The 54,534-nt window shown below is 71.0% G+C and carries 61 protein-coding genes (1 of these 61 only partly in view); 3 read left to right on the forward strand and 58 right to left on the reverse strand.

Translation table 11 applies throughout. From position 1 onward, the window contains the following. Positions 1 to 535: 535 nt before the first annotated feature. The 36 genes from truA to rpsJ all read right to left on the reverse strand — a co-directional run bounded on the left by truA (position 536) and on the right by rpsJ (position 24,736). Positions 536 to 1,381, reverse strand: coding sequence for a tRNA pseudouridine(38-40) synthase TruA (gene truA / locus KMZ30_RS12065; protein WP_215514066.1), 846 nt, complete (start codon positions 1,379 to 1,381; stop codon positions 536 to 538). A 92-nt stretch (positions 1,382 to 1,473) separates the two neighbouring features. Further along, entirely contained in the window at positions 1,474 to 2,178 is a 705-nt protein-coding gene (gene rplQ / locus KMZ30_RS12070) for a 50S ribosomal protein L17, sunset domain variant (RefSeq protein WP_215514060.1), read from the reverse strand. 38 nt (positions 2,179 to 2,216) lie between these two features. Then, positions 2,217 to 3,251, reverse strand: coding sequence for a DNA-directed RNA polymerase subunit alpha (locus tag KMZ30_RS12075; RefSeq protein WP_030526859.1), 1,035 nt, complete (start codon positions 3,249 to 3,251; stop codon positions 2,217 to 2,219). A gap of 152 nt (positions 3,252 to 3,403) precedes the next feature. Next, entirely contained in the window at positions 3,404 to 4,012 is a 609-nt protein-coding gene (gene rpsD / locus KMZ30_RS12080) for a 30S ribosomal protein S4 (protein WP_030526858.1), read from the reverse strand. 35 nt (positions 4,013 to 4,047) lie between these two features. Then, entirely contained in the window at positions 4,048 to 4,452 is a 405-nt protein-coding gene (gene rpsK / locus KMZ30_RS12085) for a 30S ribosomal protein S11 (protein ID WP_030526857.1), read from the reverse strand. A gap of 58 nt (positions 4,453 to 4,510) precedes the next feature. Further along, on the reverse strand, positions 4,511 to 4,888 hold the full coding sequence (gene rpsM / locus KMZ30_RS12090; protein WP_030526856.1) for a 30S ribosomal protein S13: 378 nt from the start codon (positions 4,886 to 4,888) through the stop codon (positions 4,511 to 4,513). Between the two features lie 214 nt (positions 4,889 to 5,102). Then, complete coding sequence (gene rpmJ / locus KMZ30_RS12095) at positions 5,103 to 5,216, reverse strand: 50S ribosomal protein L36 (protein WP_006592630.1); 114 nt, start codon at positions 5,214 to 5,216, stop codon at positions 5,103 to 5,105. A 28-nt stretch (positions 5,217 to 5,244) separates the two neighbouring features. Next, the gene (infA, locus tag KMZ30_RS12100) at positions 5,245 to 5,466 is read right to left on the reverse strand and encodes a translation initiation factor IF-1 (RefSeq protein WP_006946284.1); all 222 of its coding nucleotides are present in this window, start codon (positions 5,464 to 5,466) and stop codon (positions 5,245 to 5,247) included. A 403-nt stretch (positions 5,467 to 5,869) separates the two neighbouring features. Beyond that, on the reverse strand, positions 5,870 to 6,895 hold the full coding sequence (gene meaB / locus KMZ30_RS12105) for a methylmalonyl Co-A mutase-associated GTPase MeaB (protein WP_215514061.1): 1,026 nt from the start codon (positions 6,893 to 6,895) through the stop codon (positions 5,870 to 5,872). Further along, on the reverse strand, positions 6,892 to 9,060 hold the full coding sequence (gene scpA, locus KMZ30_RS12110; protein WP_215514062.1) for a methylmalonyl-CoA mutase: 2,169 nt from the start codon (positions 9,058 to 9,060) through the stop codon (positions 6,892 to 6,894). The genes meaB and scpA overlap by 4 nt, the downstream gene beginning before the upstream one ends. Continuing rightward, a complete protein-coding gene (locus KMZ30_RS12115; protein ID WP_215520040.1) occupies positions 9,057 to 10,874 on the reverse strand; it encodes a methylmalonyl-CoA mutase subunit beta in 1,818 nt (605 codons plus the stop codon). Before KMZ30_RS12115 ends, scpA begins: the two co-directional genes overlap by 4 nt. Positions 10,875 to 10,976: 102 nt before the next feature. Further along, complete coding sequence (gene map / locus KMZ30_RS12120) at positions 10,977 to 11,831, reverse strand: type I methionyl aminopeptidase (RefSeq protein ID WP_215514064.1); 855 nt, start codon at positions 11,829 to 11,831, stop codon at positions 10,977 to 10,979. 55 nt (positions 11,832 to 11,886) lie between these two features. Next, positions 11,887 to 12,828: a DUF559 domain-containing protein gene (locus KMZ30_RS12125; protein WP_215514065.1), complete on the reverse strand. Its 942-nt coding sequence runs from the start codon at positions 12,826 to 12,828 to the stop codon at positions 11,887 to 11,889. A gap of 200 nt (positions 12,829 to 13,028) precedes the next feature. Further along, entirely contained in the window at positions 13,029 to 13,589 is a 561-nt protein-coding gene (locus tag KMZ30_RS12130) for an adenylate kinase (RefSeq protein ID WP_215514123.1), read from the reverse strand. Positions 13,590 to 13,653: 64 nt separating this feature from the next. Then, positions 13,654 to 14,967: a preprotein translocase subunit SecY gene (gene secY, locus KMZ30_RS12135; protein ID WP_215514067.1), complete on the reverse strand. Its 1,314-nt coding sequence runs from the start codon at positions 14,965 to 14,967 to the stop codon at positions 13,654 to 13,656. 175 nt (positions 14,968 to 15,142) lie between these two features. Continuing rightward, positions 15,143 to 15,634 carry a 50S ribosomal protein L15 gene (rplO, locus tag KMZ30_RS12140; RefSeq protein WP_051750200.1) on the reverse strand — a complete coding sequence of 164 codons (492 nt, stop codon included), beginning with the start codon at positions 15,632 to 15,634 and terminating at the stop codon, positions 15,143 to 15,145. A gap of 2 nt (positions 15,635 to 15,636) precedes the next feature. Next, the gene (gene rpmD, locus KMZ30_RS12145) at positions 15,637 to 15,819 is read right to left on the reverse strand and encodes a 50S ribosomal protein L30 (RefSeq protein WP_030526847.1); all 183 of its coding nucleotides are present in this window, start codon (positions 15,817 to 15,819) and stop codon (positions 15,637 to 15,639) included. Beyond that, on the reverse strand, positions 15,819 to 16,460 hold the full coding sequence (gene rpsE / locus KMZ30_RS12150; RefSeq protein ID WP_030526846.1) for a 30S ribosomal protein S5: 642 nt from the start codon (positions 16,458 to 16,460) through the stop codon (positions 15,819 to 15,821). Before rpsE ends, rpmD begins: the two co-directional genes overlap by 1 nt. 46 nt (positions 16,461 to 16,506) lie before the next feature. Then, the gene (rplR, locus tag KMZ30_RS12155; RefSeq protein ID WP_308279860.1) at positions 16,507 to 16,881 is read right to left on the reverse strand and encodes a 50S ribosomal protein L18; all 375 of its coding nucleotides are present in this window, start codon (positions 16,879 to 16,881) and stop codon (positions 16,507 to 16,509) included. A gap of 3 nt (positions 16,882 to 16,884) precedes the next feature. Further along, positions 16,885 to 17,421 carry a 50S ribosomal protein L6 gene (rplF, locus tag KMZ30_RS12160; protein ID WP_215514068.1) on the reverse strand — a complete coding sequence of 179 codons (537 nt, stop codon included), beginning with the start codon at positions 17,419 to 17,421 and terminating at the stop codon, positions 16,885 to 16,887. Positions 17,422 to 17,433: 12 nt separating this feature from the next. After that, on the reverse strand, positions 17,434 to 17,832 hold the full coding sequence (gene rpsH, locus KMZ30_RS12165; RefSeq protein WP_030526843.1) for a 30S ribosomal protein S8: 399 nt from the start codon (positions 17,830 to 17,832) through the stop codon (positions 17,434 to 17,436). 109 nt (positions 17,833 to 17,941) lie between these two features. Next, entirely contained in the window at positions 17,942 to 18,127 is a 186-nt protein-coding gene (locus tag KMZ30_RS12170; RefSeq protein ID WP_030526842.1) for a type Z 30S ribosomal protein S14, read from the reverse strand. 1 nt (position 18,128) lies between these two features. Beyond that, on the reverse strand, positions 18,129 to 18,689 hold the full coding sequence (rplE, locus tag KMZ30_RS12175; protein WP_030526841.1) for a 50S ribosomal protein L5: 561 nt from the start codon (positions 18,687 to 18,689) through the stop codon (positions 18,129 to 18,131). Between the two features lie 5 nt (positions 18,690 to 18,694). Further along, complete coding sequence (rplX, locus tag KMZ30_RS12180) at positions 18,695 to 19,039, reverse strand: 50S ribosomal protein L24 (RefSeq protein ID WP_030526840.1); 345 nt, start codon at positions 19,037 to 19,039, stop codon at positions 18,695 to 18,697. A 3-nt stretch (positions 19,040 to 19,042) separates the two neighbouring features. Further along, on the reverse strand, positions 19,043 to 19,411 hold the full coding sequence (rplN, locus tag KMZ30_RS12185; protein ID WP_030526839.1) for a 50S ribosomal protein L14: 369 nt from the start codon (positions 19,409 to 19,411) through the stop codon (positions 19,043 to 19,045). An 80-nt stretch (positions 19,412 to 19,491) separates the two neighbouring features. Then, positions 19,492 to 19,779 carry a 30S ribosomal protein S17 gene (gene rpsQ / locus KMZ30_RS12190; RefSeq protein ID WP_051750125.1) on the reverse strand — a complete coding sequence of 96 codons (288 nt, stop codon included), beginning with the start codon at positions 19,777 to 19,779 and terminating at the stop codon, positions 19,492 to 19,494. Then, positions 19,776 to 20,012 carry a 50S ribosomal protein L29 gene (gene rpmC, locus KMZ30_RS12195; protein WP_308279861.1) on the reverse strand — a complete coding sequence of 79 codons (237 nt, stop codon included), beginning with the start codon at positions 20,010 to 20,012 and terminating at the stop codon, positions 19,776 to 19,778. Before rpmC ends, rpsQ begins: the two co-directional genes overlap by 4 nt. After that, the gene (gene rplP / locus KMZ30_RS12200) at positions 20,012 to 20,431 is read right to left on the reverse strand and encodes a 50S ribosomal protein L16 (RefSeq protein WP_030526836.1); all 420 of its coding nucleotides are present in this window, start codon (positions 20,429 to 20,431) and stop codon (positions 20,012 to 20,014) included. The genes rpmC and rplP overlap by 1 nt, the downstream gene beginning before the upstream one ends. 3 nt (positions 20,432 to 20,434) lie before the next feature. Beyond that, the gene (rpsC, locus tag KMZ30_RS12205; protein ID WP_030526835.1) at positions 20,435 to 21,232 is read right to left on the reverse strand and encodes a 30S ribosomal protein S3; all 798 of its coding nucleotides are present in this window, start codon (positions 21,230 to 21,232) and stop codon (positions 20,435 to 20,437) included. Further along, the gene (gene rplV, locus KMZ30_RS12210; protein WP_030526834.1) at positions 21,232 to 21,630 is read right to left on the reverse strand and encodes a 50S ribosomal protein L22; all 399 of its coding nucleotides are present in this window, start codon (positions 21,628 to 21,630) and stop codon (positions 21,232 to 21,234) included. The genes rpsC and rplV overlap by 1 nt, the downstream gene beginning before the upstream one ends. Continuing rightward, positions 21,630 to 21,911: a 30S ribosomal protein S19 gene (rpsS, locus tag KMZ30_RS12215; RefSeq protein ID WP_030526833.1), complete on the reverse strand. Its 282-nt coding sequence runs from the start codon at positions 21,909 to 21,911 to the stop codon at positions 21,630 to 21,632. Before rpsS ends, rplV begins: the two co-directional genes overlap by 1 nt. A gap of 15 nt (positions 21,912 to 21,926) precedes the next feature. Beyond that, on the reverse strand, positions 21,927 to 22,763 hold the full coding sequence (gene rplB, locus KMZ30_RS12220) for a 50S ribosomal protein L2 (protein ID WP_215514069.1): 837 nt from the start codon (positions 22,761 to 22,763) through the stop codon (positions 21,927 to 21,929). A 20-nt stretch (positions 22,764 to 22,783) separates the two neighbouring features. Continuing rightward, on the reverse strand, positions 22,784 to 23,083 hold the full coding sequence (gene rplW / locus KMZ30_RS12225; RefSeq protein ID WP_030526831.1) for a 50S ribosomal protein L23: 300 nt from the start codon (positions 23,081 to 23,083) through the stop codon (positions 22,784 to 22,786). Further along, positions 23,080 to 23,763, reverse strand: a complete 684-nt coding sequence (rplD, locus tag KMZ30_RS12230) for a 50S ribosomal protein L4 (RefSeq protein WP_051750122.1) — start codon at positions 23,761 to 23,763, stop codon at positions 23,080 to 23,082. Before rplD ends, rplW begins: the two co-directional genes overlap by 4 nt. Before the next feature lie 2 nt (positions 23,764 to 23,765). Next, a complete protein-coding gene (gene rplC / locus KMZ30_RS12235; RefSeq protein WP_030526830.1) occupies positions 23,766 to 24,419 on the reverse strand; it encodes a 50S ribosomal protein L3 in 654 nt (217 codons plus the stop codon). 8 nt (positions 24,420 to 24,427) lie between these two features. Then, a complete protein-coding gene (rpsJ, locus tag KMZ30_RS12240) occupies positions 24,428 to 24,736 on the reverse strand; it encodes a 30S ribosomal protein S10 (RefSeq protein ID WP_012867945.1) in 309 nt (102 codons plus the stop codon). A 423-nt stretch (positions 24,737 to 25,159) separates the two neighbouring features. Between rpsJ and KMZ30_RS12245 the strand changes: the two genes are divergently transcribed. Further along, the gene (locus tag KMZ30_RS12245; RefSeq protein ID WP_215514070.1) at positions 25,160 to 25,684 is read left to right on the forward strand and encodes an ArsR/SmtB family transcription factor; all 525 of its coding nucleotides are present in this window, start codon (positions 25,160 to 25,162) and stop codon (positions 25,682 to 25,684) included. Next, on the forward strand, positions 25,681 to 26,946 hold the full coding sequence (locus KMZ30_RS12250; RefSeq protein ID WP_215514071.1) for an MFS transporter: 1,266 nt from the start codon (positions 25,681 to 25,683) through the stop codon (positions 26,944 to 26,946). Before KMZ30_RS12245 ends, KMZ30_RS12250 begins: the two co-directional genes overlap by 4 nt. Here KMZ30_RS12250 and KMZ30_RS12255 read toward each other — a convergent pair. Continuing rightward, on the reverse strand, positions 26,846 to 27,778 hold the full coding sequence (locus KMZ30_RS12255; RefSeq protein WP_215514072.1) for an EamA family transporter: 933 nt from the start codon (positions 27,776 to 27,778) through the stop codon (positions 26,846 to 26,848). The two genes, KMZ30_RS12250 and KMZ30_RS12255, sit on opposite strands and share 101 nt — an antisense overlap. Before the next feature lie 73 nt (positions 27,779 to 27,851). On the opposite strand from KMZ30_RS12255, the gene KMZ30_RS12260 reads away from it, so the two are divergent. Beyond that, positions 27,852 to 28,784: a LysR family transcriptional regulator gene (locus KMZ30_RS12260; protein ID WP_215514073.1), complete on the forward strand. Its 933-nt coding sequence runs from the start codon at positions 27,852 to 27,854 to the stop codon at positions 28,782 to 28,784. A gap of 89 nt (positions 28,785 to 28,873) precedes the next feature. Here the strand turns inward: KMZ30_RS12260 and tuf are convergent, their stop codons facing one another. The 21 genes from tuf to rplJ form a co-directional block, all read right to left on the reverse strand. Further along, on the reverse strand, positions 28,874 to 30,070 hold the full coding sequence (gene tuf, locus KMZ30_RS12265; protein ID WP_215514074.1) for an elongation factor Tu: 1,197 nt from the start codon (positions 30,068 to 30,070) through the stop codon (positions 28,874 to 28,876). Positions 30,071 to 30,189: 119 nt separating this feature from the next. Continuing rightward, a complete protein-coding gene (fusA, locus tag KMZ30_RS12270; protein ID WP_215514075.1) occupies positions 30,190 to 32,304 on the reverse strand; it encodes an elongation factor G in 2,115 nt (704 codons plus the stop codon). A gap of 106 nt (positions 32,305 to 32,410) precedes the next feature. Then, positions 32,411 to 32,881 carry a 30S ribosomal protein S7 gene (rpsG, locus tag KMZ30_RS12275; RefSeq protein ID WP_030526822.1) on the reverse strand — a complete coding sequence of 157 codons (471 nt, stop codon included), beginning with the start codon at positions 32,879 to 32,881 and terminating at the stop codon, positions 32,411 to 32,413. Further along, the gene (gene rpsL, locus KMZ30_RS12280) at positions 32,881 to 33,255 is read right to left on the reverse strand and encodes a 30S ribosomal protein S12 (protein WP_030526821.1); all 375 of its coding nucleotides are present in this window, start codon (positions 33,253 to 33,255) and stop codon (positions 32,881 to 32,883) included. The genes rpsG and rpsL overlap by 1 nt, the downstream gene beginning before the upstream one ends. Positions 33,256 to 33,558: 303 nt before the next feature. Further along, positions 33,559 to 34,086 carry a GNAT family N-acetyltransferase gene (locus tag KMZ30_RS12285; protein ID WP_215514076.1) on the reverse strand — a complete coding sequence of 176 codons (528 nt, stop codon included), beginning with the start codon at positions 34,084 to 34,086 and terminating at the stop codon, positions 33,559 to 33,561. Positions 34,087 to 34,090: 4 nt separating this feature from the next. Then, positions 34,091 to 34,786: a spermidine synthase gene (locus KMZ30_RS12290; protein ID WP_215514077.1), complete on the reverse strand. Its 696-nt coding sequence runs from the start codon at positions 34,784 to 34,786 to the stop codon at positions 34,091 to 34,093. Between the two features lie 92 nt (positions 34,787 to 34,878). Continuing rightward, positions 34,879 to 38,766: a DNA-directed RNA polymerase subunit beta' gene (locus KMZ30_RS12295; protein WP_215514078.1), complete on the reverse strand. Its 3,888-nt coding sequence runs from the start codon at positions 38,764 to 38,766 to the stop codon at positions 34,879 to 34,881. A gap of 101 nt (positions 38,767 to 38,867) precedes the next feature. Continuing rightward, on the reverse strand, positions 38,868 to 42,353 hold the full coding sequence (gene rpoB, locus KMZ30_RS12300) for a DNA-directed RNA polymerase subunit beta (RefSeq protein ID WP_215514079.1): 3,486 nt from the start codon (positions 42,351 to 42,353) through the stop codon (positions 38,868 to 38,870). Positions 42,354 to 42,703: 350 nt separating this feature from the next. Then, complete coding sequence (locus tag KMZ30_RS12305) at positions 42,704 to 43,393, reverse strand: hypothetical protein (protein WP_215514080.1); 690 nt, start codon at positions 43,391 to 43,393, stop codon at positions 42,704 to 42,706. Beyond that, positions 43,377 to 43,862 (reverse strand): Rv1363c family protein, encoded by a 486-nt coding sequence (locus KMZ30_RS12310; RefSeq protein ID WP_215514081.1) that lies wholly within the window; start codon positions 43,860 to 43,862, stop codon positions 43,377 to 43,379. The genes KMZ30_RS12305 and KMZ30_RS12310 overlap by 17 nt, the downstream gene beginning before the upstream one ends. Further along, entirely contained in the window at positions 43,859 to 45,115 is a 1,257-nt protein-coding gene (locus KMZ30_RS12315; RefSeq protein ID WP_215514082.1) for an MCE family protein, read from the reverse strand. Before KMZ30_RS12315 ends, KMZ30_RS12310 begins: the two co-directional genes overlap by 4 nt. After that, on the reverse strand, positions 45,112 to 46,332 hold the full coding sequence (locus KMZ30_RS12320; RefSeq protein ID WP_215514083.1) for an MCE family protein: 1,221 nt from the start codon (positions 46,330 to 46,332) through the stop codon (positions 45,112 to 45,114). Before KMZ30_RS12320 ends, KMZ30_RS12315 begins: the two co-directional genes overlap by 4 nt. Beyond that, the gene (locus KMZ30_RS12325; RefSeq protein WP_215514084.1) at positions 46,329 to 47,516 is read right to left on the reverse strand and encodes an MCE family protein; all 1,188 of its coding nucleotides are present in this window, start codon (positions 47,514 to 47,516) and stop codon (positions 46,329 to 46,331) included. The genes KMZ30_RS12320 and KMZ30_RS12325 overlap by 4 nt, the downstream gene beginning before the upstream one ends. Then, the gene (locus tag KMZ30_RS12330; protein WP_308279862.1) at positions 47,513 to 48,538 is read right to left on the reverse strand and encodes an MCE family protein; all 1,026 of its coding nucleotides are present in this window, start codon (positions 48,536 to 48,538) and stop codon (positions 47,513 to 47,515) included. The genes KMZ30_RS12325 and KMZ30_RS12330 overlap by 4 nt, the downstream gene beginning before the upstream one ends. Then, on the reverse strand, positions 48,535 to 49,566 hold the full coding sequence (locus KMZ30_RS12335) for an MCE family protein (protein WP_215514085.1): 1,032 nt from the start codon (positions 49,564 to 49,566) through the stop codon (positions 48,535 to 48,537). Before KMZ30_RS12335 ends, KMZ30_RS12330 begins: the two co-directional genes overlap by 4 nt. Continuing rightward, complete coding sequence (locus KMZ30_RS12340; protein WP_215514086.1) at positions 49,563 to 50,861, reverse strand: MCE family protein; 1,299 nt, start codon at positions 50,859 to 50,861, stop codon at positions 49,563 to 49,565. Before KMZ30_RS12340 ends, KMZ30_RS12335 begins: the two co-directional genes overlap by 4 nt. Then, a complete protein-coding gene (locus KMZ30_RS12345; RefSeq protein WP_207025137.1) occupies positions 50,858 to 51,685 on the reverse strand; it encodes an MlaE family ABC transporter permease in 828 nt (275 codons plus the stop codon). Before KMZ30_RS12345 ends, KMZ30_RS12340 begins: the two co-directional genes overlap by 4 nt. Positions 51,686 to 51,690: 5 nt before the next feature. Beyond that, positions 51,691 to 52,458 carry an MlaE family ABC transporter permease gene (locus tag KMZ30_RS12350; RefSeq protein ID WP_215514087.1) on the reverse strand — a complete coding sequence of 256 codons (768 nt, stop codon included), beginning with the start codon at positions 52,456 to 52,458 and terminating at the stop codon, positions 51,691 to 51,693. Further along, a complete protein-coding gene (locus KMZ30_RS12355) occupies positions 52,455 to 53,426 on the reverse strand; it encodes an ABC transporter ATP-binding protein (protein WP_215514088.1) in 972 nt (323 codons plus the stop codon). Before KMZ30_RS12355 ends, KMZ30_RS12350 begins: the two co-directional genes overlap by 4 nt. A gap of 283 nt (positions 53,427 to 53,709) precedes the next feature. Then, the gene (rplL, locus tag KMZ30_RS12360) at positions 53,710 to 54,102 is read right to left on the reverse strand and encodes a 50S ribosomal protein L7/L12 (RefSeq protein ID WP_030526805.1); all 393 of its coding nucleotides are present in this window, start codon (positions 54,100 to 54,102) and stop codon (positions 53,710 to 53,712) included. Between the two features lie 67 nt (positions 54,103 to 54,169). Then, positions 54,170 to 54,534: the 3' portion of a 50S ribosomal protein L10 gene (rplJ, locus tag KMZ30_RS12365; RefSeq protein WP_215514089.1), read on the reverse strand. Its footprint extends 253 nt past the window's final position; 365 of the gene's 618 nt are visible here — the last part of the coding sequence; its start codon lies off the right edge, out of view — the gene reads right to left on this strand; the stop codon is at positions 54,170 to 54,172.

The following is a 54,534-nucleotide window of genomic DNA, read 5'->3' on the forward strand; positions in this document are numbered from 1 at the left end:
TGTTCGTCATCAACCAAAGGAAAAACTCGGCACCACCACACCCCTCACCCGAACGGGCAAAGAACGAAGCGATGCGACGAGGTAAAAATTGGCATCGATTCTTGACACGCTGTTGAGTTCTCAAGGTCCGGACGCGCACCCACGATCTGTTCTGCGAACATCTCGCCGGGGCTGTTCCGTGTTGTCCCAGTCGCGCTGGGCAACTGTTCAAACTTACTCGCGTCCATGCTTGGGCGTCAAATCCGTGACCCGCTCTTGGAGCGGCCGGCTGTGATCGCGCTTGGATCTCTGCGGTGTGTCCCACACTCTAGCACCCGTTCCGGGCCCTTCTCCACTCACCCCGGTCCGTGCGGACCGCGTGCGGGTGGAGCTGGTGGGAGCCAGCCCCGGGACCGGCCTCCGCGAGGTCTCCCTGCGGTGTCCGTTCCTCCCTCTCGGGCTGACGTCGAGAACAGTAGATGACTCCTCGCGCCGAACACAAATCCGCTCCCTCGAGGCCACCTGCCGAGTGCGCCGACGGGCACGTCCGTGCAGGTCAGCGGGCCTGCGGTGGCAGCACCCGCACCGCGCGGGCCTCCTCCGCCCGCGCCGCGAGGCCCTCGTCGCCGGGGTAGGTGACCTCCTCGAGCGAGAGGCCGTGCGCCGGCATGACCTTGACCCGCGGGTCCCGCACCCCGCCGAGCAGCACCTCACGCGGCCACTCCACCGGGTGCCGCCCTTCCCCCACGGGCACGACCGACCCCACGAGCGCGCGCACCATCGAGTGGCAGAACGCGTCCGCCACCACCGTGGCCTCCAGGACCCCGTCCTCGCCGCGCGTCCAGGCGTAACGCAGCAGCGTGCGCACGGTGCTGGCCCCCTCACGCCGCTTGCAGAACGCGGCGAAGTCGTGCAGCCCGACGAGCGAGCGGGCTGCGGCGTCCATCGCCGCCACGTCGAGCCGGTCCCGCACGAGCACGGTGTCGCGGCGCCGGAGCGGGTCCATCCCCCCGGCGTCGTCACAGACCCGGTAGCGGTAGCGCCGCTGCAGCGCGGAGAATCGGGCGTCGAACCCCTCGGGTGCGACCCCGACCTGCCGGACGACGACGTCCGCCGGCAGCACTCCCCCGAGCCGGGTCCGCGCCGCCTCCTCCGGCGAGCGGTCCGAGCGCCCGGGCAGCCGCTTGAACGCCTCGTCGTCGACGTCCGCGTGCACGACCTGCCCCCGCGCGTGCACCCCCGCGTCCGTCCGTCCGGCCACGGTGACCCGCACCGGCTCGTCGGCGCGCAGGACCGTGGTCAGCGCGGCCGACAGCTCCCCCTCGACCGTCCGCAGCCCCGGCTGCGCCGCCCACCCCGAGAAGTCGGTGCCGTCGTAGGCGAGGTCGATCCGCAGGCGCACCGTCACGCCGACCAGCGTACGGGCGCCCGGGACACGGCGAGGGCCGCCTCCCTCACGGGAGACGGCCCTCGTCGGTTAAGTCGTGGGGAGGCTCAGGCCTCGTCCTCGACCTGCTGCTTCGCGGCGCCACCGGCCGGCTCGAAGCCGGCGGCCTCGGCGGCCGCGGCGTCCTGGAACCAGAACTCGGCGACGGTCTGGTCGAACCACTGCGAGCCCTCGACGTGGTACTTGCCCGAGTCCGCGTTGCCCTTGACGGTGTAGCCCTCGGGGCCGGAGCCGTCCTCGTTGGCCGCGACGGCACCCTCGGGGAGCTCCACCGCGGTGGTCTCCTTCCCAGCAGAGCTGGGGGCCGGGACGGGAGCCTCCTCCGCCTTCGCCGCGTCCTTGGCCGCCCGCTTGGTCGCGGCCTCGGCCTCCTTGACGGTGGCCTTCTTGGCGACGGGCTCGCGGACGAGCTCGATGACCGCCATCGGGGCGTTGTCGCCCTTGCGCGGGCCGACCTTGGTGATGCGGGTGTAGCCGCCGTTGCGCTCCGCCATGTCGGGGGCGATCTCGACGAAGAGGCGGTGGACGACGCCCTTGTCGCGGACGACGGTGAGCACGCGACGGCGGGCCGAGAGGTCACCGCGCTTGGCGAAGGTGACGAGGCGCTCGGCGAGGGGGCGCAGGCGCTTGGCCTTGGCCTCCGTCGTGGTGATGCGGTCGTGCTCGAAGAGCGACGTCGCGAGGTTGGCGAGGATGAGCCGCTCGTGAGCGGGACCGCCTCCGAGACGGGGACCCTTGGTGGGGGTAGGCATTGCTGTTCTCCTTGAGTGACGTGCCGGGAGGCGTTAGGTCAGAGCTGCTCGTCCTCGGCGAACGCCGAGTCGTCCTCGCCCTCACCGAAGGTGAAGTCGTCGTAGCGGTCGGCGATCATGCTCGGGTCGAACCCGGGGGGGCTGTCCTTGAGCGCCAGGCTCATGCCGGCGAGCTTGGCCTTGACCTCGTCGATCGACTTCGCCCCGAAGTTGCGGATGTCGAGCAGGTCGGCCTCGCTGCGACCCACGAGCTCACCCACGGTGTGGATGCCCTCGCGCTTGAGGCAGTTGTAGGACCGGACCGTAAGGTCGAGGTCCTCGATCGGCAGCGCGAGGTCGGCGGCCAGGGCGGCGTCGGTCGGCGACGGGCCCATGTCGATGCCCTCGGCCTCGACGTTGAGCTCACGGGCCAGGCCGAACAGCTCGACGAGGGTCTTGCCCGCCGAGGCGAGCGCGTCCCGCGGCGCCATCGAGGACTTGGTCTCGACGTCGACGACGAGGCGGTCGAAGTCGGTGCGCTGCTCGACGCGGGTGGCCTCGACCTTGTAGGTCACGGTGAGGACCGGGCTGTAGATGGAGTCGACCGGGATGCGGCCGATCTCCTGGTCGCCGGCCTTGTTCTGGACGGCCGAGACGTAGCCGCGGCCGCGCTCGACCGTCAGCTCCATCTCGACGGTGCCCTTGTCGTTGAGCGTCGCGATGTGCAGGTCGGGGTTGTGCACCTCGACACCGGCCGGCGGCGCGATGTCCGCGGCGGTGACGGCGCCCGCACCCTGCTTGCGCAGGTACATGACGACCGGCTCGTCGTGCTCCGAGGAGACGACGAGGCTCTTGACGTTGAGGATGATCTCGGTGACGTCCTCCTTGACCCCGGGGATCGTGGAGAACTCGTGGAGCACGCCGTCGATGCGGATGCTCGTGACCGCGGCACCCGGGATGCTCGAGAGCAGGGTGCGACGGAGGCTGTTGCCGAGCGTGTAGCCGAAGCCGGGCTCGAGGGGCTCGATGCTGAAACGGCTCCGGTACTCGGAGACGACGTCCTCGGAGAGGACGGGACGCTGTGCGATGAGCACGGTGGTTCTTCCTTCCCACGGGCGACCGCCATATGACGCCGCGTGAACGCCGGGCACCATCCCGGCACCCGCCCCGGCTCGGTCCCCGGGACGGGCTTCGTCCGCGGTCGCCGGCCCCCCGCGAGGAGGGGCCGGCGGCCGCGGACGTCAGGTCAGTTCTTCGAGTAGAACTCGACGATGAGCTGCTCGGTGAGGACCGTGTCGATCTGCGCACGGGTCGGCAGCGAGTGGATGAGGATCTGCAGCGAGCCCGGGACGACCTGCATCCAGGCCGGGGTCGGACGCTCGCCGAAGGTCTCGCGGGCCAGCTGGATCGGGAACGACTCCACCGACTGCTTGCGCACGGTGATGATGTCGAACTGCTCGACCCGGTAGCTCGGGACGTCGACGCGCACGCCGTTGACCTCGAAGTGGCCGTGCGTCACGAGCTGGCGCGCCTGACGACGGGTGCGGGCGAGGCCGGCACGGTAGACGACGTTGTCGAGACGGGACTCGAGGATCGTCAGGATGTTCTCGCCGGTCTTACCGGGGCGGTTGGCCGCCTCCTTGTAGTACCGACGGAACTGCTTCTCCATGACCCCGTAGGTGAAGCGGGCCTTCTGCTTCTCCTGGAGCTGGGTCAGGTACTCCTTCTCCTGGATCCGGCGACGGCCGTGCTGGCCGGGCGGGAACGGGCGGAGGTCGAAGTTCTTGTCACCGCCGACGAGGTCGGTCTTCAGGCGACGCGACTTCTTGGTGATGGGACCGGTGTAACGGGCCATGTCTCTCTCTTACCTTTCGCGAAGTCTTGTGTCGCTCAGACGCGGCGGCGCTTGGGCGGACGGACGCCGTTGTGCGGCTGGGGGGTGACGTCCTGGATCGAGCCGACCTCGAGGCCGGCCGCGGTCAGGGAGCGGATGGCGGTCTCGCGACCGGACCCCGGGCCCTTGACGAAGACGTCCACCTTGCGCATCCCGTGCTCCATGGCACGGCGCGCAGCGGCCTCGGCGGCGGTCTGCGCGGCGAACGGCGTGGACTTGCGCGACCCCTTGAAGCCGACCTGGCCGGCGGAGGCCCAGGAGATGACGGCACCGGTGGGGTCGGTGATCGAGATGATCGTGTTGTTGAACGTGCTCTTGATGTGGGCCTGGCCCACGGCGACGTTCTTCTTCTCCTTGCGGCGCACCTTCTTGGCGCCGGTGTTGCGTCCCTTGGGAGGCATGTGTTTCTCCTACGAAGTCTTCGGAAGCGGTGGTGGCGTGACGCGCGTCAGGCGCAGGTCACTTACCGGCCTTCTTCTTGCCGGCCACGGTGCGCTTGGGACCCTTGCGGGTGCGCGCGTTGGTCTTGGTCCGCTGGCCCCGGACGGGGAGGCCCCGGCGGTGACGCAGGCCCTCGTAGGACCCGATCTCGACCTTGCGGCGGATGTCCGCGGCGACCTCGCGCCGCAGGTCACCCTCGACCTTGAGGTTCTCCTCGATCCAGTCGCGGAGCTTGACCAGGTCGTCGTCACCGAGGTCCTTGACCCGGGTGTCGGCGGAGACGCCGGTGGCCGCGAGGGCCTTCTGCGCGCTGGTCTTCCCGACTCCGAAGATGTAGGTCAGTGCGACCTCGGCGCGCTTGTCGCGCGGGAGGTCGACGCCCATCAGACGTGCCATGTGGGGATGTTCCTTCTCGTGGTGTCCGGAGGTCTGGAGCAGCACCGGTCCGGCCATCCTGGTCCGGTCCCCGGCCTCCGGGCCGGGGGTGACGTCCCGCGTCCACCTGCCATCCAGGTGACCCGTCGGGGGTCGGGTGCTGCGTGCTTCTCTTCTGCGTGCTCGGATCGTCGACCCGTGCGGCCCTCGCGGGCGGTGGTGCGTCTGACTCGCGTCAGCCCTGGCGCTGCTTGTGGCGCAGGTTCTCGCAGATCACCATGACCCGGCCGTTGCGGCGGATCACCTTGCACTTGTCACAGATCTTCTTGACGCTCGGCTGAACCTTCATGTCGCCTTTGCTGTCTCGTCGATGTGTCTCAGCGGTAGCGGAAGACGATGCGGCCGCGAGTCAGGTCGTACGGGCTCAGCTCCACCACCACACGGTCCTCGGGGAGGATCCGGATGTAGTGCTGCCGCATCTTGCCGGAGATGTGCGCGAGCACCTTGTGACCGTTCGTGAGCTCAACCCGGAACATCGCGTTCGGGAGTGCCTCGACGATCGTGCCCTCGATCTCGATGACGCCGTCCTTCTTGGCCATACCCTCTCAATCCGCCGTTGGGCAGCCCTTCGTCAGGTCGGACCGCCCATGGAAATCGGCCCCGTGCTGCTTCGCAGGACGCACCATGCAGAACGCACACGTGACCGACGTTCAATGCTACGCGAGGTGGGGGCACATCACGAAATCCGTGGGAAGCCCCGGGAACACGCCACCGGGCCGGCCGATGCAGGGGGGTGGCCGACCCGGTGGGTAGTTCGAGGGGGCGTCCGGTGCAGGGGGTGGACGCCCGTCCCCGCGCCCCGGTGGACAGGGGCCTGGACTCGAGGTCCGGCATCACCGGGGTGCGAGGACGACTCTTCCCCCTTTGTCAACGACCCACCAACCCCACGCGTCCCGCGTGCCTTTTCGGCCCCGCGGTCACGGACGACCGGCCGGGCCGGCATCAGCCGTTCGGACGAGCCGACGGGCGCTCCTCGGCGGCACGCAGCTGCGCGGCGTAGAGGGAGAGCACGCGGGCGGCGCCCTCGACCGCGCTCGTCGTACCCGCGCGGACGGCCTCCTCGATGGCCTCGCGCTCGGCCCGCACCCCCGGCGCCGAGCGCACGCCGTCGGCCAGCTCGGCGTCGACGAGCGCCCACATCCAGTCCTGCTGCTGCTGCGCGCGGCGCGCCTCGAGCGAGTGGCGCTCCTCGAGGTGGGCCCGGTGCTCCAGCACGGCCTGCCACACCTCGTCCAGACCCGCCCCGGTCAGGGCCGAGCAGGTGAGGACCGGCGGACGGCGCACGTCGCGGCCCGGCATCATCAGGCGCATCGCGCCCATCAGCTCGCGGGCCGCGGCCCGGGCCGGGAGCTCGCCGTCGCCGTCGGCCTTGTTGACCGCGATGACGTCGGCGAGCTCGAGGATGCCGCGCTTGATGCCCTGGAGCTGGTCCCCCGCGCGGGCGAGCGTGAGCAGGAGGAAGGTGTCGACCATCTCGGACACCGCGATCTCGTTCTGCCCCACCCCGACCGTCTCGACGACGACGACGTCGAAGCCCGCCGCCTCGAGGACGAGCATCGACTCGCGGGTGGCGCGGGCGACGCCGCCGAGATGGCGGCCCGAGGGGCTGGGGCGCACGAAGGCGTCGTCGGAGGCCGCCAGCCGCGCCATCCGCGTGCGGTCGCCGAGGATGGAGCCGCCGGTGCGCCGGGAGCTCGGGTCGACCGCGACGACCGCGACCCGGTGCCCCTGCTCGACCAGCCGGACGCCGAGGGCGTCGATGAACGTCGACTTGCCGGCACCGGGGACCCCGCTGATGCCGACCCGGACCGCTCCCCCGGTGCGGTCCGCGAGGGCGCCGAGCAGCGCCCGGGCGCTCTCGCGGTGGTCCGGGCGCCGCGACTCGAGCAGGGTGATCGCTCGCGCCACGTGCTGGCGCGAGCCCTCCCGCACGCCGGCGACGAGGTCGTCGACGTCGACGGGCTTCACCCGAGCCGCTCGCGCAGCTCGTGGACGAGGGCGACGGCCGCCTTGCTGATGACGGTGCCCGGGGGGTAGATCGCGTCGGCGCCGGCCGCGCGCAGGGCCTCGTGGTCCTGGTCGGGGATGACACCGCCGACGACGATCATCAGGTCGTCGCGCCCGAGGTCGTCCAGGGCCGCACGCAGGGCCGGGACGAGGGTCAGGTGGCCGGCCGCGAGCGAGCTGACACCGACGACGTGGACGTCGGCCTCGACGGCCTGCCGGGCGACCTCCTCCGGCGTCTGGAACAGCGGGCCCACGTCGACGTCGAACCCGAGGTCGGCGAACGCGGTGGCGATGACCTTCTGCCCGCGGTCGTGGCCGTCCTGGCCCATCTTCGCGACGAGGATGCGCGGGCGGCGGCCCTGCTCCTCCTCGAACTCCTCGACGGCGGCCTGGGCCTCGCGGACGGTCGCGTCCTCCCCCGCCTCGGCGCTGTACACGCCCCCGATCGTACGGATCTGGGCGGTGTAGCGGCCGAACGCCTCCTCCATCGCGAGCGACATCTCGCCGACCGTGGCCTTGGCGCGGGCCGCCTCGATGGCGAGCGCCAGGAGGTTGGTGGCCATCGTCCCGTCGGAGCCGGCCCGGGCGGCCTCGGTCATCCGCGCGAGGGCGGCGCGGCAGGCGTCCTCGTCGCGCTCGGCACGCAGCCGCTCGAGCTTCGCGACCTGGCTGGCGCGCACCGCCGCGTTGTCGACCTTGAGCACCTCGATCGGCTCGTCCTCGTCGACGGGGTAGGTGTTGACGCCGATGACCGGCTGGTGCCCGGAGTCGATGCGCGCCTGGGTGCGCGCGGCCGCCTCCTCGATGCGCATCTTCGGGATGCCCGCCTCGATGGCCCTGGCCATCCCGCCGGCCGCCTCGACCTCCTCGATGTGCTGCCACGCGCGCTCGGCGAGGTCGCGGGTCAGCCGCTCGACGTAGGCCGAGCCGCCCCACGGGTCGATCGTGCGGGTCGTCCCCGACTCCTGCTGGAGCACGAGCTGGGTGTTGCGGGCGATCCGCGCCGAGAAGTCCGTCGGCAGCGCGATCGCCTCGTCGAGGGCGTTGGTGTGGAGGGACTGCGTGTGGCCCTGCGTCGCGGCCATCGCCTCGACGCACGTGCGCACGACGTTGTTGAAGACGTCCTGCGCCGTGAGGCTCCAGCCGGAGGTCTGGCTGTGGGTGCGCAGGCTGAGCGACTTGGGGTTGGTCGCCCCCTGCTCGCGCACGAGCCGCGCCCAGAGCAGGCGCGCGGCCCGCATCTTCGCGACCTCCATGTAGAAGTTCATCCCGATCGCCCAGAAGAACGACAGCCGCGGCGCGAACCGGTCGACCTCGAGGCCGACCGCCTGTCCCGCGCGCAGGTACTCGACGCCGTCCGCGAGGGTGTACGCGAGCTCGAGGTCCTGCGTCGCCCCGGCCTCCTGCATGTGGTACCCGGAGATCGAGATCGAGTTGAAGCGCGGCATCTCCTGGCTCGTGAAGGCGAAGATGTCGCTGATGATCCGCATCGACGGCTCGGGCGGGTAGATGTAGGTGTTGCGGACCATGAACTCCTTGAGGATGTCGTTCTGGATGGTCCCGGTCAGCTGCTCCGCCGTCACCCCCTGCTCCTCGGCCGCGACGACGTAGAGCGCGAGCACCGGCACGACGGCGCCGTTCATCGTCATCGACACCGACATCCGGTCCAGCGGGATGCCGTCGAAGAGGGTGCGCATGTCGTAGATGGAGTCGATGGCGACGCCCGCCATGCCGACGTCGCCGGCGACGCGCGGGTGGTCGGAGTCGTAGCCGCGGTGGGTCGCGAGGTCGAACGCGACGCTCAGGCCCTTCTGGCCGGCGGCGAGGTTGCGCCGGTAGAACGCGTTGGACTCCTCGGCCGTGCTGAAGCCGGCGTACTGGCGGATGGTCCACGGCTGGGTCGTGTACATCGTCGGGTAGGGGCCGCGCAGGAACGGCGGGGCGCCGGGCACGGTGTCGAGGAAGTCGAGGCCCTCGAGGTCGTGCTCGGTGTAGAGCGGCGGGACCTCGATGCCCTCCGGGGTGGTCCAGGCGGGGACGTCGGCCGGGGTCGCCGTGGCGGTGGTGCCCTCCGGCGGGGTGGCGGGGCCGAGGTCGAGGTCGCTGAAGTCGGGGACGGTCGTCATCGGGTCTCTCCCTCGGTCGGGGCGCCGAGCCGGTCGAGCAGGTCGGTGAGCAGGGCGACGACGTCCATCCCGTCGTACACCTCGCCGTCGACGAGGCCGGCGTCGTCGCCGAGCTCGCGGGCGCGGCCGGCGAGCAGGACGCGCTCGGCGCCGGCGGCCCGCAGCTCCGCGACGGCCTCGGCGCCGTGCGCGACGTACTGCTCGCGGCTGCTCGCGAGGACGGCCACCGGGCCGACCTCGTCGGCGGCGGCGAGGCCGCCGGCCGCGAGGAGGTTGAGGACGAAGCCCTGCCGGGCGCCGAAGTCGCGCTGGGCGCCGAGCGTCCGGACGGTGACCTGCGGGGCGTCGAGCGTGCGGGCGCGGTCGCGCAGCGCCTCGAAGACGGCGGCGTCGCGGCGCGGGACGAACGCGCCGTCGGCCGTCGTGAGCGTGGCCCGGGGGCGGCGCTCGGGCGGGGTGTCGGCGAGGTTGGGGAACATCGAGACGCCGGTGATCGGACGGCGACGGGTCGCGAGGAGCGGGTCGCGCCCGGCCGTGGCGGCGTCGACCCACTCGCGCAGGAGCCCGTCGCGCAGGGCGGCGAGCACTCCCCCGGCGCGCTCGACCTCCTGGAAGCGGGCCCAGGCGCGCTCGGCCACCTCGTCGGTCAGCGACTCGAGGTACCACGAGCCGCCACCGGGGTCGGTGACGCGGCCGACGTTGGACTCGTCGGCGAGGAGGATCTGGGTGTTGCGGGCGAGCCTGCGCGAGAACCGTTCCGGCAGACCGGCCACCGTGTCGTGCGGGAGCACCGTGATCGCGTCCGCGCCGCCGATCGAGGCGCCGAAGGTCGCGAGCGTGTTGCGCAGGACGTTGACGAAGGGGTCCTCGCGGGTGGCCATCCGCAGGCTCGTCACCGCGTGGGTGCGGGCGCCGCGGTCGGCCTCGGGCGCACCGACGGCCTCGCCGATGCGCGCCCAGGTCCGGCGGAGCGCCCGCAGGACGGCGGCGGTGAGGAACTGGTCGGCGGTGGCGCTGACACGGAACTCGATGTGCCGGAACGCGACTGCTGGTTCGATGCCGGCCTGCTCGAGGTGGCGCAGGTACTCGACGCCGGTCGCGAGGGCCACCGCGAGGGCGTCGACCTCGCTGGCGCCGGCGTCGTGCAGCACGCGCGCGTCGACGGTGACGGCGCGCCAGCCGTCGCGGCCGTCGAGCGCGGCGACGAGGCCGGCCACCGGCTCGAGGTCGGGGGCGGTGCCGGTGCGCAGGGCCGCGCCGACCGGGTCGAGACCGAGGTTGCCGCCGACGGACCCACTGTCGCCGACGACGTCGAGCAGCGCCCGGGCGGCGCCGGGCTGGTCGGTGGCCGACGAGACGACGACCGGTGCGAGGTCGAGCCGGACGTCGGCGAGGACCTCGGCGAGGTCCTCGGGCGCGACGCCGTCGTCGCCGACGTGCACCCACACCGAGGTGACGCCGTGCTCGAGGTCGTCGAGGACGGCGGTGCGACCGCGGGCGGGGTCCGGGTCGTCGTGCAGCTGGCGGACGTCCCACGGCAGGGTGGCCTCGCGCAGGGCGCGGCCACGGGTGAAGGGCATCGCCCCGGGGACGCCGAGCGGGCGGTCCTCGCGGAGGTAGAGACCGGCCGTCGTGAGCCCGCCGTCGAGCGCCGTGACGAGCGCGGCCTCCGCGGCGTCCGGCTCGGTCCGCGCGTCGTCGGTCCGGCGCTTGTCCAGCACGTCCGCGACGAGCCGCTGCCAGTCCTCGCGCGTGCGGGGGTCGAACCCCTCGGCGAGCGGCAGGTGGCCCTGCGGAGGCGACGACGTCGTCATCGGGCACTCCTGGGGTCGGTGGTCTGCTCCACCTCCACCCTAGCCAGCGGCCGGGTCCGGCTCACCGAGACGTCGGTCACCCGGCGCCGGGCCGGAGCGACGTCAGGCGGGCGTGATGTCGGCGAAGGGGACGCCGAGCGCGGCGAGCCGCTCGCGGCCACCGTCGAGGGCCGTGAGGACGCAGGTACCGGCCGCCGTGACGGCGACGGAGTGCTCCCAGTGCGCGGCGCGCGAGCCGTCGCGGGTGACGACCGTCCACTCGTCCTCGAGCACCGTGTTGTCCTGGTCGCCGAGGGTCACCATCGGCTCGATGCAGATGGTCATCCCGTCGACGACGGACGGGCTGCGGCCGTCGACCCGGTAGTTCGGGACCTGCGGGTCCATGTGCATCGAGGTGCCGATGCCGTGGCCGACGTAGTCCTCGACGATGCCGTACTCACGGCCGCGGGCATCCCCGGAGGTGGTCAGCGAGTCCTCGACCGCGGCGCCGACGTCGTAGAGCGGGCGGCCGACGCGCAGCGCGGCGATGCCGGCCCAGAGCGAGGTCTCGGTGTCGTCGCTCAGCTCGAGGTCCTCGGGGCGCCCGGCCTCGCGGCCGCCGACGACGAGGGTGAGCGCGGCGTCGCCGTTCCAGCCGTCGACCTCGGCGCCGCAGTCGACGGAGAGCAGGTCGCCGGCCTCGAGCACGCGGCCGCGCGGGATGCCGTGGACGATCTCGTCGTTGACGCTCGTGCAGAGCGTGTGGCGGTAGCCGGGGACGAGCTGGAAGTTGGGGATGCCCCCGTGGTCGCGGATGTGGGCCTCGGCGAGGGCGTCGAGGTCGAGCGTCGTCATCCCGGGGCGCACCTGCGCGCTGACGAGCTCGAGGGTGCGGGCGACGAGCAGGCCGGCCGTCCGCATCTTCGCGAGCTGCTCCGGGGTCTTGCCCTCGACGCGGTCACGGCTGAACAAACCCATGGCGCGAACCCTACCCGCGCCCCGCCGCACCCCCGGAATCGCGCATCATCACCCGTCAGATGGCCAGACCGCGCGGGTCCAGCCCGAGAGCCCGGGCGAAGCGCAGGAGGCACGCCGTGCGTCGGCCGCCGACCTTGACGTCCTCCGCCCAGATCTCCAGCACCGACCAGCCCTCGTCCTCCAGGGCCGCTCGACGCGAGGCGTCCATGCTGCGGCGCCGTCTGCTCGCGTGGTCCGAGCCCTGGTACTCGCCGACGACCCGGGCCTCCCGCCACACGAGATCCCCCTCGGCCACCCACTCCCCGACCCGGTCGACGAGGTCCGCGTTGACCTCCGGCTCCGGGAAGCCGGCCCGCACGAACATCAGCCGGCTCCGGCTCTCCATCGGAGACCTGACGCCGGGCCGCACGTCCTCGAGAGCCGCCAGGAGCATCAGCTTGCCGCGTGGCCGCACCCGCTGCTCCAGTGGCTGCCGCAATGTCCACTGTGCGTCCCGGGTCCCGGTCGTCACCGACGCGACGACGGCGTCGCCCGCCACGACCAGGTCGTCCACGGCGAGGTGCCGCCGGCCCATCTCACCGAGGTCGCACCACGTCTCTTCCGGCGCCACCACCGTCACGCCGTGCACGACGGCGAGGCGTCTGGATTCCAGGCCACGGTGGCCGAGGCAGCCGCGACGTCGTGCCTGCCCGTCAGCAGTCGGAGCCATCACGTGCAGCGGTCCCTCGAGCGCGAGGGTTTCGAGGTGCGACGGCAGGGGGATGCCGAGAAGGGCCGCGGCGGTGACGTGGGAGTAGGCGCGATCGCTCGGGAGGCCGACGGCGAACGCGGCGGCCCGGTCCACGAGACCGACGGGCACCGACCGCGCGTGGACCCCGCGGGTCGGATGCACGAGGTCGCTCCGCCGCAGGCGCGCCGGCGTGACTCCGGCCTCACGCGCGGCGGCGGTGCTGAACGGGCCGCCCACGAGGGCGGCAGGCAAGGACGCGGGCTCCATGCCCGGAGGGTGTCGAAGTCCGGCCGGCCGACCGCGGACTTCTCCACAGCACCCCGTCGAGTGAACAGAACACGCCGTCTGCACATCGGCTCGGACGGCGTGTTCTGTTCACTCGACGGGTGGGAGGGTGCGGGGGAACGCCAGAGCTCCCGCGGCTCCGGAGTGGTTCCGGGTGCCGCGGGAGCTCCTGCGTGCGGGGGTCAGGCGAGGGCGGAGGTGATCCGCTCCGTCACCGCGTCGACCTCGCCGTCGCCGTCGACCTCGACGAGGAGGCCGCGCTCCCGGTAGGTGTCCGACAGCGGCTTGGTCTCGCGGTGGTAGATGGCCATCCGCTCGCGGATGACCTCCTCGGTGTCGTCGACGCGACCCTCGATCTCGGCGCGCTTGAGCAGCCGGCCCACGACGACGTCGTCGTCGACGGTCAGCTCGAGCACGCGGTCGAGGGAGCCGCCGGACGCGGCGAGCATCCCGTCGAGGGCTTCGACCTGGGCGAGGGTGCGCGGGTAGCCGTCGAGGAGGAACCCCCGTGCGCAGTCGTCCTGGCCGAGGCGGTCCTCGACGATGGCGTTGGTGATCTCGTCGGAGACGTAGCCGCCGGCGGCGAGGATCGCCTTGACCTGCTGCCCGAGCTCGGTCTCGTTCTTGATGTTGGCGCGGAAGATGTCGCCGGTGGAGATGGCGGGGATGCCGAAGTGCTCGGCGATGCGGGAGGCCTGCGTGCCCTTACCGGCACCGGGCGGACCCAGGATGATCAAGCGCATCATGACGGGGACCCCGCGAAGTATCGGGGGGAGCGAAGCGGAGGGAGAACTTCGTGGGGTGTCATCAACGGAGGAACCCTTCGTAGTGACGCTGCTGCAGCTGGGCCTCGATCTGCTTCACGGTCTCGAGTCCGACACCGACGATGATGAGGATCGACGTGCCACCGAACGGGAAGTTCTGGTTGGCGTTGACGAGGACCAGCGCGACGAGCGGGAGGAGCGAGATGAGCGCGAGGTAGATCGCGCCGGGCACGGTGATCCGGGTCAGGACGTAGTTGAGGTACTCGGCCGTGGGTCGCCCGGCGCGGATACCCGGGATGAAGCCGCCGTACTTCTTCATGTTGTCGGCGACCTCGGTGGGGTTGAACGTGATCGACACGTAGAAGAACGTGAAGAACAGGATGAGCGCGGTGTACAGCGCCATGTAGATGGGGTGGTCGCCGCGGGTCAGGTAGCTCTGGATCCAGTCGACCCAGCCCGGGTTGACACCGTTGGGTCCCTGGTTGAACTGCGCGACGAGCGTGGGCAGCGTCAGCAGCGAGCTCGCGAAGATGACCGGGATGACGCCGGCCATGTTGACCTTGAGCGGGATGTAGGTCGAGGTGCCGCCGTAGACGCGGCGCCCCACCATCCGCTTGGCGTACTGGACCGGGATGCGGCGCTGGCTCTGCTCGACGAAGACGACGAGGGCGATGACGACCAGGCCCAGGAGGATGACGAGGAGGAAGACGCCCCAGCCGCTGCGCTGCTGGATGTCCCAGAGCGAGGTCGGGAACTGCGCGGCGATCGAGGTGAAGATGAGGAGCGACATGCCGTTGCCGACGCCCTTGTCGGTGACGAGCTCGCCCATCCACATGATGACGCCGGTGCCGGCGGTCATCGTGAGGACCATGATGAGGATCGTCACGACCGAGCTGTCGGACAGGATGTTCGTGCAGGACGGGTTGTTGAACAGCGTCTGCGGGTTCTGCGCGAAGGTGATGAGCGTCGAGCTCTGGAGGACCGCGAGACCGATCGTCAGGTAGCGCGTGTACTGCGTCATCTTCGTCTGCCCGGCCTGGCCCTCCTTCTTGAGGGCCTCGAACCGCGGGATGACCACCGTCAGCAGCTGGATGATGATGCTCGCCGTGATGTACGGCATGATCCCCAGCGCGAAGATCGACAGCTGGAGGAGCGCTCCCCCGCTGAAGAGGTTGATCAGCCCGAGCAGCTGGTTGCTGTTGTCGGCGCCGGCGATGCAGCGCTGGACGAGCGGGTAGCTGACCCCGGGGGTCGGCACGTGCGAGCCGAGCCGGAAGAGCACGATGATGAACAGCGTGAACAGCAGCTTCCTGCGCAGGTCGGGCGTCTTGAACGCGCGGCCGAAGGCGGTGAGCACAGGGTCCTCCGTAGGTGGCGGCCGGTGGGTGGTGGCCGCGTCGGTCAGCGATCCGTCACAACATACCCGGTGACCCGGCGGGGGCCGGGATGCACGGGTGGGGTGAACGCGCGGCAGGGCCGGCTCCGGGGGATGTCCCGGAGCCGGCCCTGCGACACGCGGTCATGCGGGGGCGTCAGGCGGTCGTCGCCGAGCCGCCTGCCGCCTCGATCTTCTCCTTGGCGCTGCCGGAGAACGCGTGGGCCGTGACGTTGACGGCCGACGTGATCTCGCCGCTGCCGAGCACCTTCACGAGGTGCCCGTCGCGGACGGCGCCCTTGGCGACCAGGTCCTCGACCGTCACGTCGCCACCCTGCGGGTAGTGCGTGTTCAGCCAGTCGAGGTTGACGACCTGGTACTCGGTCTTGAACGGGTTCTTGAAGCCGCGGAGCTTCGGGAACCGCATGTGCAGCGGCGTGGTGCCGCCCTGGAAGCCGGCGGGCACCTGGTACCGGGCCTTGGTGCCCTTGGTACCGCGACCCGCGGTCTTCCCGCGCTTGCCACCCTCACCGCGACCGACGCGGATCTTGGCCTGCTTGGCGCCGGGCGCCGGACGCAGGTGGTGGACCTTGAGCGCCGAGGCGCCCTCGGACGCCGCGGCCTTGGCGGCCTTCGTGGTGTCGGCCATGATCACTCAACCTCCTCGACGGCGACGAGGTGCGTCACCGTCCGGACCATGCCACGGATCTCCGGGCGGTCCTCCTTGACGACGACGTCGCCGATGCGCTTCAGACCGAGGGTGCGCAGCGTCTCACGCTGGTTCTGCTTGCCCCCGATCCCGGAACGGGTCTGGGTCACCTTGAGCCGCCCCATCACGCACCGGCCTTCGCCTCGGCCAGGCCGGCGGCCTGGGCGCGGAGCATCGCGGCGGGCGCGACCTGGTCGACCGGGAGGCCACGGCGGGCCGCGACGGCCTCCGGGCGCTCCAGGCCGCGCAGGGCCTCGACGGCCGCGTGCACGATGTTGATCGCGTTGTCCGAGCCGAGGCTCTTGGACAGCACGTCGTGGATGCCGGCGCACTCGAGCACCGCACGGACCGGGCCACCGGCGATGACACCGGTACCGGGGCTGGCGGGGCGGAGCATGACGACACCGGCGGCGGCCTCACCCTGGACGGGGTGGGGGATGGTGCCCTGGATGCGCGGGACGCGGAAGAAGTTCTTCTTCGCCTCCTCGACACCCTTGGCGATCGCCGCGGGCACCTCCTTGGCCTTGCCGTAGCCGACGCCCACGGTGCCGTCGCCGTCGCCGACGACGACGAGCGCGGTGAAGCTGAAGCGGCGGCCACCCTTGACGACCTTGGCGACGCGGTTGATGGTCACGACGCGCTCGAGGTACTGGTTCTTCTCGGCCTCGCGGGAGTCACGGCCGCCGCGACGGTCGTCGCGGCCTCCACGACGGTCGCCGCGCTCGGCGCCGCCGGTCCCGGTGCCTCGACGCTGGGGTCCTGGCATCAGATGTTCCTCTTCTCGACGTTCGTGGTGGTACGGGCAGCGAAGGTCACAGGGCCAGCCCGCCTTCCCGAGCGCCGTCCGCGATGGCGGCGACGCGACCGTGGTACTTGTTGCCGCCACGGTCGAACACGACGGCCTCGACACCCGCGGCCTTGGCACGCGAGGCGACGAGCTCGCCGACCTTCTTGGCCTTCTCGCGCTTGTCGCCCTCGAGGGCGCGCACGTCGGCCTCCATGGTCGACGCCGAGGCGACGGTCTTGCCGACCGTGTCGTCGACGACCTGGACGAAGACGTGGCGCGAGGAGCGCGAGACGACGAGGCGGGGCCGGACGGCGGTACCGCTGACCAGCTTGCGGACTCGGGTGTGACGGCGCGTGCGCGCGGCCGACTTGCCCTTGGCGCGCTTGACGATCATGGCCATCGGTTACTTACCAGCCTTTCCGACCTTGCGGCGGATGTGCTCGCCCGCGTAGCGGACGCCCTTGCCCTTGTACGGGTCGGGCTTGCGGAGCTTGCGGATGTTCGCGGCGACCTCGCCGACGAGCTGCTTGTCGATGCCCTGGACCGAGAACCGGGTCTGGTTCTCCACCGCGAAGGTGATGCCGGCCGGCGGCTCGACGGTGATCGAGTGCGAGTACCCGAGGGCGAACTCGAGGTTCGAGCCCTTGGCCAGCACGCGGTAACCGGTGCCGTGGATCTCGAGCTTCTTCTCGTAGCCCTCGGTGACACCGAGGACCATGTTGTTGATGAGCGAGCGCGTCAGGCCGTGGAGCGAGCGCGAGGCGCGCTCGTCGTCGGGCCGCTTGACCTCGAGCACGCCATCGGCCTGCTCGACGGTGATCGGCTCGGCCACGGTGTGCGAGAGCTCGCCCTTCGGGCCCTTCACGGTGACGTGCTGACCGGAGACGGTCACGTCGACACCCGAGGGGACGGTGACGGGGAGACGTCCGATTCGAGACATGTCTGCTACCCCTTACCAGACGTAGGCGAGGACTTCCCCACCCACACCCTTGTTGGCGGCCTGACGGTCGGTCAGCAGGCCGGACGACGTCGAGATGATCGCGACACCGAGACCACCGAGCACCTTGGGAAGGTTGGTGGACTTGGCGTACACGCGCAGCCCGGGCTTGCTCACGCGGCGCAGGCCGGCGATGGAACGCTCACGGTTGGGGCCGTACTTGAGGTTCACCGTGAGGGTCTTGCCCACCTCGGCGTCCTCGACGGACCAGCCGGCGATGTAACCCTCGGCCTCGAGGATCTCGGCGACGTGGCTCTTGAGCTTCGAGAACGGCATGGAGACTGCGTCCTTGTGCGCCGAGTTGGCGTTCCGGACGCGGGTCAGCATGTCCGCGATCGGGTCGGTCATGGTCATTGGGCTTCTCCGCCCTCTCTCACCGTGGTTTCTGCCGGGGATCCCGGCGGACCTGCGATGTAGATGGTCTGTGGATGGGGTGCCGCCCGGGGGCGGCGGAGGTGAGGACTTACCAGCTGGACTTGGTCACACCGGGGAGCTCGCCCGCGTGGGCCATCTCCCGCAGGCAGATCCGGCACAGGCCGAACTTGCGGTAGACCGAGTGCGGACGCCCGCAGCGCTGGCACCGCGTGTAGCCGCGGACCGCGAACTTCGGCTTCTTGTTCGCCTTGTTGACCAGGGCGGTCTTGGCCATGTCAGTTCTCCTTGAACGGGAAGCCGAGCGCCTTGAGCAGCGCGCGTCCCTCGTCGTCGTTCGTCGCGGTGGTGACGACCGTGATGTCCATGCCGCGGACGCGGTCGATCTTGTCCTGGTCGATCTCGTGGAACATCGACTGCTCCGTGAGGCCGAAGGTGTAGTTGCCGCGGCCGTCGAACTGCTTCGGCGAGAGGCCGCGGAAGTCGCGGATGCGCGGCAGCGCGATGGTGACGAGCCGGTCGAGGAACTCCCACATCCGGTCGCCGCGCAGCGTGGTGTGCGTGCCGATCGGCATGCCCTCACGCAGCTTGAACTGGGCGATGGACTTGCGGGCCTTGGTCACGACCGGCTTCTGGCCGGTGATGGCGGTGAGGTCGCGGACGGCACCCTCGATGAGCTTGCTGTCCTTGGCGGCGTCGCCGACACCCATGTTGACGACGACCTTGACGACACCCGGGACCTGCATGACGTTGGCGTAGCCGAACTGGTCACGCAGGGCGCCCTTGATCTCGTCCTGGTAGCGCGCCTTGAGGCGGGGCTTGGTAGCGGTCTCGGCCATCTCTCTCACAGGTCCTTGCCCGAGCGCGCGCCGACGCGGACACGGCTCGTCTTCTGACGGCCGTCACGCTCGACGGTCTCGACGCGGGTCTTGATCCGGGTGGGCTTCTTGTCCGAGGGGTCGACGATGGCCACGTTGCTCACGTGGATCGGCGCCTCCTGGACGACGAGGCCACCGGTGCGGCTGCCCCGGGTCGACTCGCCGGCCTTGGTGTGCCGGGTCACCCGGTTGACACCCTCGACCGTGACGCGGCCGGTCTCGCGGTTGACCGCGATGACCTTGCCGGTCTGGCCCTTGTCCTTGCCGGCGAGCACCTGGACGGTGTCGCCCTTCTTGATCTTCGAGGCCATGGTTCAGAGCACCTCCGGGGCCAGGCTGATGATCTTCATGAACTTCTTCTCGCGCAGCTCGCGCCCGACCGGGCCGAAGATGCGCGTGCCACGGGGGTCACCGTCGTTGCGGAGGATGACCGCGGCGTTCTCGTCGAAGCGGATGTAGGAACCGTCGGGACGACGGCGCTCCTTGCGCGTCCGGACGATGACGGCCTTGACGACGTCGCCCTTCTTCACGTTGCCGCCCGGGATCGCGTCCTTGACGGTGGCGACGATGGTGTCGCCGATGCCGGCGTACCGGCGACCGGAACCACCGAGAACACGGATGCAGAGGATCTCCTTCGCACCGGTGTTGTCGGCGACACGCAGTCGCGACTCCTGCTGGATCACTGTCTAACTCCTACTCGTCGTGCTGGTTCTCGCCGGGGGCGAGCCTGGCCGAACTGACTGGATTGCCTTGCGGCAGAGGCTTACTTGGCCTTCTCGAGGATCTCGACGACGCGCCAGCGCTTCGTCGCGGACAGCGGCCGGGTCTCCATGATGAGGACGCGGTCGCCGATGCCGGCGGCGTTGGCCTCGTCGTGGGCCTTGACCTTGCTCGAGCGGCGCATGACCTTGCCGTAGAGCGCGTGCTTGACGCGGTCCTCGACCTCGACGACGACGGTCTTGTCCATCTTGTCGCTCACCACGTAGCCCTGGCGGGTCTTGCGGTCGTTGCGGCTGACGGTGGTCACGGTCTCGTCCTTCTTCTCGCTCACTTGGCCTCACCCTTCACGCCGATGCCGAGCTCGCGCTCACGCATCTCGGTGTAGATCCGGGCGATGTCCTTGCGGACGGCGCGGAGCCGGCCGTGGTTGTCCAGCTGCCCGGTGGCGGACTGGAAGCGGAGGTTGAACAGCTCCTCCTTGGCCTTGCGCAGCTCGTCGACGAGACGGTCGTCGTCGAAGCCCCGCATCTCCTTGGGGCTCAGGTCCTTGGAACCGACTGCCATCAGAAGTCACCACCCTCACGCCGGACGAAGCGGCACTTCATCGGCAGCTTGTGCATCGCGAGACGCAGGGCCTCGCGCGCGACGTCCTCCGGGACACCGGAGAGCTCGAACATGATCCGACCCGGCTTGACGTTGGCGATCCACCACTCGGGGGACCCCTTGCCGGAGCCCATGCGGGTCTCGGCCGGCTTCTTGGTCAGCGGGCGGTCCGGGTAGATGTTGATCCAGACCTTTCCGCCACGCTTGATGTACCGGGTCATCGCGATACGCGCGGACTCGATCTGACGGTTCGTGACGTAGGCGGGCTCGAGGGCCTGGATGCCGTAGTCACCGAACGCGATGGTCGTACCGCCCTTGGCCATACCCGAGCGACCCGGGTGGTGCTGCTTGCGGTGCTTGACTCGACGGGGAATCAACATGGGTCAGGACTCCTCGGTGCTCGGAGCGGCCGGGGCCTGCTCCTGCTGGGCCTGGGCGGCGGGGGCCTCGGTGCGACGGGCGCGGGCCGGGCGGTCGGCGCCGTCACGACGCGGGCCGCGACCCTGGCGCGGAGCCGTGGCCTGCTGGGCCGCGAGCTCGCGAGCCGTCATGTCGCCCTTGTAGATCCACACCTTGACGCCGATGCGCCCGAACGTGGTCTTGGCCTCGTACAGGCCGTAGTCGATCTGCGCGCGGAGGGTGTGCAGCGGCACGCGACCCTCGCGGTAGAACTCGGTGCGGCTCATCTCCGCGCCGCCGAGGCGACCGGAGACCTGCACGCGGATGCCCTTGGCGCCGGCGCGGGTGGCGGACTGCATGCCCTTGCGCATGGCGCGACGGAACGAGACACGGGCCGACAGCTGCTCGGCGATGCCCTGCGCGACGAGCTGGGCCTCCTGCTCGGGGTTCTTGACCTCGAGGATGTTCAGCTGCACCTGCTTGCCCGTGAGCTTCTCGAGCTCACCGCGGATGCGGTCGGCCTCGGCGCCGCGGCGGCCGATGACGATGCCCGGGCGGGCGGTGTGGATGTCGACGCGGACGCGGTCACGCGTGCGCTCGATGTCGACACGGGCGATACCGGCGCGGTCCATGCCCGTGGACATGAGCTTGCGGATCGCCACGTCCTCCTTGACGTAGTCGCGGTAACGCTGACCCTCCTTGGTGGAGTCGGCGAACCAACGGCTCTTGTGCTCCGTCGTGATCCCGAGACGGAAGCCGTGCGGGTTGACCTTCTGACCCATCAGCGGGTGCCTCCGTTCGTGGTCTTGGCGGGCTTGGGAGCGACGACCACCGTGATGTGGCTCGTGCGCTTGTTGATGCGGCCGGCGCGGCCCTGGGCGCGCGGACGGAACCGCTTCATGGTCGGGCCCTCGTCGACGAAGGCCGCGGAGACGACGAGCTCGCGCTCGTCGAACCGCTCGGCCGTCTTGTCGGCGCGGACGCGGGCGTTGGCGATCGCGGACTCGAGGACCTTGAGGACCTGCTCGCTCGCCGCCTGGGGCGCGAAGCGCAGGACCGACACGGCGTCGGGCGCAGCCTTGCCGCGGATGAGGTCGACGACGCGACGCGCCTTCATCGGCGTGATGCGGGTGTGGCGGGCGGTCGCCCGCGACTCCAGCGTGGTGTTGTCGGTGGCCATCAGCGACGACGCCCCTTCTTGTCGTCCTTCACGTGACCCTTGAAGGTGCGGGTCGGTGCGAACTCGCCGAGCTTGTGGCCGACCATCGCCTCGGTGACGAACACCGGGGCGTGCTTGCGGCCGTCGTGGACGGCGAAGGTGTGGCCGAGCATGTCCGGGCTGATGACCGAACGGCGCGACCAGGTCTTGATGACGTTCTTGGTGCCCGCTTCGTTCTGGACATCCACCTTCTTCTGAAGGTGGTCGTCGATGAAGGGGCCCTTCTTCAGGCTACGAGGCATTCCACAGGCTCCTTATCAGCGCTTCTTGCCAGTACGACGGCGACGCACGATGAGCTTGTCGCTGGGCTTGCCGGGGCGGCGGGTGCGGCCCTCGGGCTGGCCCCAGGGGCTCACCGGGTGGCGACCACCGGAGGTGCGGCCCTCGCCACCACCGTGCGGGTGGTCGACCGGGTTCATGACGACACCACGGACGGTCGGGCGCTTGCCCTTCCAGCGCATGCGGCCGGCCTTGCCCCAGTTGATGTTCGACTGCTCGGCGTTGCCGACCTCGCCGACGGTGGCGCGGCAGCGCACGTCGACGTTGCGGATCTCACCGGACGGCATGCGCAGCTGCGCGTAGGGGCCGTCCTTGGCGACGAGCTGCACGCGCACACCGGCGGAGCGGGCGATCTTCGCGCCGCCACCGGGCTTGAGCTCGACGGCGTGGATGACCGTACCGGTCGGGATGTTGCGCAGCGGGAGCGTGTTGCCCGGCTTGATGTCGGCCGAGGGGCCGTTCTCGATCGTCGCGCCCTGCTCGAGGCCGCGCGGCGCGAGGATGTAGCGCTTCTCGCCGTCGGCGTAGTGCAGGAGCGCGATGCGCGCCGTGCGGTTGGGGTCGTACTCGATGTGCGCGACCTTGGCCGGCACGCCGTCCTTGTCGTGGCGACGGAAGTCGATGACGCGGTAGGCGCGCTTGTGGCCACCACCGATGTGACGGGTGGTGATGCGGCCGTTGCTGTTGCGACCACCGCTCTTGGTCAGCGGACGGACGAGGGACTTCTCGGGGGTGGAGCGGGTGACCTCGACGAAGTCGGCCACGCTCGACCCGCGACGCCCCGGCGTCGTCGGCTTGTACTTGCGGATACCCATGGTGTAAGTCCTCAGCTTCCTCAGGCGCCGGCGCTGCCGAAGATGTCGATCGAGCCCTCGCGGAGGGTGACGATCGCGCGCTTGGTGTCCTTGCGCTTGCCGGTGCCGAACCGCGTGCGACGGGACTTGCCCTGGCGGTTCATCGTGTGCACGGAGTCGACCTTGACCTTGAAGATCTCCTCGACGGCGATCTTGATCTCGGTCTTGTTCGACCGCGGGTCGACGAGGAAGGTGTACTTGCCCTCGTCGAGGAGGCCGTACGACTTCTCGGACACGACCGGCGCGATCAGGATGTCGCGGGGGTTCTTGCCCTGGCTCACTTCTCGTCCTCCACATCGGCCTCGGCGGCCTTCTTGGCCGGAGCCTTCTTCGCCGCGGCCTTCTTGGCGGGCTTCGCAGCGGCGACGGTCTCACCGGTGAACGCCTCGTAGGCGGCCTGGGTGAAGACGACGTCGTCGGCGCAGAGCACGTCGTAGGTGTTGAGCTGGTCGACCGCGAGCACGTGGACCTCGGCGAGGTTGCGCACCGACTTCAGCGACACGATGTCGCTGCGGTCGAGGACGACGAGCAGGTTCGGGCGCTCGGTGAGGCCGGCGAACAGGGCCTTGGCGTCCTTGGTCGAGGGGGCCTCGCCGGTGGCGATGGACTCGACGACGTGGATGCGGCCGTGGCGCGCCCGGTCGGAGAGGGCACCGCGCAGGGCGGCGGCCTTCATCTTCTTGGGGGTGCGCTGGTTGTAGTCACGCGGCTGCGGGCCGTGCACGGTGCCACCGCCGGCGAACTGCGGCGCACGGGTCGAACCCTGGCGGGCGCGGCCGGTGCCCTTCTGGCGGTAGGGCTTCTTGCCACCGCCGCGGACGTCGCCGCGGGTCTTGGTGGCGTGCGTGCCCTGGCGGGCCGCCGCGAGCTGCGCGACGACGACCTGGTGGATCAGCGGGACGTTGGTCTGGACGTCGAAGATCTCCGAGGGGAGGGTGACGTCGAGCGTCGTGGTAGCCATGGTCAGGCCCCCTTCGCGGCCGAGCGGACGAGGACGACCGCACCGCGGGGACCGGGGACGGCGCCCTTGACGAGCAGCAGGCCCTTGTCGGCGTCCACGGCGTGGATCGTGAGGTTCTGCGTGGTGTGGCGCACGCCGCCCATGCGGCCGGCCATGCGCATGCCCTTGAACACGCGGCCCGGGGTGGCGCAGCCACCGATGGAGCCGGGCTTGCGGTGGTTCTTGTGCGCACCGTGCGAGGAGCTGACGCCGTGGAAGCCGTGACGCTTCATGACACCGGCGAAGCCCTTGCCCTTGGTGGTCGCGCTGATGTCGACCGAGGAGCCGGACTCGAAGGTGTCGGCGCCGAGCTCCTGGCCGAGCGAGTACTCGCCCGCGTCGGCGGTGCGGATCTCGATGAGGAAGCGGCGCGGGGTCACGCCGGCCTTCTCGAAGTGGCCGGCCAGCGGCTTGGTGACCTTGCGGGGGTCGATGGCGCCGTAGCCGAGCTGGACGGCCGCGTAGCCGTCGACGTCGGCCGCGCGGACCTGGGTCACGACGTTCGGACCGGCCTGGATCACGGTGACGGGCACGAGTCGGTTGTTCTCGTCCCACACCTGGGTCATGCCGAGCTTGGTGCCCAGCAGACCCTTCTGGGTCTTCGTGGCAGTAGTCATCGCGAGCCTCAGAGCTTGATCTCGATGTTGACGTCAGCCGGGAGGTCGAGACGCATCAGCGAGTCGACGGCCTTCGGCGTCGGGTCGATGATGTCGATGAGGCGCTTGTGCGTGCGCATCTCGAAGTGCTCGCGGCTGTCCTTGTACTTGTGCGGCGACCGGATGACGCAGAAGACGTTCTTCTCCGTCGGCAGCGGCACGGGGCCAACCACGGTCGCACCCGCGCGGGTCACGGTGTCGACGATCTTGCGCGCCGAGCTGTCGATGACCTCGTGGTCATACGACTTCAACCGGATGCGGATCTTCTGTCCCGCCATCTGTTGTTCCGTCTCTCTCTCGCCGTCCATCTGTCAAAGTGCCGGCCCGTGGACCTCCGGCCCCCGCGGTCGGGCGTGTCGCCCTTCTTCCGCAGCTCGGGCGTCAGCGATCTCTCGCGTTCGTCCGTGGGTCGGTTGTCCGGTGGAACCGGGCCTGGCTCTTCGCCGACGAGCCGCCCCGCCGTCCGGCGGTTCAGTACCTCGTCGCGGTGGGCTCCCGGTCCCGGTCTGGGACGCGGAAGCACGCCAAGCAACCCCGCTAGTCTGCCAGAGCCCTCGCGCCGGACCAAATCGGCCGCTACACCGCCGGGGCCCCCTCCCCCGGCACCCCCGTCACCGTGGCGCGTCGAGGACTCCCCAAGAACTCTTTGACACCCCGTGCGCCGCGGTGCCACACTCCCCAAGAACCCTTTGGAGGTAGTGATGACCGACCCCGGCCACCTGCGGGCCCTCGCCCACCCGACCCGGCTGCGCATCCTGTCCCTGCTGACCGGAAGCGCCCTCACCGCCGCGGACGTCGCACGGGAGCTGGGGTTGACGCACGCCAACGCCTCCTACCACCTGCGCCTCCTGCGCGACGCCGGCGAGCTCGTCGTCGCCGGCGAGGAGAGCATCCGCGGCGGTCGCGCGGTCCGCTACCGCCATCCCTGGCGCGAGGAGGACCGCCCGGGCGGCGCGTCGACCGGTGACGTGGACCCCGGCGCGGCCGAGCTCGTCGTGCGGGCCGCCGCCCAGGAGGTGCAGCGCCGCTACCGCGACCGACGCCGGGACCTGCCCGGCATCGTCACGGACGCCGAGCTGTGGGTCGAGGAGGAGACGTGGGTGCGAGCCCGCGAGCTGCTGCTCGAGGCCGCGGCGCTCGTGCACGACGGGGCCCGGGCGCCCCGCGCCGAGGGCACGACGCTGGTCAACCTCTCGCTCTTCGCCTTCGCGCTGGACCCACGGTGAGTGGCGTCGGCGCCGCCCTCGCGCCGCTGCACGTGCGCGGGTTCTCCTGGTACCTCGCCTCGCGGACGGCCAACCTCGTCGGCACCTCGGCCGCGACCGTCGCCCTCGCCTTCGCGGTCCTCGACCTCGGCGGCTCGGCCACCGCCCTGGGCCAGGTCCTCGCGGCACGGGTGGTGCCGATGACCGCGCTCCTGCTCTTCGGGGGCGTGCTGGCCGACCGGCTCCCCCGCTCGCTCGTCCTCCAGGGCTCGAACCTAGCGAGCGCGCTGCTGCAGGGGCTCACGGCGGCGCTGCTCCTCGCCGGGGTGCGCGAGCTCTGGCCCGTCGTCGTCCTCCAGGCGCTCCAGGGCGCGGCCTCCGGGCTGGGCTTCCCGGCGATGGCCGGCATGGTGCCGACGCTCGTCCCCGCCGAGCATCTCCAGCGCGCCAACGCCCTCGTGAGCATGACCCGCGGGCTCGCGACCGTCGTGGGCCCCGGGTTCGGGACCCTCCTCGTCGTGACGGTCGGCTCCGGCTGGGCCGTGCTCACCGACGCGGCCCTGTGGGCCCTCGCCGCGCTCCTCCTGCTCCCGGTCCGCAGGGCCGTCGCCCGGCCGGCCCCGCCGCCCTCGCGCCCCTCGGTCGTCCGCGACCTGCGCGAGGGGTGGCAGACCTTCCGGGGCACCCCGTGGCTGTGGGTGGTCGTCACCGCCTTCGCGCTGCTCAACGCCGTCTGGGGCGGTGCCTGGCTGACGCTCGGTCCGGCGTTGGCCGAGGACACGATCGGTCGACCCGCCTGGGGCTGGGTGCTGTCGGCCGAGGCGGCCGGCGCGCTCCTCGCGACCGCCGTCCTGCTCCGCGTCCCGCTCGGCCGGCCGCTGCGGTTCGGCATGCCGGCCGTCGCCCTGCTCGGGCTCCCGCTCGTCCTGCTCGGCGGCGGGTCCCCGGCGTGGTCGCTCGTCCTCGCCGCGGTCGTGGCCGGCGTCGGGCTCGAGGTGTTCGGCATGGGCTGGAACCTCGCCGTGCAGGAGCACGTCGAGCCGGCCCAGCTCTCCCGGGCCTACTCGTACGACGCGCTGGGCTCGATGGCGCTCGTGCCCGTCGGGCAGCTCGTCGCAGGGCCGGTCGCCGAGCGGTTCGGCCTCGCCCCGGTGGTCCTCACGGGCGGGCTCGCCGTCGCCGTCATCGCGCTGGCGACGCTGGCGTCACCGGACGTGCGCCGGCTGCCCCGCGCGCCGTCACCCCACTCCGCGGCCGACCCCGCCACCGTGGCCCCAGGGTGACCAGCGCGACGCCGAGCACGAGCAGGACGCCCCCGGCGACGGCCAGCGGGGTCGGCACCTCGCCGTCGGCGACCCACGCGGTCGCGATGCCGATCGGCGGCACGAGCAGCGTGAACGGCGCGACGTCCGAGGCCGGGTGCCGCTCGAGGAGCCGGTTCCAGATGCCGTAGCCGACGAGGCTCGCGAGCAGCGCGGTGTAGGCGGTGCTCAGCCAGTTGACGCGCGAGAGGTGCGCGAGCGCGTCCCCGACCGCGGCCGGCCCGTCGACGAGCAGGCTGAGGCCGAGCGCCGGGACGGGCACGACGAGCGCCGACCAGACCGTGAGGCCCAGGCCCCCCGGCACCCCGAGCCGACGCACGAGCACGTTGCCGGTCGCCCACGACAGGGCTGCGAGGACGCAGACGACGAGCGCGACGGCGGGCACGCTGCCCCCGCGACCCAGCGCGACCACGCCGAGGCCGACGGCGCCGAGCGCCACGCCGGCCAGCTGCACGCGCAGGGGTCGCTCGCCGAGGACGAGGGCGGCGAGCCCGACGGTGAGCACCGCCTGCGCCTGGAGGACGAGCGACGCGAGCCCCGGCGGCATGCCGAGCGCCAGCGCGGAGTAGAGCAGCCCGAACTGGCCCAGGCTCATGCACAGGCCGATCGCGAGGACGCGCCGCAGCGGGGCCGCCGGCCGGGCGACGAAGGGCAGGGCGAGGAGGACGACGGCGAAGCGCAGCGCGACGAACAGCAGGGGCGGGACCCCGTCGAGCCCTCGGTCGATGACGACGAAGTTCATCCCCCAGACCAGCATGACGAGGAGGGCGGAGAGGGCGTCGCGCACCGGCATACGCCCATCCTCGTCCTCGCGCTCGGTTCAGCACCAGCGCACGATCGGTGCGTCATCCGTGTAGCGTCGCTACATGATCGAGCCGGAGCACCTCGCCACCCTCGCCGCGGTCCGCCGCACCGGCTCCGTCGGCGGCGCCGCGGCGGAGCTGGGGTACACGCCGTCGGCCGTCTCGCAGCAGGTCAAGCGGCTCGAGCGACGGGTCGGCGGGGCGGTCCTGGAACGGGTCGGGCGCGGGGTGATGCTCACCGAGCTCGGCCGCCACCTCGCCGACGAGGGCGGCGACATCCTCGAACGGCTCGAGCGGCTCGAGTCCGGACTCGGGCGGGTCACCGGGGGTCCGGTCGTCGGCGGCGTCCGGCTCGTCGCGTTCTCGACCGCGGTCCGCGGCCTGCTCGCCCCCGCGCTGCGCAGCCTCGCGACCGACGAGCCCGACCTCACCGTCACGCTCGTCGAGCGCGACCCGCACGAGGCGATCGACCTCGTCGCGTCCGGGGGCGCCGACGCGGCACTGGTCCACAACTGGGGCGACCTCCCGCTGCCGTTCCCCGAGCACCTCGAGGTCGTCGGGCTCGGGGTCGACACCGCCGACGTCCTCGTGCACCGTGACCACCGCCTGGCCGGCGCGGCGAGCACGACGGCGGCCGAGCTCGTCGACGACGCCTGGGTCTGCGCGCCCGAGGGGTCGGTCTGCCACGGCTGGCTCAGCCACATGTTCGACCTGCACGGCGCCCGTCCGCGCATCCGGCACTGGTCGTGGGAGTTCGCCTCGCACGTCGGGCTCGTCGCCGAGGGCGTGTGCGTCAGCCTCGTCCCCCGGCTGGGACGCGAGCAGCTGCCGGCATCGGTCGTCGCGGTCCCGCTCACCGACCCCGTGCCCACCCGCCGGGTCATGATGACCTGGCGCCGCAGCATGGCCCCCTCCCCCGCCATCGCCCGGGTCCGCGCGGCGCTCGTCGACGTGGCCGGGCAGCGGCTCTCCACCGGGCCCACCGCGTCCCCCTGACCGCCGCCGGTCCGGGCACGGCGAAGGGCCCGCACCCCCTGGGGGATGCGGGCCCTTCGACCGGTGGCCGGTGCGTGACCGGCGTCAGGTCACTTGGTGATCTTGGTGACCCGGCCGGCGCCGACGGTGCGGCCGCCCTCGCGGATGGCGAACTTGAGGCCCTCCTCCATCGCGATGGGCTGGATGAGCTCGACGGCCATCTCGGTGTTGTCACCGGGCATGACCATCTCGGTGCCCTCCGGCAGCTTCACGACGCCGGTGACGTCGGTGGTGCGGAAGTAGAACTGCGGGCGGTAGTTGTCGTAGAACGGGGTGTGACGGCCACCCTCGTCCTTGGACAGGATGTAGACGTTGGCGTCGAAGCCGGTGTGCGGGGTGATCGACCCCGGCTTGACGACGACCTGGCCGCGCTCGACGTCCTCGCGCTTGATGCCACGCAGGAGCAGGCCGACGTTCTCGCCCGCACGACCCTCGTCGAGGAGCTTGCGGAACATCTCGATGCCGGTGGCGGTCGTCTTGGTGGGCGGGCCGTCGTGGATGCCGACGATCTCGACCTCCTCGTTGACCTTGAGGACACCGCGCTCGATGCGGCCGGTGACGACGGTGCCACGACCGGTGATCGTGAAGACGTCCTCGACGGGCATGAGGAACGGCTTGTCGGTGTCGCGCTCCGGCTCGGGGATGTAGGTGTCGACGGCCTCCATGAGGTCGAGGACGGTCTGGCCCCACTCGGCGTCGCCCTCGAGCGCCTTGAGCGCCGAGACCTTGACGACGGGGAGGTCGTCACCGGGGAACTCGTAGGAGCTCAGCAGCTCGCGGACCTCCATCTCGACGAGCTCGAGGATCTCCTCGTCGTCGACCATGTCGGCCTTGTTGAGCGCGACGACGACGTAGGGGACGCCGACCTGGCGGGCCAGGAGGACGTGCTCCTTCGTCTGCGGCATCGGACCGTCGGTGGCGGCGACGACGAGGATCGCGCCGTCCATCTGCGCCGCACCCGTGATCATGTTCTTCACGTAGTCGGCGTGGCCCGGGCAGTCGACGTGGGCGTAGTGACGGCCCTCGGTCTGGTACTCGATGTGCGCGATGGAGATCGTGATACCGCGCTGCTTCTCCTCGGGCGCCTTGTCGATGTCGTCGAACGCGAACTGGGGGTTCAGGTCCGGGTACTTGTCGTGCAGGACCTTGGAGATCGCAGCAGTCAGCGTCGTCTTACCGTGGTCGATGTGACCGATGGTGCCGATGTTGACGTGCGGCTTGGTCCGCTCGAACTTTGCCTTCGCCACTTGATGTCCTCCTCAGGACTGATTTCTCGGTAACGCCGTTACGACCGGGCAGGACGTGGCGTCGTCTGGGGTTGGTTGGAAGTGCTTCTCTCAGGCGAGATCAGCGACCACTGTAGCGGTCACTCGCCCCGGGTCTTCTTGATGATCTCCTCGGCCACCGACTTGGGGACCTCGGCGTAGGAGTCGAACTCCATCGAGTAGTTCGCGCGACCCTGGGTCTTGGACCGCAGGTCGCCGACGTACCCGAACATCTCCGACAGCGGGACCAGGCCGCGGACGACCTTGGCGCCGGAGATGTCCTCCATCGCCTGGATGTGGCCACGCCGCGAGTTGATGTCGCCGATGACCTCACCCATGTAGTCCTCGGGGGTGCGGACCTCGACGGCCATCATCGGCTCGAGGAGGACCGGCTCGCACTTGCGGACGGCCTCCTTGAGCGCCATGGAGCCGGCGATCTTGAACGCCATCTCCGAGGAGTCGACGTCGTGGTACGCACCGTCGAGGAGCGTCGCCTTGATGCCGACCAGCGGGTAGCCGGCGAGCACGCCGTACTGCATGGCGTCCTGGATGCCGGCGTCGACCGACGGGATGTACTCGCGCGGGATGCGGCCACCGGTGACCTTGTTGGAGAACTCGTAGAGCTCGCCCTCGGCGGTGTCCAGCGGCTCCAGCGCGATCTGGACCTTCGCGAACTGGCCCGAGCCACCCGTCTGCTTCTTGTGGGTGTAGTCGTAGCGCTCGAGGGTCCGCTTGATGGTCTCGCGGTAGGCGACCTGCGGCTTGCCGACGTTGGCCTCGACCTTGAACTCGCGACGCATGCGGTCGACGAGGATGTCGAGGTGGAGCTCGCCCATGCCGGCGATGATCGTCTGGCCGGTGTCCTCGTCGAGGTGCACCTGGAAGGTCGGGTCCTCCTCGGCCAGCTTCTGGATCGCGGTGCCGAGCTTCTCCTGGTCGCCCTTGGTCTTGGGCTCGATGGCGACCTGGATGACGGGCTCCGGGAAGGTCATCGACTCGAGCACGACCGGCTTGTCGATGTCGCAGAGGGTGTCACCGGTGGTCGTCGTCTTCAGACCGATGGCGGCGTAGATGTGGCCCGCCATCGCGTCCTCGACCGGGTTCTCCTTGTTGGCGTGCATCTGGAAGAGCTTCCCGATGCGCTCCTTCTTCACCTTGGTGCTGTTGAGCACCTGGGTGCCGGCGGAGATGTGGCCGGAGTAGACGCGGATGAAGGTCAGCGTGCCGAAGAACGGGTGCGAGGCGACCTTGAAGGCGAGCGCGGAGAACGGCTCGTCCTTGCTGGGCTTGCGCTCGACCTTCTCGTCCTCGTTGCCCGGGGCGTGACCCTCCATCGCCGGCACGTCGAGCGGCGAGGGGAGGTAGTCGACGACCGCGTCGAGCATCGGCTGGACGCCGCGGTTCTTGAACGCGGAGCCGCACAGGACCGGGTAGACCTCGGAGGCGATGGTCAGGCGGCGGATGCCGGCCTTGATCTCCTCGGGGGTGAGCTCGCCACCCTCGAGGTACTTCTCCATGAGGGCGTCGTCGGACTCGGCGACGCGCTCGATGAGCTGGTGGCGGTACTCCTCCACGCGCTCGACGAGGTCGGCCGGGATGTCCTGGATCTCGTACTTGGCACCCATGGTGACGTCGCCCTTGGCGTCGCCCTCCCACACGAGCGCGCGCTTGTAGATGAGGTCGACGACACCGACGAAGTCGTTCTCGGCGCCGATCGGCAGCTGGAGCACGAGCGGCTCCGCACCGAGGCGGTCCTTGATGGTGTCGACGGTGAAGTAGAAGTCCGCGCCGAGCTTGTCCATCTTGTTGACGAAGCAGATGCGCGGGACGTTGTACTTGTCCGCCTGGCGCCAGACCGTCTCGGACTGGGGCTCGACGCCCTCCTTGCCGTCGAAGACGGCGACGGCGCCGTCGAGGACGCGCAGCGAGCGCTCGACCTCGACCGTGAAGTCGACGTGACCGGGGGTGTCGATGATGTTGATCTGCGACCCCTCCCAGAAGGAGGTGACGGCGGCGGAGGTGATGGTGATCCCCCGCTCCTTCTCCTGCTCCATCCAGTCGGTGGTGGAGGCGCCGTCGTGCGTCTCGCCCATCTTCCGGTTGACACCGGTGTAGAAGAGGATGCGCTCGGTCGCCGTGGTCTTGCCGGCGTCGATGTGCGCCATGATGCCGATGTTGCGGACCTTCTTGAGGTCCGTCAGGACGTCCTGTGCCACGTTCTGTGCTCTCGTCTCGTCGCGTCGGGGGTGGTGCGGGGTGGTGCGGTCGTGCACCGGTGGCCCGGGGAGCCGGCCGCGGGACGGCGCGGCTCCCCGGACGGGGTCACCAGCGGTAGTGCGCGAAGGCCTTGTTGGACTCGGCCATCTTGTGCGTGTCCTCGCGACGCTTCACCGCGGCGCCGAGGCCGTTGGACGCGTCGAGGATCTCGTTCATGAGGCGCTCGGTCATCGTCTTCTCACGACGCTGACGCGAGTAGCCGACGAGCCAGCGCAGCGACAGCGTCGTCGCGCGGTTCGGCTTGACCTCGATCGGGACCTGGTAGGTCGCACCGCCGACGCGGCGGGACTTGACCTCGAGCGTCGGCTTGATGTTGTCGAGCGCGCGCTTGAGCGTCTGCACCGGGTCGGTGCCGGTCTTCTCGCGGCAGCCCTCGAGCGCGCCGTAGACGATGCGCTCGGCGGTGGACTTCTTGCCGTCGAGGAGGACCTTGTTGACCAGCGAGGTCACCAGCGGGGACTGGTGGACCGGGTCGATGACGAGCGGCCGCTTCGGAGCGGGACCCTTGCGCGGCATCAGCTCTTCCCCTTCTTCGCGCCGTAGCGGCTGCGCGCCTGCTGACGGTTCTTGACGCCCTGGGTGTCGAGGGCGCCGCGGATGATCTTGTAGCGCACGCCGGGGAGGTCCTTCACACGACCGCCGCGGACGAGCACCATCGAGTGCTCCTGGAGGTTGTGGCCGACACCGGGGATGTAGGCGGTGACCTCGATGCCGCTCGTGAGGCGCACGCGGGCGACCTTGCGGAGGGCGGAGTTCGGCTTCTTGGGGGTGGTCGTGTACACGCGCGTGCACACGCCGCGGCGCTGCGGGGAGCCCTTGAGGGCAGGCGTCTTGGCCTTGACGGCCTTGTCCTGCCGGCCCTTGCGCACCAGCTGGTTGATGGTAGGCAACCTGGATCCTTCGGTCTGGTCTGGTCAAGCGACGGCGGTCGCGCCGTCACTCCTTGTCATGGCCGCTGCTCGACCCCCGCGTTCGGGTGTGTCGCACCGGCTGCTCCTCCCTGCACTCCCCATGCGCCATTCCCCGGGGGGGGACGTGGTGTGGTGGGGCGCCCGGCAGGAGGTGGGCGAGGCCGTGCCCGTCGCCTCGCGGCGCCGGTCCCGGCTCCTGGGTCTGGTCCTAGCCAGACACAACACCCAAGGATACCGGGCCGCGCGTGGCCACCCAAATCGGTTGCCGGCGCCCTGCCCGCGTCAGAGCCGGTCGAACGCCGGGGCGTAGCGGAAGGGGCCCGCGAGCCCCGGGTGCCAGGCCCGCAGCCGCAGCAGCTGGAAGAACCGGTCCTCCCACGGCCCGGGAGACGCCACCCCGTGGTCGGCCGCGGTCTCGAACCCGAAGGCGCCGTAGAACCCCGGGTCGCCGAGGAGCACGACCGAGGGCTCGGCGAGCTGCTCGGCGGTCGCGACGACCGAGGCGACGAGGGCCGAGCCGATGCCCTGCCCCATGTGGTCCGGGCGCACCGCCAGCGGCCCGAGGCCCACCGAGGGTCCCTCCCCCAGGGAGGCACGGCTGCAGACGACGCTGCCGACGACACCGCCGTCGAGCTCGGCGACGAAGGTCAGCGCCGGCAGCAGGTCGCCGTCGGCCCGCAGCCCGTCGACGAGCCGCGCCTCGGGGGTGCCGTCGGAGAAGTCCGTCGTCGCGAAGGCGGCGAGGACGAGGTCGCGGACCGGCCCGGCGTCCTCGGGACGCTCCGGGCGGATGACGAGATCGCGGCGCACCGGGTCATCCTCCCCCGGCGGGCGCCCCGGACGCGAACGAGTACAGCGCGTACTCGAGCTCGCGACCGTCACGCCGGACCGGCAGCACCACCTCGGCCACGGCGTCGCCCGGCTCGGCCACCGAGCGCAGGGCCTCGAGGAGGGCCGGCGCCCGGTGCGAGGACCACACGGCGAGCCGGCCTCCCGGCCGCAGCACCCGCCGGGCCACCGCCAGCGAGTCCGGCTCGTAGAGAGCCGCGTTGGCGGTGTGGACGAGGAAGTCCGGACCGTTGTCGACGTCGAGCAGGACGAGGTCCCACGGCCCGTCCGGGGCAGCCCTCCCCGCGAGGACGTCCGCGACGTCCGCCACGTGGAGGGCGCACCGCTCCCCCTCGAGCCCGGCCAGCTCCTCGACGAGGCCCGCCCGGGCCCACGCCACGAGCGGCGCCGCGAGCTCGACCACGTCGACGTGGCGCACGCGCGGGTCGGCGAGGACGGCCCGGGTGGTGAAGCCCAGGCCGAGCCCCCCGACGAGCACGCGGGCCGGCGCCGGGTGGTGCCGCAGCGCCTCGTCGGCCAGCACCCGCTCGGTGGAGACGTCGACGGTGTCCATCGCGAAGACGCCGTCGACGACGAGCTGGAGGACCCCCTCGTCCCGACGCAGCACCACCTCGCCCGCCGGCGTCCCGGCCCGCGCGAGCGTCACCGGCGGCTCGTCCATCCGGTCAGCCTAGGCGTCCGCCGCCGGGAACGCCGACGGGCGGGCGCCCGTGGTCTCCCACGTGGTGCCCGCCCGTGCGGCGGTGCGGCGGCTCAGAGCCGGTCGAGACCGAGCTCGCTGTCGTCGAGGCGGACGGCCTCGCCGGAACCCGGGCCGAACGAGAACGCGTAGTCCTCGTAGTTCGGCATCGAGTACATCGCGGCCTTGGCCTCCTCGGTCGGCTCCACCGCGATGTTGCGGTAGCGGGTCAGACCCGTGCCGGCCGGGATGAGCTTGCCGAGGATGACGTTCTCCTTGAGGCCGAGGAGGGAGTCGGAACGACCCTCCATGGCGGCCTCGGTGAGGACGCGGGTGGTCTCCTGGAAGGAGGCCGCCGACAGCCACGACTCGGTCGCGAGCGAGGCCTTGGTGATGCCCATGAGCTCGGGACGACCCGAGGCCGGCTTGCCGCCCTCGGCGACGACGCGACGGTTCTCCTCCTCGAAGCGCCCACGCTCGGCGAGCATGCCCGGGAGCAGGTCCGCGTCGCCCGACTCGATGATCGTGATCCGGCGCAGCATCTGCCGGACGATGACCTCGATGTGCTTGTCGTGGATCGACACACCCTGCTGGCGGTAGACGTTCTGCACCTCGTCGACGAGGTGCTCCTGCGTCTTGCGCGGGCCGAGGATGCGCAGCACCTGCTTGGGGTCGATGGACCCCTGCGTCAGCTGCGCACCGACCTCGACGTGCTGGCCGTCCTGCACGAGCAGGCGCGCACGCTTGGTCACCGGGTAGGCGTGCTCCTCGGAGCCGTCGTCCGGCGTGAGCAGGAGGCGACGCGCCTTGTCGGTCTCCTCGATCGTCACGCGGCCGGAGGCCTCGGCGATCGGCGAGACACCCTTGGGCGTGCGGGCCTCGAAGAGCTCGACGACACGCGGCAGACCCTGCGTGATGTCGTCACCGGCCACACCACCGGTGTGGAAGGTACGCATCGTCAGCTGGGTGCCGGGCTCACCGATGGACTGCGCCGCGATGATGCCGACGGCCTCACCGATGTCGACGAGCTTGCCGGTGGCCAGCGAGCGGCCGTAGCACTTGGCGCAGGTCCCGACCTTGGAGTCGCAGGTGAGGACCGAGCGGACCTTGACCGAGTCGACGCCGGCCGCGAAGAGCGCGCCGATGACGACGTCCCCGAGGTCGATGCCGGCCTCGGCGAGGACCTCGCCGTCCTTGACGACGTCCTCGGCGAGCGAGCGGGCGTAGACCGAGGTCTCGACGTCGTCGTGGACCGCGCGGGTGCCGGTGCGCTCGTCGGTGCTCGCGATCGGCATCTTGAGGCCACGCTCGGTGCCGCAGTCGTCCTCACGGATGATGACGTCCTGCGACACGTCGACGAGACGACGGGTCAGGTAGCCCGAGTCCGCCGTGCGCAGCGCCGTGTCGGCCAGGCCCTTGCGGGAGCCGTGCGTCGAGATGAAGAACTCGAGCACGGTGAGGCCCTCGCGGAAGTTCGCGCGGATCGGCCGCGGGATGATGTCGCCCTTCGGGTTCGACACCAGGCCACGCATGCCGGCGATCTGGCGCAGCTGCATCCAGTTACCGCGAGCACCGGAGGAGACCATCTTGAAGATGGTGTTCGTCCTCGGGATGTTCGCCTCCATCTCCTTGGCGACCTCGTTCGTGGCCTGCGTCCAGATCTCGATGAGCTCCTGGCGACGCTCGTCGTCGGTGATCAGACCGCGCTCGTACTGCGTCTGGACCTTCGTGGCCTTGGTCTCGTAGCCGTCGAGGATCTCGAGCTTGCGGGGGGGCGTCACGACGTCGGAGATGGCGACCGTGGTGCCCGAGCGGGTCGCCCAGTGGAAGCCGTACTCCTTGAGCGCGTCGAGGCTCGCCGCGACCTGCACCTTGCTGTACCGCTCGGCGAGGTCGTTGACGATCGTCGACAGGCGCTTCTTGTCGACCTGGTCGTTGACGAACGGGTAGTCCATCGGGAGCGTCTCGTTGAAGAGCGCGCGACCCAGGGTGGTCTCGACCGTCATCGCCGGCACGTAGCCCTCGGCGTCGAGCTCGATGCCCTCGGGCAGCTCGGTCATCGGCGTCGGCACGAGGTGCTCGAGACGGATCTTCACGAGCGAGCCGAGCTCGATCTGGCCGGCGTCGAAGGCCATGCGGGCCTCGGACACCGTCGAGAACGCCCGCCCGGCGCCCTTGCCGTCCTCGACCTCGGAGGTGAGGTGGTACAGGCCGATGATCATGTCCTGGGTGGGCATGGTCACGGGACGGCCGTCGGCCGGCTTGAGGATGTTGTTCGAGGACAGCATGAGGATGCGGGCCTCGGCCTGGGCCTCCGCCGACAGCGGCACGTGCACGGCCATCTGGTCACCGTCGAAGTCCGCGTTGAACGCGGTGCAGACGAGCGGGTGGATCTGGATGGCCTTGCCCTCGACGAGCTGCGGCTCGAAGGCCTGGATGCCGAGGCGGTGCAGCGTGGGCGCACGGTTGAGCAGCACCGGGTGCTCGGTGATGACCTCTTCGAGGACGTCCCAGACCTGGGGGCGCTGACGCTCGACCATGCGCTTGGCCGACTTGATGTTCTGGGCGTGGTCGAGGTCGACGAGCCGCTTCATGACGAAGGGCTTGAAGAGCTCGAGCGCCATCTGCTTCGGCAGGCCGCACTGGTGCAGCTTGAGCTGCGGGCCGACGACGATGACCGAACGGCCGGAGTAGTCGACGCGCTTGCCGAGCAGGTTCTGGCGGAACCGGCCCTGCTTGCCCTTGAGCATGTCGGACAGCGACTTGAGCGGACGGTTGCCGGGGCCCGTCACCGGGCGGCCGCGACGGCCGTTGTCGAAGAGGCTGTCGACGGCCTCCTGGAGCATCCGCTTCTCGTTGTTGACGATGATCTCGGGCGCACCGAGGTCGAGCAGCCGCTTGAGGCGGTTGTTGCGGTTGATGACGCGGCGGTACAGGTCGTTGAGGTCCGAGGTCGCGAAGCGGCCACCGTCGAGCTGCACCATCGGGCGCAGGTCCGGCGGGATGACCGGGATCGCGTCGAGGACCATGCCGGCCGGCTGGTTCGTCGTCGTCTGGAAGGCGGAGACCACCTTGAGGCGCTTGAGGGCGCGGGTCTTGCGCTGGCCCTTGCCCGTGGCGATGATCTCGCGCAGCGACTCGGCCTCGGCGTCGAGGTCGAAGGTCTCGAGGCGCTTCTGGATCGCCGCGGCGCCCATCCCGCCCTCGAAGTAGAGACCGAAGCGGTCGCGCATCTCGCGGTAGAGGACCTCGTCGCCCTCGAGGTCCTGGACCTTGAGGTTCTTGAAGCGGTCCCAGACCTGCTCGAGGCGCTCGACCTGCTGGTCGGCGCGACGGCGGATCGCGTTCATCTCGCGCTCGGCGGAGTCGCGGACCTTGCGCTTGGCGTCGGACTTGGCACCCTCGGCCTCGAGGGCGGCGATGTCGTCCTCGAGCTTCTTGGCGCGGCCCTCGACGTCGGCGTCGCGGCGGTTCTCGATCTCCTTCTTCTCGACCTGGATCTGGGCCTCGAGCGAGGGCAGGTCGGCGTGCCGCTGGTCCTCGTCGACGGACGTGATCATGTAGGCCGCGAAGTAGATGACCTTCTCGAGGTCCTTCGGGGCGAGGTCGAGCAGGTACCCGAGGCGGCTCGGGACACCCTTGAAGTACCAGATGTGGGTGACGGGGGCGGCGAGCTCGATGTGGCCCATCCGCTCACGACGCACGGCGGCACGGGTCACCTCGACGCCGCAGCGCTCGCAGATGATGCCCTTGAAGCGGACCCGCTTGTACTTGCCGCAGGCGCACTCCCAGTCCCGGGTCGGGCCGAAGATCTTCTCGCAGAAGAGGCCGTCCTTCTCGGGCTTGAGGGTGCGGTAGTTGATCGTCTCGGGCTTCTTGACCTCACCGTGGCTCCAGGCGCGGATCGAGTCCGCGGTGGCGAGGCCGATCCGGAGCTCGTCGAAGAAGTTGACGTCGAGCACGTGGTTCCTTCTTTCGTTTCTTACGTCAGTCGTGGTCTGTCAGGTGGTGTGTCGAGCGGGTGGTGGGCCGGGGCGCGCACGGCGCCCCGGCCCCGCACCTGTCAGACCTCTTCGACGCTGCTCGGCTCGCGCCGGGACAGGTCGATGCCGAGCTCCTCGGCGGCGCGGAAGACGTCGTCCTCCGCGTCGTGCATCTCGATGGTGGACCCGTCGCTGGACAGGACCTCCACGTTGAGGCAGAGGGACTGCATCTCCTTGATGAGCACCTTGAAGGACTCGGGGATGCCGGGCTCGGGGATGTTGTCGCCCTTGACGATCGCCTCGTAGACCTTGACGCGGCCGTTGACGTCGTCGGACTTGATGGTGAGCAGCTCCTGCAGCGCGTAGGCCGCGCCGTACGCCTCGAGGGCCCAGACCTCCATCTCACCGAAGCGCTGGCCACCGAACTGGGCCTTACCGCCGAGCGGCTGCTGGGTGATCATCGAGTAGGGACCCGTGCTGCGCGCGTGGATCTTGTCGTCCACGAGGTGGTGCAGCTTGAGGATGTACATGTAGCCGACCGAGACGGCCTCGGGGAACGGCTCGCCGGAGCGGCCGTCGAAGAGGCGGGCCTTGCCCGAGCCGTCGATGAGGCGGACGTCGTCGCGGGTCTTGCGCGTGCTGTCGAGCAGACCGACGATCTCGTTCTCGCGGACACCGTCGAACACCGGCGAGGCGACGCGGGTGCCGGCCGGGGCCTGGCGCGCGTCCTCGGGGATGAGCTCGGCCCACTCGGGCTTGCCCTCGATCTCCCAGCCGCGGCTGGCGGCCCAGCCGAGGTGGAGCTCGAGGATCTGCCCGACGTTCATGCGGCCGGGGACACCGAGCGGGTTGAGCACGACGTCGACCGGGGTGCCGTCCTCGAGGAAGGGCATGTCCTCGACCGGGAGGATCTTGGAGATGACGCCCTTGTTGCCGTGGCGGCCGGCGAGCTTGTCGCCGTCGGTGATCTTGCGCTTGTTCGCCACGTAGACGCGGACCAGCTGGTTGACGCCCGGGGGCAGCTCGTCGCCCTCGTCCTTGTCGAAGACCTTGACGCCGATGACGGTGCCGGTCTCGCCGTGGGGGACCTTGAGGGAGGTGTCGCGGACCTCGCGCGCCTTCTCGCCGAAGATCGCGCGCAGCAGGCGCTCCTCCGGGGTCAGCTCGGTCTCGCCCTTGGGCGTGACCTTGCCGACGAGCAGGTCGCCGTCGCGGACCTCGGCACCGATGCGGATGATGCCGCGCTCGTCGAGGTCGGCGAGGACGTCCTCGGAGACGTTCGGGATGTCCCGGGTGATCTCCTCGGGGCCGAGCTTGGTGTCGCGGGCGTCGACCTCGTGCTCCTCGATGTGGATCGAGGAGAGGACGTCGTCCTGGACCAGGCGCTGGCTGAGGATGATCGCGTCCTCGTAGTTGTGGCCCTCCCACGGCATGAACGCCACGAGGAGGTTGCGCCCGAGCGCCATCTCGCCACCGTCGGTCGCGGGACCGTCGGCGATGAGCTGGCCGGCCTCGAGGCGCTGGCCCTCGTCGACGCGCACGACCTGGTTGTAGCTGTTGCCCTGGTTCGAGCGGTCGAACTTCGCGATGCGGTAGGTCCGCGAGGTGCCGTCGTCGGCGGCGACGGTCACGAGGTCGGCGGAGACCTCGGTGACGACACCGGCCTTCTCGGCGACGACGACGTCACCGGAGTCGACCGCGGCGCGGAACTCCATGCCGGTGCCGACGAGCGGGGCCTCGGCCCGCACGAGCGGGACGGCCTGGCGCTGCATGTTCGAGCCCATGAGCGCGCGGTTGGCGTCGTCGTGCTCGAGGAACGGGATGAGCGCGGTGGCCGCGGACACCATCTGGCGCGGGGAGACGTCGATGTAGTCGACCTCGGCCGCCGGGACGTACTCGACCTCGCCACCCTTGACGCGCACGAGCACGCGCTCGTCGGCGAAGTGGGTGCCGTCCTCGGAGAGCGTCGCGTTCGCCTGGGCGATGACGTGCTCGTCCTCCTCGTCGGCGGAGAGGTAGTGGACGTCGTCGGTCACGCGACCCTTGTCGACCTTGCGGTACGGGGTCTCGATGAAGCCGAAGGAGTTGATCCGCCCGTAGGACGCGAGCGAGCCGATGAGGCCGATGTTCGGGCCCTCAGGGGTCTCGATCGGGCACATGCGGCCGTAGTGCGACGGGTGGACGTCGCGGACCTCCATGCCGGCGCGGTCACGGGAGAGACCACCCGGGCCGAGGGCCGACAGACGCCGCTTGTGCGTCAGGCCCGCGAGCGGGTTGTTCTGGTCCATGAACTGGGAGAGCTGGCTGGTGCCGAAGAACTCCTTGATGGACGCCACGACCGGGCGGATGTTGATGAGCGTCTGCGGCGTGATCGCCTCGACGTCCTGGGTCGTCATCCGCTCGCGGACGACGCGCTCCATCCGGGACAGGCCGGTGCGGACCTGGTTCTGGATGAGTTCGCCGACGTTGCGCAGGCGGCGGTTGCCGAAGTGGTCGATGTCGTCGGTCTCGACGCGGATGTCGACGGCCTCGCCGCGGCGGGTGCCGGGCATCGTCTCCTCGCCGGCGTGCAGCGCGACGAGGTACTTGATCGTGGCGACGATGTCCTCGAGCCCGAGGGTCGAGGTCGACAGCTCGGTGTCGAGGCCGAGCTTCTTGTTGATCTTGTACCGGCCGACCTTCGCGAGGTCGTAGCGCTTGCCGTTGAAGTAGAGGTTGTCGAGCAGCGTCTGCGCGGCCTCCTTGGTCGGCGGCTCGCCCGGGCGCAGCTTGCGGTAGATGTCGAGCAGCGCGTCGTCCTGACCCGTCGTGTTGTCCTTCTCGAGGGTCATGCGCATCGACTCGTAGTCGCCGAACTCCTCGAGGATCTCGGCCTCGGACATGCCGAGGGCCTTGAGGAGGACCGTGACGGACTGCTTGCGCTTGCGGTCGACGCGCACGCCGACCATGTCGCGCTTGTCGATCTCGAACTCGAGCCAGGCGCCGCGGCTCGGGATGACCTTGGTGGAGTAGACGTCCTTGTCGGAGGTCTTGTCCGGGGTGCGCTCGAAGTAGACGCCCGGGGAGCGGACGAGCTGCGAGACGACGACGCGCTCGGTGCCGTTGATGATGAAGGTGCCGCGCTCGGTCATGAGCGGGAAGTCGCCCATGAAGACCGTCTGGCTCTTGATCTCGCCGGTCGTGTTGTTCATGAACTCGGCGGTGACGAACAGGGGCGCGGAGTAGGTCTGGTCGCGCTCCTTGCAGTCCTCGATCGAGTACTTGACGTCCTCGAAGCGGTGGTCGCGGAAGCTCAGCGACATCGAGCCGCTGAAGTCCTCGATCGGGGAGATCTCCTCGAAGATCTCCTCGAGGCCGGAGCGCTCCGGCACGTCGTCGCGGCCGGCCTCGAGGGCGGCGGCGACGCGCTCCTGCCAGCGCTCGTTGCCGAGCAGCCAGTCGAAGCTCTCGGTCTGCAGGGCGAGGAGGTCCGGGACCTCCAGCGGCTCACGGATCTTGGCGAACGAGAGACGGCCCGAAGCCGTCAGAGCGGTGGTCATCTTGGACGTGGTGCGCGAGGCAGCCAAGGAGGGTTCCTTCCACGGGCCTGGTCTGTTGTGCGAACTGGCCGCTCCCGACCCCTCCGACCACCGTGTGCCGTGCCCACGCGGGTCCACCCGGGACAGCCGGGGGCATGGCGATGGGACGACTCGACGACGAGCGAGGGAAGGTTAGGGGCAGCGCAAAGAGATAGCATACCCGAAGAAGGCAGCACCGTCCAACCGCGTCAAGCCCCCAGGCTCCCGGTGCGGCCCCCCGCGTGAGCGGGTGACGCGCAACAGGATGACGCCGCCGGGTGCCCGCGTCAAGCGAAACCGCCGTTCCCGGCGTGCCGCGCCGTGCCGGACGGGCCCGCAGGACGCCCCGCGGGGCCGCGTCAGTAGGCCGAGAGCCGCTCGACGAGCCAGCGTCCGTCGACCTTGCGCATCGTCGCGATGACCCGGTTCTGGTCCACGGAGGGCTGCTCCTCGCCCTCGGCCGTCTTGGCCTGGTTGAGGAAGACCTGGACGGTGACGGTGTCCGGGGTCTGCCCCATGACGCCGGCCTCGTAGCTGCGGGCCTGGACGGTCACCTTCTGCTTCTCGGCGACCGGGGCGATGGCCCCGGCCATCGTCGTGGCGTACTCCGTCCGGAAGGAGCCGGTGAGCAGGCCGGCGTTGCGCTGCGCCTGGGCGTCGAGGGTCTTCCAGCTGTAGGAGAGCAGCTGCTCGAGGGAGGTGCGTGCGGCCGCCGTCGCGGCCCGGGCGTCGCGCTCGCGGGCCCCGGGGTCGCGCAGCGACACGGTGAGGACGAGCGCGAGGGCGACGAGGGCGACGACGAGGAGGGTCAGCGGGGCCGCCGCACCGGCCGGCAGGCGGCCTCGGCGCCCGGCCCCCTCGCCGCCCCCCTCGTCGGGCTCCACCGGGTCGATCGGCTGGGGCTCCCCGGGCTCGAGGACCTCCGGCTCGACGACCTCGGGCTCGGGGGCCGGCGTCGTCGCGGGCGCGGGGACGTCCCCCGACGGGCGTCCGTGCCGGCGGCGCTGGCCGGCGACCCGGGGGCGACGACGGTCATCCGACGAACTCAAGGCGCTCCACCTTCCACGTGCCGCCGAGCTCCCGGAGGCCGAGCTTGACCCGGTAGGTCTTGGTCTCGCCGTCCGGGACGTTGGTGTTGGTCGTCGGCGCGACGATGCCGACGATGACCTGCGCGGAGTCGCGGTCGCCCGAGACGAGGGCGGCTTCGGCCCGCTCGACCCGCGACGTCGACTTGTTCTCGACGACGACGCTGCGCAGGTCGGCCAGGCTCTTGCCGTAGCTGTCGAGGAACTCCCCCGTGGCCCCGTCCTGCACCCGCCGGGTGTCGGTGTCGACCTGCCGGTAGTCGAGCGTCGCGAAGTTGACGGCCAGCTGCCGGCCGGCCGCGAGCGCGTCGCGCTGGGCCTGCTCGAGCTGCCGGCCCTCGTACCAGGCGCGGCCGCGGGTCGCGCCGAGCACGACCGTCGCGATGACGACGAGCGCGACGAGGGCCCACAGGACGCGGACGGTGCGGGTCATCGGGTGGCCTCCTCCATGATCCAGGACAGGCCGCCGCCGGCGGCCGGGGCGACGGGCGCCGAGACCGTGGCCGGCGCCCCGTAGGCGGTGGTCCCCAGCGGGACCGGCTCGGAACCGTACGCCATGGCGTAGCTCGCGCTGCCGGCCGGGCGGGCCCCCGGTGCGTTCTGGGCGCCGCGGACGCTCGAGGCCGAGCCGCGCGGCAGCGAGCAGCGGGCGTCGGTGTTGACCTCCGGCAGCCCGCTCGTCCGGTTGGGGTCGGTCCTCGTCGTGCCCCCGTAGCCCTGCGTGCACGGGCCGGGCGACTGCGAGAGCTGGAGCCCGAAGTGCGCGGTGCCGTCGCCGGGGACGACGGTGTAGCCGCCCGCGACGACCTCGGGGTAGGTGATGAGGAGCTGGTCGATGCCGTCGACGCGGGCGCTCGTCACCTGCCCGACCGTCACGAGGTTGGCGAGGAGCGTGGCGAGCGAGGTGCGGTTCTCGGCGACGACGGCCTCGAGCTCGGCGGACGCCACGGTGCCGCGGTCGAGGACGACGCGCAGGTCGGGGTCGGAGTCGCGCAGCGTCTCGGAGATCCGGGCGAGGTTGCCCGAGAACGTCCTGATCTGCGAGGCGCCCTCGCGCTGGGTGTCGAGAACGACCTTGCCCGAACGCAGGAGGGCCACGGTGTCGGGCAGCGCCTCGATCGCGCTGCGGGTCAACGCGTCCCCGTCGTCGATGAGCCGGCCGAGGTCGTCGCCGGTGCCCTCGAAGCCGGTGCCGAGCTCGTCGACGACGGTCGAGAGGTCGTCCTTCGGGACGCTGCGCACGGTGCGGTCGACGTCGAGCAGCAGCTGGTCGACGCGCAGCGGGGTCGCGGTGTCGTCGCGCGGGACGACGTCGCCGTCGGCGAGGTAGGGGGCCCCCGCGGCCCGCGGCTGGAGGTCGAGGTACTGCTCCCCCACCGCCGAGCGGTTCTCGACGACGGCGCGGGTGTCGGTCGGCACCTCGACGCCGCTCTCGAGCTTCGCGTGGACCCGGACGCCGTCGGCGCTGAGCGTCAGCTCCTCGACCCGGCCGACCCGCACCCCGCGGTAGGTCACCTCGGCGCCCTCGAAGATGCCGCCGGAGCTCGCGAGGTCGACGACGACGGTCGGCCCGGTGCCGAACACGCGCTCGGTCAGCCCGACGTAGCTCGCCGAGAGGATGGAGGTCGCGACGACGGTGATGACGAGGAAGAGCCCGAGCTGGACCCGGGTCAGGCGACGGATCACGGCTGCCCCCCGGTGTAGAGCGTCGTCCACGAGGCGTCGTCGGCCGCGCCGCCCCCGAGGCAGACCGGCGGGCACAGCGGGCCGCCGGAGCGCGTCGGTAGCGGCAGGCTCGGGAGGATGGTCGGAACCGGCACCGTGACGGTCGGCACGCTGGTCGGCAGGACCGTGGGCAGCGACGTCGGCAGGATCGTCGGGCGCGACGTCGGGAGGATCGTCGGCAGCGCGGTGGGCAGCGGCAGCGTGAGGCCCCGCAGGTCGAGGTCGGCGGTCACGTGCAGGTTCGTGTAGTCACCCTTGATCGCCTGGAGCGAGGAGTCGGGGAAGGGGTAGGTGAGGAGCAGCTGGAGGCTCTTCGGCAGGTCGTCGCCGGCCTTGTTCAGCTGCGCGAGAACCGGCTTCAGCGCGGCCAGGTTCGCCAGCGTGTCCTCGCGCGAGGCCCGGACGACGCGGGTGCCGACCTTCCCGAGCCGGTCGAGGGAGGTGAGCATCGTCGTCAGCTGCTCGCGCTGGTCGGCGAGGATCGTCAGGCCCTTCGGCAGCTCCCGCAGCACGCCCTCGAGCTCGCCGCGTCGTTGCGCGAGGCTCGCGCTCAGCCGGTCGATGCCGTCGATGGCCCGGACGATCTCGGCCTTCTGGTCGTCGAGGCCGCCGACGAAGGTGTCGAGCTGCGTGACGAGGCTGCGGATGTCGTCGGTCCGACCGCGCAGGGCGTCGTTCAGCTCGGTCTCGATGACCTTGAGCTGCCCGACTCCCCCGCCGTTGAGCAGCATCGAGAGGGCGGCCAGCACCTCCTCGACCTCGGGGTTGCGCCCGGTCCGCTCGAGCGGGATGAGGTCGCCGTCGCCGAGCCGGCCGGTGCCACCGCCCTCGGGGCGCTCGAGCGCGACGTACTTCTCGCCGAGCAGCGAGGTCTGCTTGAGCTCGGCGCGGGTGTCGTCGGGAAGGCCGCTGGCGGCCGGCACCCGCATCGTCACGCGGGCGGTCCAGCCGTCGAGGTCGATGGCCGTCACCTCGCCGACGGTCACCTCGTCGATCTTGACCGAGGAGCGCGGGACGAGGTCGAGGACGTCGGCGAACTCGGCCCGGACCGTGATCTGGCGGCCTTCAGTCTTCGGGCCCCCGGGCAGCGGGAGGTCGTAGACGCTCGTGCAGCCGGCGAGGACGAGCGCGGTGAGCGCGCCGACGGCGGCGGTGAGGCGGCGGCGGGTCGTGGTCATCCGAGCAGCCCTCCGAGGGTGGGGTCGGCCCCGCGGAGCAGCCCGGCGGTGTCGCCCCGTGAGCCGGTGAGCCCGCCGAGGACGTCCGGCAGCTTCAGGTCGAGGAGGCCGGAGCTCTTGCACAGGTCGGTGTTGCCGGTGCCGGTGGGCCCGGTGATGAGCGAGCAGAGGAGCAGCCCGGGCCGGTCGGTGCCCTGGATGGTCGCCCTGGTGTCGAGCGTGCCCGTCCTCTCGTCGTAGGCGAGCTGGAGGTTGGAGAGCGCGACCGGGGCGTCGTCGAGGGTCTCGGCGAGGGCCTTGCGCTCCTGCGCGACGGCGGAGGTGACGTCGGTGAGGCGCGCGACGTCGTCCTTCAGGACGGCCCGGTTGTCGCGGACGAACGAGGTGACCTGGTCGAGGGCCAGCGCGAGGTTGGCCAGCGCCGAGGCGAGGTCGTCGCGCTCGTCGTCGAGGGCGGTGGTGACCGAGGCCAGGTTCTCGTTGAGCCGGCGCACCTGCTCGTCGTTGGCCGCGACGGTCTCGGTGAAGGTGTTGAGGTTCTTCACGGTCGAGAACAGGTCACCGCGCCCCTCGGCGAAGGTCTGCACGGCGCGCGAGAGGTTGACGGTCGTGTCGTGCAGCGTCTGCCCGTTGCCGTCGAGGTTGGCGGCGCCGGTCTCGAGCACCCGCGACAGCGCGCCGTCGGCGTTGGCCCCCTGCGGCCCGAGGGCGACCATGAGGTCGTCGAGGCTCTGGCTCACGCGGTCGAGCTCGACGGGGACGGCGGTGCGCTCCAGCGGGATCCGTGCGCCGTCGCGCATCCGCGGCCCGTCGGTCCAGACCGGCAGCAGCTGGACGTAGCGGTCGCTGACGAGCGAGGGCGCGACGATCGCGGCCTGCGCGTCGGCGGGCACCGGGTGGTCGGTGGTCACGTCGAGGTCGACCCGGACGGTCTCGCCGCGCGGTTCGACGGCCGTCACCTCGCCGACCTTGACGCCGAGGATCCGCACGTCCGAGCCGGGGAAGAGCCCGACCGCCCGGACGAACTCGGCGCTCAGGTGCATCGGCTGGGGGCGCGGCCAGGCGACGGCGACGACCGCGACGAGCGCGAGGACGACGACGCCGGCCGCGAGCGCGACGCGGCGGGGCGTGCGGCGGGCGACGGCGGCCAGGCGGGCGCCGCCGGGGAGCGTGCGCCGGGTCATCCGCGCCCCACCCCCCCGACGGGATTGGTGAGGTTCTGGATGTAGGTGTCGAACCACGGCCCGGTGCCGAGCGTGTTGGCGAAGAGCCGGGTGAACGGGGCCATCGCGCGGATCGTGTCGCGCAGGTCCTGCTCGTGGTCCTGGAGCGTCGCGAGGACGCCCTCGAGCTGCTCGAGGGCCGGCCGCAGCTCGGCCCGGTTGTCCTTGACGAGGCCGGTCACCTGCTCAGCGAGGGCGCTCGTGTTGGTGAAGAGGGTGTGGATGGCCTCGCGGCGCGTCTCGAGCTCGGCCACGAGGAGGTCGGCGTCCTTGATGAGCTTGTCGACGACCGCGTTCTGCTCGGCGACGGTGCCGGTGACGGAGTCGGCGGCCCGGAGCAGCTCGCGGAGCTTCTCGTCCCGGCTCGCGATCGTCGTGGAGAGCCGGCTCAGGCCGTCGAGCGCGCCGCGCACGTTCTCGGGGGTGTCCTTGAACTCGGTCGCGAGGACGTCGAGGGAGCGGGCGAGCTGGTCGGTGTCGATGCGCTCGGTCGTGCGGGTGAGGTCGGAGAACGCGGTGACCACGTCGTAGGAGGAGACGGTGCGCGACAACGGGATCTGCGCGCCGACCTTCATCCGCCCGGTCCCCCGCGGCTCGAGGCCGACGTACTTCTCGCCGAGCAGGGTCTTGATCCGGACCGACGCTCCCGTCGAGGGGCCGAACGCGACGTCCTCGGTGATCCGGAAGTCGACGCGGACGTGCGAGCCCTCGAGGTCGACGCCGGTGACCTTGCCGACGGTCACCCCGGCGATGCGCACGTCGTCGCCGTCACGCAGGCCGCCGGCCTCGGTGAAGGCCGCGCTGTAGTCGTCCCCGCCGCCGATGAACGGCAGGCTCGACGCGTTGAACGCGAGCACCATGAGCAGGACCATCGCCGCGATGCCCGCGACGCCGAGGCGCAGCGTGTTGCGGTCGCGCGGGGGCCGCCCGGACCGCGCGCGGCGGGCGGGCAGGCGGGGCACCCGCAGCCGGGGCGCCCTCACGACCGGCACCTCGCCGCCGCCACGTCGTACCCGAGCCCGCCGGGCGTCTTGCCGGTCGGCAGCAGCAGGTTCTGCACGTCGAAGCGGCAGAGGTAGAAGTTGAACCACGAGCCGTAGGTGGCCGTCCGGGTGATCGTCGAGATCTTCGTCGGCGCCTGCCCGATGAACCGCTCGAACTCCTTCGTGTTCGCCGGCTCGTTCAGCGTGGTCGCGAGGTCCCCGAGGTTCGCGATGTCGCTCTTGAGGTCTGGCCGGGCTGCCTGCAGGAGGCTCGCGGTGTCACCGGTCAGCGCGTTGATGTTCGTCAGCGAGTCCCCGATGGCCTTGCGGTCCTCGGCGAGCCCGGACACGAACCGCTGGAGCTGGCGCAGGAGGTCGGCGAAGGCGGTGTCGTTGGACTCCACCGTCCCGAGCACGGTGTTGAGGTTGTCGATCGTCCGGCCGATGACGGCGTCGCGGTCGGCGAGCGCCTTGGTGAGGGAGGCGGTCTGGCCGAGGAGGCTGTTGATGTCGCCGCCCTCGCCCTGGAGGACGGAGATGACCTGCGCGGAGAGCTCGTTGACGTCCTGCGGCGAGAGCGCGGCGAAGAGCGGCTTGAACCCGTTGAACAGGACGGTGAGGTCGAGCGCCGGGTGGGTGCGCACCAGCGGGATCGTGCCGCCCTCGGGCAGCGGCGTGGCGTCCCCCGGCTCCTGCGTCAGCGCGACGTACCGCTCGCCGACGAGGTTGCGGTACTTGATGGTGGCCGCCGTGCCCTGCGTCAGGGTCGAGCTGCGCAGCACCTCGAAGGTCACCTCGGCACTGACCCGGTCCGTCGCGACCCGGATGTCCTTGACCGTGCCGACGCGCACCCCGGCGATGCGGACGTCCTGGCCGCTGCTCAGGCCCGTGACGTCCGTGAACAGCGCGCGGTAGGTGGCCTTGTCGCCCGGCAGGACGTTGGCGATCGTCGCGGCGAGCACGCCGGTGGCGAGCACGGTGACGACGACGAAGGCGAGGAGCTTGACGAGGCTGGGTCCGGTCCTCACTGGTCGACCACCGCCCCCCGCAGCATCGGTCCGGCGAGGAGGGTCGTGAGCGCCGACGGCTCGCCGTGCCCCTCGGAGGCGAGCGCGATGGCGACGACCTCCTGCTCGGCCTGCGTCCCCGCGAGGCCGGAGTCGACGTTGCCGACGGCGACCCCACCGGGCGCGAGGAGGGCCGAGGGAAGGGCGGAGCGGGCGCTGCCACCGCTGCCGTCGGCGAAGGTGACCGCCCGCCGCGGGTTCTTCTGGCTCCCGCCGGGGGACGGCAGGCCGCGGCAGGACGGCCCGCGGTCGTCCTGCCAGGCCGGCTCCTGCCCCGGCCGGTAGGCGCTGCGCTGCGGCGGCGTCTCGACGGTGATGTGGAACTGACCGCCCGCGAAGATGCCCTCGGCCCGCGGGATCCAGGCGACGAGGCCCCGGGCGAGGCAGGGGTAGACGGGCGCGTGCTTGGCGAGGACCTGCAGCGTCGGGCGCTGGACCCGGCCGACCTGGATGATCCGGTCCTCGTTCTGCTCGAGGAAGGACGCCGTCGTGTTGGCGAAGCCGGCCGTCCCGGCGAGGAAGCCCGAGAGCTGGTCCTGCTTCTCGACGATCGTCGTGTTCGTCGTGCGCAGCGCGTTCGCGGCGCGCAGGAGGTCGGGAGCCGCGTCGGCGTACGTGCTCGCGAGGTCGGCCAGCCCGCTGATGTCCTCCTGGATGAGCGGCAGGTTCGGGTTGAGCTCGGTGAAGTAGCGGTTGACGAGCACGAGGTTCTCGCCCAGCTTCGTCCCACGGCCGTCCAGCGCGGTCGCCAGCGCGTTGAGCGTGGCGGCGAGCTTCTCCGGCTTGACGGTGCGCAGCAGCGGGAGCAGCTCGTCGAAGACGCGCTCGAGCTCGATGGCGACGGACGTGCGGTCCTGCGGGATGACGTCGCCCTCGCGGATGGCGCGGCCGGGGTCACCGGCCGGCGCGACGAGGTCGACGAACCGCTCGCCGAAGAGGGTCTTGGGCAGGAGGCGGGCGCTGACCGACGCGGGGACGAGGTCGGTGGAGGCGGGGTCGAGCGCCAGGGTGAGCGTCGCGCCCTGCGGGCTCGAGGCGATCGAGCGCACCTCGCCGACGACGACGCCGCGGATCTTGACGTCGGCGGCCTCCTGCAGCTGGCTGCCGATCCGGTCGGTGCGCAGGGTGACCGTCACGACCTTCGTGAAGACCTTCTCGAAGGTCGCCACGGAGGCCGCGACACCGAGCACGGCGACCAGCAGGAACGCGACGCCGTACGCCCGCTCCCGCAGCCCCACGAGGAACCCGCCGCTCATCCGGCGATCCTCACCGTCGTCGTGGCGCCCCAGATCGCGAGACTGAGGAAGAAGTCGATGACGTTGACGGCGACGATCGAGGTGCGCACCGCGCGGCCGACGGCGACGCCGACCCCGGCCGGGCCGCCGCTCGCGGTGTAGCCGTAGTAGCAGTGGATGCCGATGATGACGACGGCGAAGACGAGGACCTTGGCAAAGGACCAGAGGATGTCGCCCGGTGGCAGGAACAGGTGGAAGTAGTGGTCGTAGGTGCCCTTGGACTGCCCGAAGTAGTCGGTGACGATGAAGCGGGTCGCCGCGTACGACGAGAGCAGCCCGAGGACGTAGAGCGGGATGACGGCGACGAAGCCGGCGATCATCCGGGTCGTCACGAGGAAGGGCAGGCTCGGGATGCCCATGACCTCGAGGGCGTCGACCTCCTCGCTGATCCGCATCGCCCCGAGCTGGGCGGTGAAGCCGCAGCCGACGGTCGCGGCCAGCGCCAGCCCGGCGACGAGCGGCGCGATCTCGCGGGTGTTGAGGTACGCCGAGACGAACCCGGCGAAGGCGCCGGTGCCGAGCTGGTCGAGCGAGCTGTAGCCCTGCAGGCCCACCTGGCTGCCGGTGAAGAACGCGAGGAAGGTGAGGACGCCGACGGTGCCGCCGATGACGCTCAGCGCGCCGGTGCCGAGCGAGACCTCGGCGAGCAGGCGGACGACCTCGCGCCGGTAGCGGCGCAGGGTGCGCGGCACCCAGCCGACGGACTGCACGTAGAAGCGCATCTGCCCGCTCAGCTCGTCGAGGAGCCGCAGCGGGGCGCGCGTCACGGAGGAGAGACGGGACATCGGCGTCAGATCTTCTGCGGGACGACTTGGAAGTACACGGCGCTGATGACGAAGTTGACGACGAACAGGAGCATGAAGGTGATGACGACGGCCTGGTTGACGGCGTCGCCGACACCCTTCGGGCCGCCCCCGGCGGTCAGCCCCTTGTAGGAGGCGACGAGGGCGGCGAGCATCCCGAAGAGCAGGGCCTTGATCTCGGCCGTCACGAGGTCGGCCGTCTGCGCGAGGGCGGTGAACGACGCGACGTAGGCGCCGGGGGTGCCGCCCTGGACCATGACGTTGAAGACGTAGCCGCCGGCCACCCCGACGACCGACACGAGCCCGTTGAGGAGGGCGGCGACGAGCATCGTCGCGAGCACCCGCGGCACGACGAGGCGCTGGATCGGCGAGATGCCGAGCACCTCCATCGCGTCGATCTCCTCGCGGATCTTGCGCGAGCCGAGATCGGCGCAGATGGCCGAGCCGCCGGCGCCGGCGACGAGAAGCGCGGTGACGAGCGGCGAGGCCTCGCGCACGACCGCGAGCACCGAGGCCGCCCCGGTGAAGGACTGCGCCCCGAGCTGGCGGGTCAGCGTGCCGAGCTGGAGGGCGATGACGGCGCCGAAGGGGATGGAGACGAGCGCGGTCGGCACGATCGTCACGGACGCGACGAACCACGCCTGCTGGACGAGCTCCTTCAGCTGGAAGGGCCGCTTGGGCAGCGCCTTCGCGACGTCGACGACGAGCCCGAAGAACGACCCGGCCTGGCGCAGGCCGTTGGTCACGACCGTCATGCGTCCGCCCCCGGGCGCACGCCGACGATGCCGGCCGTCGTCGAGGCGAAGCTGCCGGGCGGTGGGGTGACGTCGTTCGCGCGGCACCACTCCCCCGCGGTGCGCTCGGCGCGGCGGGGACGGCCGTCGCTCGTCGGCAGCTGGAGCGGGATCGGCGGCAGCGGCGGCAGCTCCTGACCGGACTCGGCCGCGAGCTCGTCGGCGTCCTTCTCCTCGGACATCCCGATCGGGCCGACCGTCTGCGCGTTGAGGAACTGCCGCACGACCGGCTCCTCCGAGGACAGGAGCATCTCGCGCGGTCCGAACATCGCGAGGTGCTTGTGGTAGAGCAGCCCGATGTTGTCCGGCACGGTCCGCGCCGTGTTGATGTCGTGCGTGACGATGAGGAAGGTCGCGTCGATCTGCGCGTTGAGGTCGACGAACAGCTGGTTGATGTAGCTGGTGCGCACCGGGTCCAGGCCGGAGTCCGGCTCGTCGATGAGGAGGATCTGCGGGTCGAGGACGAGGGCGCGGGCCAGGCCGGCGCGCTTGCGCATCCCGCCGGAGATCTCGCCGGGGAGCTTCTCCTCGGCGCCCGCGAGGCCGACGAGCTCCATCTTCTCGCGGACGATGGAGGCGACCTCCTTCTCGCTCCTGCGGGTGTGCTCGCGCAGGGGGAAGGCGACGTTGTCGAACAGGCTCATCGAGCCGAAGAGCGCGCCGTCCTGGAAGAGCACCCCGAACAGCTTGCGGACCTCGTAGAGGTCGTCGCCGCGCAGCTGCACGACGTCGCGGCCGTCGATGACGATCGAGCCGCGGTCCGGGCGGATGAGGCCGACGAGCGTCTTGAGGAAGACCGACTTGCCGGTGCCCGAGGGGCCGAGGAGGACGGAGATCTCGCCGGCGGGGAGGGTGAGGGTCACGTCGTCCCAGATGAGCTGGCTACCGAACCTCTTGGTCAGGCCGCTCACCGCGATCTCGACACCCATGTCGACCCTTCGTCGTGTGGCGCTTCCGTGCGTGGGCGCCGAAGTTACCCAGTGGTAGGCCCCCGGCGCCGCACCATCAGACCATGGGAGGGACGAGGTCGGCGCCTTGAGCACCTATGGGTTTTCTCAGGTGGACGAATGCCCGCGACGGCGCCCGGACCCGGCCACGCAGACGGGTTCGGAGCCCTGCCCCCGGTCGGATGGGTCCGGGTACGCGAACGGGGCCCGACCGCGAACGGTCGGGCCCCGCTGGTGCGAAGCGAGTCCCCTCACGGGGACGGGCTCACTTGAGGGTGACGGTGGCGCCGGCGCCCTCGAGCTGCTCCTTGGCCTTCTCGGCCGCGGCCTTGTCGACCTTCTCGAGGACGGGCTTCGGGGCGCCGTCGACGAGGTCCTTGGCCTCCTTGAGGCCGAGGGAGGTCAGCGCGCGGACCTCCTTGATGACGGCGATCTTCTTGTCGCCGGCGGCCTCGAGGACGACGTCGAACTCGTCCTGCTCCTCGGCGGCGGCGGCGTCGCCCGCACCACCGGCGGGGGCGCCGGCGGCGGCGACCGCGACGGGCGCGGCGGCGGTGACGTTGAAGGTGTCCTCGAACTCCTTGACGAACTCGGAGAGCTCGATGAGGGTCATCTCCTTGAAGGCGTCAAGGAGCTCGTCGGTGCTGAGCTTGGCCATGATGGCGTCCTTTCGTTGCTGCACTGTGCCGTGAGTGGCGGATTGTGTGGTGAGCGGACCCGCGGGGTCAGCTCGCGTCGCCACCCTCGGCGACGTCGGTGGCCGGGGCGTCAGCCTCGGCGGGGGTCTCCTCGGCCTCGGCCGGGGCGGCGGCGGTGTCCACCGGGCCCTCGGTCTCGACCTTGGCCCGCAGCGCGTCGACCGTGCGAGCGGCCTTCGAGAGCGGAGCGGCGAAGAGGTAGACGGCCTGGCTGAGCGACGCGTTCATGGCGCCGGCCAGCTTGGCCAGGAGCACCTCGCGGGACTCGAGGTCCGCGAGCTTGGTGATCTCCTCGGCGGAGAGGGTCTTGCCCTCGAGCACGCCGCCCTTGATCACCAGGAGGGGGTTGGCCTTGGCGAAGTCGCGCAGACCCTTGGCCGCCTCCACCGGGT

The organism is Phycicoccus mangrovi, assembly GCF_018729305.1.
Lineage (GTDB): Bacteria > Actinomycetota > Actinomycetes > Actinomycetales > Dermatophilaceae > Phycicoccus > Phycicoccus jejuensis.

Bases quoted from the DNA above. Each gene is read 5' to 3' on its own strand.
- rplR (WP_308279860.1), bottom strand. From the start codon at position 16,881: ATGGCCATGATCGTCAAGCGCGCCAAGGGCAAGTCGGCCGCGCGCACG.
- KMZ30_RS12125 (WP_215514065.1), bottom strand. From the start codon at position 12,828: ATGGAGCCCGCGTCCTTGCCTGCCGCCCTCGTGGGCGGCCCGTTCAGC.
- rplP (WP_030526836.1), bottom strand. From the start codon at position 20,431: ATGTTGATTCCCCGTCGAGTCAAGCACCGCAAGCAGCACCACCCGGGT.
- rpsS (WP_030526833.1), bottom strand. From the start codon at position 21,911: ATGCCTCGTAGCCTGAAGAAGGGCCCCTTCATCGACGACCACCTTCAG.
- scpA (WP_215514062.1), bottom strand. From the start codon at position 9,060: ATGACGACCGTCCCCGACTTCAGCGACCTCGACCTCGGCCCCGCCACC.
- map (WP_215514064.1), bottom strand. From the start codon at position 11,831: ATGGGTTTGTTCAGCCGTGACCGCGTCGAGGGCAAGACCCCGGAGCAG.
- KMZ30_RS12170 (WP_030526842.1), bottom strand. From the start codon at position 18,127: ATGGCCAAGACCGCCCTGGTCAACAAGGCGAACAAGAAGCCGAAGTTC.
- rpsJ (WP_012867945.1), bottom strand. From the start codon at position 24,736: ATGGCGGGACAGAAGATCCGCATCCGGTTGAAGTCGTATGACCACGAG.
- rpmD (WP_030526847.1), bottom strand. From the start codon at position 15,819: ATGGGGCGGCTCAAGGTGACCCAGACCCGTTCCGGGATCGGGGGCAAG.
- KMZ30_RS12130 (WP_215514123.1), bottom strand. From the start codon at position 13,589: ATGCGCTTGATCATCCTGGGTCCGCCCGGTGCCGGTAAGGGCACGCAG.
- KMZ30_RS12345 (WP_207025137.1), bottom strand. From the start codon at position 51,685: ATGTCCCGTCTCTCCTCCGTGACGCGCGCCCCGCTGCGGCTCCTCGAC.
- rpsM (WP_030526856.1), bottom strand. From the start codon at position 4,888: ATGGCACGTCTGATGGGCGTCGACCTCCCGCGCGACAAGCGCGCCGAG.
- rpmC (WP_308279861.1), bottom strand. From the start codon at position 20,012: ATGGCAGTCGGTTCCAAGGACCTGAGCCCCAAGGAGATGCGGGGCTTC.
- KMZ30_RS12340 (WP_215514086.1), bottom strand. From the start codon at position 50,861: ATGAGCGGCGGGTTCCTCGTGGGGCTGCGGGAGCGGGCGTACGGCGTC.
- rplC (WP_030526830.1), bottom strand. From the start codon at position 24,419: ATGACTACTGCCACGAAGACCCAGAAGGGTCTGCTGGGCACCAAGCTC.
- KMZ30_RS12290 (WP_215514077.1), bottom strand. From the start codon at position 34,786: ATGGACGAGCCGCCGGTGACGCTCGCGCGGGCCGGGACGCCGGCGGGC.
- KMZ30_RS12255 (WP_215514072.1), bottom strand. From the start codon at position 27,778: ATGCCGGTGCGCGACGCCCTCTCCGCCCTCCTCGTCATGCTGGTCTGG.
- rplO (WP_051750200.1), bottom strand. From the start codon at position 15,634: ATGGCCGACACCACGAAGGCCGCCAAGGCCGCGGCGTCCGAGGGCGCC.
- KMZ30_RS12355 (WP_215514088.1), bottom strand. From the start codon at position 53,426: ATGGGTGTCGAGATCGCGGTGAGCGGCCTGACCAAGAGGTTCGGTAGC.
- KMZ30_RS12115 (WP_215520040.1), bottom strand. From the start codon at position 10,874: ATGACGACGTCGTCGCCTCCGCAGGGCCACCTGCCGCTCGCCGAGGGG.
- rplD (WP_051750122.1), bottom strand. From the start codon at position 23,763: ATGGCTACCACGACGCTCGACGTCACCCTCCCCTCGGAGATCTTCGAC.
- rplE (WP_030526841.1), bottom strand. From the start codon at position 18,689: ATGGCCGAGACCGCTACCAAGCCCCGCCTCAAGGCGCGCTACCAGGAC.
- KMZ30_RS12260 (WP_215514073.1), top strand. From the start codon at position 27,852: ATGATCGAGCCGGAGCACCTCGCCACCCTCGCCGCGGTCCGCCGCACC.
- rpsE (WP_030526846.1), bottom strand. From the start codon at position 16,460: ATGCCAGGACCCCAGCGTCGAGGCACCGGGACCGGCGGCGCCGAGCGC.
- rplB (WP_215514069.1), bottom strand. From the start codon at position 22,763: ATGGGTATCCGCAAGTACAAGCCGACGACGCCGGGGCGTCGCGGGTCG.
- rplQ (WP_215514060.1), bottom strand. From the start codon at position 2,178: ATGCCTACCCCCACCAAGGGTCCCCGTCTCGGAGGCGGTCCCGCTCAC.
- rplX (WP_030526840.1), bottom strand. From the start codon at position 19,039: ATGGCCTCGAAGATCAAGAAGGGCGACACCGTCCAGGTGCTCGCCGGC.
- KMZ30_RS12350 (WP_215514087.1), bottom strand. From the start codon at position 52,458: ATGACGGTCGTGACCAACGGCCTGCGCCAGGCCGGGTCGTTCTTCGGG.
- infA (WP_006946284.1), bottom strand. From the start codon at position 5,466: ATGGCCAAGAAGGACGGCGTCATCGAGATCGAGGGCACGATCGTCGAG.
- rpsD (WP_030526858.1), bottom strand. From the start codon at position 4,012: ATGGCCCGTTACACCGGTCCCATCACCAAGAAGTCGCGTCGCCTGAAG.
- rpsG (WP_030526822.1), bottom strand. From the start codon at position 32,881: ATGCCGCGCAAGGGTCCCGCTCCGAAGCGGCCGCTCGTCATCGACCCG.
- rpsK (WP_030526857.1), bottom strand. From the start codon at position 4,452: ATGCCTCCCAAGGGACGCAACACCGGCGCCAAGAAGGTGCGCCGCAAG.
- KMZ30_RS12320 (WP_215514083.1), bottom strand. From the start codon at position 46,332: ATGACCACGACCCGCCGCCGCCTCACCGCCGCCGTCGGCGCGCTCACC.
- KMZ30_RS12325 (WP_215514084.1), bottom strand. From the start codon at position 47,516: ATGACCCGGCGCACGCTCCCCGGCGGCGCCCGCCTGGCCGCCGTCGCC.
- rpsC (WP_030526835.1), bottom strand. From the start codon at position 21,232: ATGGGTCAGAAGGTCAACCCGCACGGCTTCCGTCTCGGGATCACGACG.
- KMZ30_RS12245 (WP_215514070.1), top strand. From the start codon at position 25,160: ATGACCGACCCCGGCCACCTGCGGGCCCTCGCCCACCCGACCCGGCTG.
- rplV (WP_030526834.1), bottom strand. From the start codon at position 21,630: ATGGCCACCGACAACACCACGCTGGAGTCGCGGGCGACCGCCCGCCAC.
- rplF (WP_215514068.1), bottom strand. From the start codon at position 17,421: ATGTCTCGAATCGGACGTCTCCCCGTCACCGTCCCCTCGGGTGTCGAC.
- rpsH (WP_030526843.1), bottom strand. From the start codon at position 17,832: ATGACCATGACCGACCCGATCGCGGACATGCTGACCCGCGTCCGGAAC.
- rpmJ (WP_006592630.1), bottom strand. From the start codon at position 5,216: ATGAAGGTTCAGCCGAGCGTCAAGAAGATCTGTGACAAGTGCAAGGTG.
- KMZ30_RS12310 (WP_215514081.1), bottom strand. From the start codon at position 43,862: ATGACCCGCACCGTCCGCGTCCTGTGGGCCCTCGTCGCGCTCGTCGTC.
- rplL (WP_030526805.1), bottom strand. From the start codon at position 54,102: ATGGCCAAGCTCAGCACCGACGAGCTCCTTGACGCCTTCAAGGAGATG.